56 protein-coding genes and 1 tRNA gene (1 of these 57 cut by a window edge) are annotated in these 57671 nt (G+C 31.8%); 26 read left to right on the forward strand and 31 right to left on the reverse strand.

The features are described from left to right. From mnmG to HYN56_RS05065, 3 genes are all read right to left on the reverse strand, one after another. Positions 1-1777: the 5' portion of a tRNA uridine-5-carboxymethylaminomethyl(34) synthesis enzyme MnmG gene (gene mnmG / locus HYN56_RS05050; protein WP_109191183.1), read on the reverse strand. 95 nt of this gene lie to the left of the window's left edge; 1777 of the gene's 1872 nt are visible here — the first part of the coding sequence; its start codon is at positions 1775-1777; its stop codon lies beyond the left edge, outside the window. Between the two features lie 667 nt (positions 1778-2444). Further along, positions 2445-2864 (reverse strand): rRNA maturation RNase YbeY, encoded by a 420-nt coding sequence (ybeY, locus tag HYN56_RS05060; protein WP_091490075.1) that lies wholly within the window; start codon positions 2862-2864, stop codon positions 2445-2447. Further along, complete coding sequence (locus tag HYN56_RS05065) at positions 2861-6262, reverse strand: DUF4175 family protein (protein WP_109191185.1); 3402 nt, start codon at positions 6260-6262, stop codon at positions 2861-2863. The genes ybeY and HYN56_RS05065 overlap by 4 nt, the downstream gene beginning before the upstream one ends. A 162-nt stretch (positions 6263-6424) precedes the next feature. On the opposite strand from HYN56_RS05065, the gene gltX reads away from it, so the two are divergent. Then, entirely contained in the window at positions 6425-7930 is a 1506-nt protein-coding gene (gltX, locus tag HYN56_RS05070; RefSeq protein ID WP_109191186.1) for a glutamate--tRNA ligase, read from the forward strand. Positions 7931-8064: 134 nt separating this feature from the next. Further along, positions 8065-9045 (forward strand): SPFH domain-containing protein, encoded by a 981-nt coding sequence (locus HYN56_RS05075; RefSeq protein WP_109191187.1) that lies wholly within the window; start codon positions 8065-8067, stop codon positions 9043-9045. A gap of 22 nt (positions 9046-9067) precedes the next feature. Here the strand turns inward: HYN56_RS05075 and HYN56_RS05080 are convergent, their stop codons facing one another. From HYN56_RS05080 to HYN56_RS05100, 5 genes are all read right to left on the reverse strand, one after another. Further along, on the reverse strand, positions 9068-9322 hold the full coding sequence (locus HYN56_RS05080) for a DUF6327 family protein (RefSeq protein WP_109191188.1): 255 nt from the start codon (positions 9320-9322) through the stop codon (positions 9068-9070). A gap of 5 nt (positions 9323-9327) precedes the next feature. Beyond that, the gene (locus tag HYN56_RS05085) at positions 9328-9678 is read right to left on the reverse strand and encodes a competence protein (protein ID WP_109191189.1); all 351 of its coding nucleotides are present in this window, start codon (positions 9676-9678) and stop codon (positions 9328-9330) included. Positions 9679-9753: 75 nt separating this feature from the next. Then, positions 9754-10080 (reverse strand): YtxH domain-containing protein, encoded by a 327-nt coding sequence (locus tag HYN56_RS05090; RefSeq protein ID WP_109191190.1) that lies wholly within the window; start codon positions 10078-10080, stop codon positions 9754-9756. A gap of 92 nt (positions 10081-10172) precedes the next feature. Next, entirely contained in the window at positions 10173-10652 is a 480-nt protein-coding gene (locus HYN56_RS05095; protein WP_109191191.1) for a hypothetical protein, read from the reverse strand. A gap of 1090 nt (positions 10653-11742) precedes the next feature. After that, a complete protein-coding gene (locus HYN56_RS05100; protein ID WP_109191192.1) occupies positions 11743-13860 on the reverse strand; it encodes a glutamine--tRNA ligase/YqeY domain fusion protein in 2118 nt (705 codons plus the stop codon). A 151-nt stretch (positions 13861-14011) separates the two neighbouring features. Here HYN56_RS05100 and HYN56_RS05105 point away from each other — a divergent pair, with 151 nt between their 5' ends. The 4 genes from HYN56_RS05105 (at position 14012) to HYN56_RS25020 (ending at position 15056) form a co-directional block, all read left to right on the forward strand. Continuing rightward, positions 14012-14233, forward strand: coding sequence for a hypothetical protein (locus tag HYN56_RS05105; protein ID WP_109191193.1), 222 nt, complete (start codon positions 14012-14014; stop codon positions 14231-14233). Then, a complete protein-coding gene (locus tag HYN56_RS05110) occupies positions 14233-14529 on the forward strand; it encodes a hypothetical protein (RefSeq protein ID WP_109191194.1) in 297 nt (98 codons plus the stop codon). The genes HYN56_RS05105 and HYN56_RS05110 overlap by 1 nt, the downstream gene beginning before the upstream one ends. Before the next feature lie 2 nt (positions 14530-14531). Beyond that, the gene (folB, locus tag HYN56_RS05115; protein ID WP_057115457.1) at positions 14532-14891 is read left to right on the forward strand and encodes a dihydroneopterin aldolase; all 360 of its coding nucleotides are present in this window, start codon (positions 14532-14534) and stop codon (positions 14889-14891) included. Between the two features lie 94 nt (positions 14892-14985). Further along, positions 14986-15056, forward strand: a tRNA-Cys gene (locus tag HYN56_RS25020). A gap of 611 nt (positions 15057-15667) precedes the next feature. On the opposite strand, the gene HYN56_RS05120 is transcribed toward HYN56_RS25020, so the two are convergent. Genes HYN56_RS05120 through rnr form a run of 3 tightly spaced genes read right to left on the reverse strand, consistent with a single transcriptional unit; the run spans position 15668 to position 19235 of the window. Continuing rightward, positions 15668-16345, reverse strand: a complete 678-nt coding sequence (locus HYN56_RS05120; RefSeq protein ID WP_109191195.1) for a LysE family translocator — start codon at positions 16343-16345, stop codon at positions 15668-15670. 15 nt (positions 16346-16360) lie between these two features. After that, the gene (locus HYN56_RS05125; RefSeq protein WP_109191196.1) at positions 16361-17029 is read right to left on the reverse strand and encodes a head GIN domain-containing protein; all 669 of its coding nucleotides are present in this window, start codon (positions 17027-17029) and stop codon (positions 16361-16363) included. Between the two features lie 25 nt (positions 17030-17054). Beyond that, on the reverse strand, positions 17055-19235 hold the full coding sequence (gene rnr, locus HYN56_RS05130) for a ribonuclease R (protein WP_109191197.1): 2181 nt from the start codon (positions 19233-19235) through the stop codon (positions 17055-17057). 110 nt (positions 19236-19345) lie between these two features. Here rnr and HYN56_RS05135 point away from each other — a divergent pair, with 110 nt between their 5' ends. Further along, positions 19346-19579, forward strand: coding sequence for a putative signal transducing protein (locus HYN56_RS05135; protein ID WP_109191198.1), 234 nt, complete (start codon positions 19346-19348; stop codon positions 19577-19579). 680 nt (positions 19580-20259) lie between these two features. Here HYN56_RS05135 and HYN56_RS05140 read toward each other — a convergent pair. Together HYN56_RS05140 and HYN56_RS05145 are read right to left on the reverse strand one after the other, a co-directional pair. After that, a complete protein-coding gene (locus HYN56_RS05140) occupies positions 20260-21096 on the reverse strand; it encodes a thioredoxin family protein (protein WP_109191199.1) in 837 nt (278 codons plus the stop codon). Between the two features lie 30 nt (positions 21097-21126). Beyond that, a complete protein-coding gene (locus HYN56_RS05145; protein WP_109191200.1) occupies positions 21127-21738 on the reverse strand; it encodes a hypothetical protein in 612 nt (203 codons plus the stop codon). A 204-nt stretch (positions 21739-21942) separates the two neighbouring features. On the opposite strand from HYN56_RS05145, the gene rpiB reads away from it, so the two are divergent. Continuing rightward, the gene (gene rpiB / locus HYN56_RS05150) at positions 21943-22374 is read left to right on the forward strand and encodes a ribose 5-phosphate isomerase B (RefSeq protein WP_091490132.1); all 432 of its coding nucleotides are present in this window, start codon (positions 21943-21945) and stop codon (positions 22372-22374) included. Between the two features lie 140 nt (positions 22375-22514). On the opposite strand, the gene HYN56_RS05155 is transcribed toward rpiB, so the two are convergent. Beyond that, a complete protein-coding gene (locus tag HYN56_RS05155) occupies positions 22515-22784 on the reverse strand; it encodes a DUF1294 domain-containing protein (RefSeq protein WP_109191201.1) in 270 nt (89 codons plus the stop codon). Between the two features lie 116 nt (positions 22785-22900). Here HYN56_RS05155 and HYN56_RS05160 point away from each other — a divergent pair, with 116 nt between their 5' ends. Next, complete coding sequence (locus HYN56_RS05160) at positions 22901-25024, forward strand: Tex family protein (protein WP_109191202.1); 2124 nt, start codon at positions 22901-22903, stop codon at positions 25022-25024. Between the two features lie 260 nt (positions 25025-25284). Beyond that, positions 25285-25929: a hypothetical protein gene (locus HYN56_RS05165; protein WP_109191203.1), complete on the forward strand. Its 645-nt coding sequence runs from the start codon at positions 25285-25287 to the stop codon at positions 25927-25929. 64 nt (positions 25930-25993) lie between these two features. Here HYN56_RS05165 and HYN56_RS05170 read toward each other — a convergent pair whose 3' ends face one another. The 9 genes from HYN56_RS05170 to HYN56_RS05210 form a co-directional block, all read right to left on the reverse strand. Next, positions 25994-27397: a glycosyl hydrolase family 8 gene (locus HYN56_RS05170; protein ID WP_109191204.1), complete on the reverse strand. Its 1404-nt coding sequence runs from the start codon at positions 27395-27397 to the stop codon at positions 25994-25996. A 103-nt stretch (positions 27398-27500) separates the two neighbouring features. Continuing rightward, positions 27501-32756 carry an Ig-like domain-containing protein gene (locus HYN56_RS05175; RefSeq protein ID WP_109191205.1) on the reverse strand — a complete coding sequence of 1752 codons (5256 nt, stop codon included), beginning with the start codon at positions 32754-32756 and terminating at the stop codon, positions 27501-27503. Between the two features lie 24 nt (positions 32757-32780). Then, positions 32781-33080, reverse strand: coding sequence for a DUF6916 family protein (locus HYN56_RS05180; RefSeq protein ID WP_109191206.1), 300 nt, complete (start codon positions 33078-33080; stop codon positions 32781-32783). Between the two features lie 22 nt (positions 33081-33102). Next, positions 33103-33600 carry a GNAT family N-acetyltransferase gene (locus HYN56_RS05185; protein ID WP_109191207.1) on the reverse strand — a complete coding sequence of 166 codons (498 nt, stop codon included), beginning with the start codon at positions 33598-33600 and terminating at the stop codon, positions 33103-33105. A gap of 12 nt (positions 33601-33612) precedes the next feature. Continuing rightward, a complete protein-coding gene (locus HYN56_RS05190) occupies positions 33613-34128 on the reverse strand; it encodes a phage tail protein (protein WP_109191208.1) in 516 nt (171 codons plus the stop codon). A gap of 46 nt (positions 34129-34174) precedes the next feature. Continuing rightward, positions 34175-34678, reverse strand: coding sequence for a phage tail protein (locus HYN56_RS05195; RefSeq protein WP_109191209.1), 504 nt, complete (start codon positions 34676-34678; stop codon positions 34175-34177). A gap of 23 nt (positions 34679-34701) precedes the next feature. Beyond that, positions 34702-35211, reverse strand: a complete 510-nt coding sequence (locus HYN56_RS05200) for a phage tail protein (protein WP_109191210.1) — start codon at positions 35209-35211, stop codon at positions 34702-34704. Positions 35212-35243: 32 nt separating this feature from the next. After that, positions 35244-35909 carry a hypothetical protein gene (locus HYN56_RS05205; RefSeq protein WP_109191211.1) on the reverse strand — a complete coding sequence of 222 codons (666 nt, stop codon included), beginning with the start codon at positions 35907-35909 and terminating at the stop codon, positions 35244-35246. 225 nt (positions 35910-36134) lie between these two features. Further along, entirely contained in the window at positions 36135-36314 is a 180-nt protein-coding gene (locus HYN56_RS05210; RefSeq protein WP_008465789.1) for a Sec-independent protein translocase subunit TatA/TatB, read from the reverse strand. A gap of 214 nt (positions 36315-36528) precedes the next feature. Between HYN56_RS05210 and HYN56_RS05215 the strand changes: the two genes are divergently transcribed. The 8 genes from HYN56_RS05215 (at position 36529) to HYN56_RS05250 (ending at position 43685) form a co-directional block, all read left to right on the forward strand. Further along, positions 36529-37032 (forward strand): peptidase, encoded by a 504-nt coding sequence (locus HYN56_RS05215; protein WP_109191212.1) that lies wholly within the window; start codon positions 36529-36531, stop codon positions 37030-37032. An 11-nt stretch (positions 37033-37043) separates the two neighbouring features. Beyond that, complete coding sequence (locus HYN56_RS05220; protein ID WP_109191213.1) at positions 37044-38528, forward strand: GH3 auxin-responsive promoter family protein; 1485 nt, start codon at positions 37044-37046, stop codon at positions 38526-38528. A gap of 100 nt (positions 38529-38628) precedes the next feature. Then, a complete protein-coding gene (locus tag HYN56_RS05225; RefSeq protein ID WP_109191214.1) occupies positions 38629-38877 on the forward strand; it encodes a type II toxin-antitoxin system ParD family antitoxin in 249 nt (82 codons plus the stop codon). Continuing rightward, positions 38874-39170 carry a type II toxin-antitoxin system RelE/ParE family toxin gene (locus tag HYN56_RS05230; RefSeq protein ID WP_109191215.1) on the forward strand — a complete coding sequence of 99 codons (297 nt, stop codon included), beginning with the start codon at positions 38874-38876 and terminating at the stop codon, positions 39168-39170. Before HYN56_RS05225 ends, HYN56_RS05230 begins: the two co-directional genes overlap by 4 nt. 61 nt (positions 39171-39231) lie before the next feature. Beyond that, on the forward strand, positions 39232-40911 hold the full coding sequence (locus HYN56_RS05235; protein ID WP_109191216.1) for a DUF6909 family protein: 1680 nt from the start codon (positions 39232-39234) through the stop codon (positions 40909-40911). An 8-nt stretch (positions 40912-40919) separates the two neighbouring features. After that, entirely contained in the window at positions 40920-41915 is a 996-nt protein-coding gene (locus HYN56_RS05240; protein WP_109191217.1) for a hypothetical protein, read from the forward strand. Between the two features lie 17 nt (positions 41916-41932). Beyond that, positions 41933-42448, forward strand: a complete 516-nt coding sequence (locus HYN56_RS05245) for a hypothetical protein (protein ID WP_109191218.1) — start codon at positions 41933-41935, stop codon at positions 42446-42448. Between the two features lie 31 nt (positions 42449-42479). Beyond that, positions 42480-43685, forward strand: a complete 1206-nt coding sequence (locus HYN56_RS05250) for an O-antigen ligase family protein (protein ID WP_109191219.1) — start codon at positions 42480-42482, stop codon at positions 43683-43685. On the opposite strand, the gene HYN56_RS05255 is transcribed toward HYN56_RS05250, so the two are convergent. Then, positions 43611-44819, reverse strand: a complete 1209-nt coding sequence (locus tag HYN56_RS05255) for an O-antigen ligase family protein (RefSeq protein ID WP_109191220.1) — start codon at positions 44817-44819, stop codon at positions 43611-43613. The genes HYN56_RS05250 and HYN56_RS05255 overlap by 75 nt on opposite strands. Position 44820: 1 nt before the next feature. After that, positions 44821-46221, reverse strand: a complete 1401-nt coding sequence (locus HYN56_RS05260) for an oligosaccharide flippase family protein (RefSeq protein ID WP_109191221.1) — start codon at positions 46219-46221, stop codon at positions 44821-44823. Here HYN56_RS05260 and HYN56_RS05265 point away from each other — a divergent pair. The 4 genes from HYN56_RS05265 to HYN56_RS05280 all read left to right on the forward strand — a co-directional run bounded on the left by HYN56_RS05265 (position 46174) and on the right by HYN56_RS05280 (position 50149). Beyond that, a complete protein-coding gene (locus HYN56_RS05265) occupies positions 46174-47184 on the forward strand; it encodes a glycosyltransferase family 2 protein (protein ID WP_146194571.1) in 1011 nt (336 codons plus the stop codon). The genes HYN56_RS05260 and HYN56_RS05265 overlap by 48 nt on opposite strands. Positions 47185-47186: 2 nt before the next feature. Then, positions 47187-48311, forward strand: coding sequence for a glycosyltransferase (locus HYN56_RS05270; RefSeq protein WP_109191223.1), 1125 nt, complete (start codon positions 47187-47189; stop codon positions 48309-48311). A 64-nt stretch (positions 48312-48375) separates the two neighbouring features. Beyond that, positions 48376-49359, forward strand: a complete 984-nt coding sequence (locus HYN56_RS05275; protein WP_109191224.1) for a UDP-glucuronic acid decarboxylase family protein — start codon at positions 48376-48378, stop codon at positions 49357-49359. A 22-nt stretch (positions 49360-49381) separates the two neighbouring features. Continuing rightward, positions 49382-50149, forward strand: coding sequence for a glycosyltransferase family 2 protein (locus tag HYN56_RS05280; protein ID WP_109191225.1), 768 nt, complete (start codon positions 49382-49384; stop codon positions 50147-50149). Positions 50150-50178: 29 nt separating this feature from the next. Here HYN56_RS05280 and HYN56_RS05285 read toward each other — a convergent pair whose 3' ends face one another. The 4 genes from HYN56_RS05285 to HYN56_RS05300 are packed head-to-tail and all read right to left on the reverse strand — an operon-like array spanning position 50179 to position 52423. Next, on the reverse strand, positions 50179-50460 hold the full coding sequence (locus HYN56_RS05285) for an ORF6N domain-containing protein (protein WP_394336260.1): 282 nt from the start codon (positions 50458-50460) through the stop codon (positions 50179-50181). A 51-nt stretch (positions 50461-50511) separates the two neighbouring features. After that, positions 50512-51828 (reverse strand): phenylacetate--CoA ligase family protein, encoded by a 1317-nt coding sequence (locus HYN56_RS05290; protein ID WP_109191227.1) that lies wholly within the window; start codon positions 51826-51828, stop codon positions 50512-50514. Further along, positions 51828-52130: a HigA family addiction module antitoxin gene (locus tag HYN56_RS05295; protein ID WP_109191228.1), complete on the reverse strand. Its 303-nt coding sequence runs from the start codon at positions 52128-52130 to the stop codon at positions 51828-51830. Before HYN56_RS05295 ends, HYN56_RS05290 begins: the two co-directional genes overlap by 1 nt. An 11-nt stretch (positions 52131-52141) precedes the next feature. After that, positions 52142-52423, reverse strand: a complete 282-nt coding sequence (locus HYN56_RS05300) for a type II toxin-antitoxin system RelE/ParE family toxin (protein ID WP_109191229.1) — start codon at positions 52421-52423, stop codon at positions 52142-52144. 96 nt (positions 52424-52519) lie between these two features. Here HYN56_RS05300 and purD point away from each other — a divergent pair, with 96 nt between their 5' ends. Then, complete coding sequence (gene purD, locus HYN56_RS05305) at positions 52520-53794, forward strand: phosphoribosylamine--glycine ligase (RefSeq protein WP_109191230.1); 1275 nt, start codon at positions 52520-52522, stop codon at positions 53792-53794. 42 nt (positions 53795-53836) lie between these two features. Here purD and HYN56_RS05310 read toward each other — a convergent pair whose 3' ends face one another. After that, positions 53837-54067 (reverse strand): DUF6341 family protein, encoded by a 231-nt coding sequence (locus tag HYN56_RS05310; protein ID WP_109191231.1) that lies wholly within the window; start codon positions 54065-54067, stop codon positions 53837-53839. A 141-nt stretch (positions 54068-54208) separates the two neighbouring features. Here HYN56_RS05310 and HYN56_RS05315 point away from each other — a divergent pair, with 141 nt between their 5' ends. Further along, the gene (locus HYN56_RS05315; protein ID WP_109191232.1) at positions 54209-55138 is read left to right on the forward strand and encodes a DUF6427 family protein; all 930 of its coding nucleotides are present in this window, start codon (positions 54209-54211) and stop codon (positions 55136-55138) included. On the opposite strand, the gene upp is transcribed toward HYN56_RS05315, so the two are convergent. Beyond that, positions 55133-55786 (reverse strand): uracil phosphoribosyltransferase, encoded by a 654-nt coding sequence (gene upp / locus HYN56_RS05320; RefSeq protein ID WP_109191233.1) that lies wholly within the window; start codon positions 55784-55786, stop codon positions 55133-55135. The genes HYN56_RS05315 and upp overlap by 6 nt on opposite strands. A gap of 111 nt (positions 55787-55897) precedes the next feature. Here upp and HYN56_RS05325 point away from each other — a divergent pair, with 111 nt between their 5' ends. Both HYN56_RS05325 and HYN56_RS05330 read left to right on the forward strand, forming a co-directional pair. Further along, a complete protein-coding gene (locus HYN56_RS05325) occupies positions 55898-56503 on the forward strand; it encodes a DUF4254 domain-containing protein (protein WP_109191234.1) in 606 nt (201 codons plus the stop codon). A 43-nt stretch (positions 56504-56546) separates the two neighbouring features. Further along, on the forward strand, positions 56547-57578 hold the full coding sequence (locus HYN56_RS05330) for a glycosyltransferase family 9 protein (protein ID WP_109194730.1): 1032 nt from the start codon (positions 56547-56549) through the stop codon (positions 57576-57578). Positions 57579-57671: the final 93 nt, after the last annotated feature.

The raw sequence follows: 57671 nt of genomic DNA on the forward strand, positions 1-57671 counted from the left end.
TTAATTTCTGTTTTGCTTCAATCGACATGGATTTGATTTTGTTATAATCGAAATTGTCCGGAATTTTTACTTCTTCTAAACGATTAAGTTTATCGGCGTTATTTCTTTCCTTTTCGATATAACCCGAATATTTCACCTGAATTACTGCTTGCTCCACAATTTCTTCATCCAAATCATTTTCTTCGATATAAGCTGAAACTTTCTCAAATTTCAACATATCTTCCAATTCAATTTGTGGACGAGAGAAAATCTTGAACATTTTATCTCCTTGCGAAATTGGAGCAGATTCTTTTGCTTCCAAAATCGGATTTGTTTCTGCAATGCTTACACTAGTTTCTTTAAAGAATTGAACCATCTTTTCAGATTCATTCAATTTCTTTTCCATTCTTCGTAAACGATCTTCCGAAGCTAAACCAATTTCATATGACATTGGCGTCAATCTGAAATCGGCGTTATCTTGTCGCAACAAAGTTCTATATTCAGCTCTTGACGTAAACATGCGATACGGTTCTTCAGTTCCTTTCGTAATCAAATCATCAATTAAAACTCCAATATAAGCTTCATCACGTTTTAAAATCAACGGATCTTTTTCATGCACTTTTAAATGCGCATTGATTCCGGCCATCAAACCTTGCGAAGCTGCTTCTTCATATCCGGTTGTTCCGTTAATCTGCCCAGCGAAATACAATCCTTCAACTAACTTTGTTTCCAAAGTATGTTTCAATTGCGTTGGAGGAAAGAAATCATATTCGATGGCATAACCAGGTCTAAAGAATTTCACATTTTCAAAACCTGCTACAGAACGAAGCGCTTTAAATTGAATATCCTCTGGAAGCGAAGTTGAAAATCCGTTTACATACACTTCACAAGTATTCCATCCTTCCGGCTCAACAAATAATTGATGACGTTCTTTATCTGCAAAACGATTAATCTTATCTTCAATAGAAGGACAATATCTTGGTCCTAAACTTTTAATTCTTCCGTTGAACATTGGAGAACGATCAAAACCCTCTCTCAAAATATCGTGAACATCCAAAGACGTATACGTCATGTGACAAGAACGTTGATGAACCAACGGAGAAGTCACATCTGAATAAGAAAACTTAGCTGGCTTTGCATCTCCTTTTTCTTCGTTCATTTTAGAATAATCCAAAGAACGCCCATCTACACGAGGTGGCGTTCCTGTTTTCATTCTACCCGCTTCAAAACCTGCTTTGATCAAATCTTCGGTAATTCCGGTTGCAGCACTTTCGCCTGCTCTACCTCCACCAAATTGTTTTTCTCCAATATGAATCAAACCATTCAAAAAAGTACCATTTGTCAAAACAACAGATTTGGAACGAATCTCCACACCAAGCGAAGTTCTAATTCCTTTTATCTTTCCATCTTCGATAATCAACCCTTTTACCATTTCTTGGTAAAAATCTAAATTTGGAGTCGCCTCCAACATCATTCTCCATTCCTCAGCAAAACGCATTCTGTCACTTTGAACTCTTGGCGACCACATTGCAGGCCCTTTCGATTTATTCAACATCTTGAATTGGATTGCAGTCTTATCTGAAACAATTCCTGAATATCCTCCAAGCGCATCAATTTCACGAACAATCTGTCCTTTTGCAATCCCCCCCATCGCAGGATTGCAAGACATCTGTGCAATGTTTTGCAAACTCATTGTAACCAATAAAGTTTTCGATCCCAAATTTGCAGCAGCCGCCGCAGCTTCAGATCCAGCATGGCCTGCACCAACCACAATAACATCGTATTCTTCTAAAAACATTTTGTTTTATTATTCTCCAAAAACCGCTAACGCGGTTTCTAGAATTACATTTATATTTTTCTTGTTCCACGTGGAACGTAATCTTTTTTTTCTTTGTTCCAGGTTTCAGGTTCAAACTGGAATCTTCAAACTGGAATCTTCAAACTGGAATCTTCAAACTGGAATCTTCAAACTGGAATCTTCAAACTGGAATCTTCAAAATAAAATTGTTTCACGTGAAACAATTTTATTTAATTTCAAACAGAACTTTCAATACAGAACTTTCAATACAGAACTTTCAATACAGAACTTTCAATACAGAACTTTCAATACAGAACTTTCAATACAGAACTTTCAATACAGAACTTTCAATACAGAACTTTCAATACAGAACTTTCAAAAGAAATGTTTCACGTGAAACATTTCTAAGTTTCCAATCTAAACTCCCAAAGAACAATTTAAAACATGTTCCACATGAAACATCCTTTTCTTTCTCATTAAAAATCAAACTTAAAAATCGTTCCACGTGGAACGATTTAATCCTTTATTTCAATTCTTCATCTCAACGTTCCACGTGGAACGTTATAAAAATCGTCTTATTCTATTTAAACATGTTTCACGTGGAACGCTTTAAATATTAAAAACCAAAACGTTTCACGTGGAACATATATATTAAAAAGAGATCTAATTACTGTTCCACGTGAAACATCTTCATCTTCTCTTCTTCTTTAGCTCTCATTAATTGAGCGTCTTCATCTGTCTTATCTTTGTATCCACAGTAATGTAGTATACCATGAGATAGTACTCTCTTAAGTTCTTCAGCAAATGAAACATTGAAGTCTTTTGCGTTGTCTGCAACACGTTCTACAGAAACAAAAATATCTCCATTTAACTCGTTACCAACAGTATAATCAAAACTAATAATATCTGTAAGTGTATCGTGATCTAGATATTCAACATTGATCTTATGTAGATATTCATCATCACAAAAGATATAGTTGATCTCGCCTTCATTCTTGTTTTCAGAAACAATTACAGCACTTAACCAGTCACTAAAAGCCTGCTCATCTCCTAAAGTAAAATCTGTTTCGTAATTAAAATTTATCATTTTGTATTAAAGTATTCCTGAACTTTTTGATTAAAATTCGAGCGCAAAGGTAGTGATTGTCTGTTTAATATCTCCACACTGTTTAAATATTCCAATAAGGAACTTGGTAAAGCATTGGAACGATTAGTAAATTCAGCCTTATTTGTTTCAGATTGTCTTTGTGTATCTTGACCTTGTTGCTGAACTGCATTGTTTAATTTCCATAATTCTTGTTGAATATTTAGAATACGTTGCAGGTTCTCATTCTTAAAACCTTTATTCAAAATCTGCTTTTCAGATTGTTTCATTTGATCTATTATAGATTTTCCCTGAGCATCCAAACCTTTCTTTGCTAATTCTTTTTGCAATGCTTCTCTAAGTTTAACCTGCTCTTTGTATATCTCCATAATAGCTTCTGCATCTCCTTCTCCGTCTTCTCTTTCATTACCATTCTTTTCTCCTTTTCCATTCTTCCCATCTTTTCCAGAAGAGCCTTTATCTCCGCTTTTGTTACCTTGACCTTCTTTGCCCTGCCCATCTTTGCCTTGCCCGTTTTGCCCCTGCCCGGACTTTCCATCTTTTCCTTCTCCCGGTTTATCCCCAGGTTGTTGTCCCGGCTTCATTCCATCTTTCATCTTATCCGCAAGACCCTTTTGTTTCTGAATAATATCTGGTAATTGCATTCCTTGTCCGTCTCCAGGTTTAGGTTTTCCAGCACCTGGTTTAGACATCGACATCTGCATGTTGTTTAATAAATCACTTAAGAAATCAGCCAACTTATTAGCAGATGAAACCGCATATTGTTGGTGTGAAACTCCTCTTGGAATCTGAACATCGGTTAAAGTTTCAATCGCCTTGTCCATATTGTATTGTACATTTCCAATTTCTTTGGTTACGTCTTCAGCTACTTTTGGATTACGTAATGAAAGTGCAAACAAACTATCATCAACATGTCTAAACTGTTGTTTTAAATTCTGCTGGATTTTAATGTTTTTAGTGAATGCTGATGAACCCAATTTCATAGATTTAAACTGTTTCATCACATCTTCCTGAGATAAAGAATAAGCTAAGAGGTTATCCAGAATCTGACGAAGCATTGCTACATCTTCTTCCAATTGTTCTTGTTCTCCACCTTCCATTTCGCTCTGCATTTCCTGAGACATAGATTTCATTTTCTTTGCAGCACTTTTCTGTTTTGGCTTAGCCGAAGAAGTATTCTTTTTGCTTAATTCTTCAGAAGCTTTTTGAAGATCACTATCTACATCTTTCTCTTTTGAAGCATCAGATGGAATGTCCAAAGGTTTCTTTAAAGTCTTGTTTTCTTCTTTCAAATCTTTTAAATCTTCCTGAATCTTATCAAAAGATTTATTGATTTCATCCTGCTTCTCTTTAGTGTTTTCTTTCTCTTTATTTGATAACTGTTCCTGTTGTTCTGACAGTTTGTTTAGTTTCTCTGCAACCTGTTCTGCTTTCTTTGAAACATAAAAACGCTTGGTTAATTCGACCAATTGCTCTAAATTACGAGATTGGTTTTTACTGATTTGTTTGAACTTTTCCATCTTATCAAACAGTTCTTCACTGTTTAATTTATCATTCAGGTTCTTCAATTCGTCTAATAACTTCTGATTCTTTTCTAAATCTTTCTGTGCATTATCTAAACGTTTCTGTAAATCATCAGCTGTTTTATCCTTCTTGTCCGACTTGAACTTATCTAAGTTCTGATTCATTTTCTCAGAGAATTGTTTCATCATTTCGTCTTGTTGTTTCTGACGTTTGATAAAATCATTGATCTTTTGCTGATCTTTAAATTCTAAATTGTCTTTTTCTTTTCCTGTATTCTGAAGCTTATCCATTTCTGAAATCTGCTTGGTTTGGTTCTTCAAAGATTTAGATAAACTATTGATATTATTATTCTGCTGCTGTAATTCCTGATCTTGAATTTCATCTGTTGTCGCTACGCGATCTGAAAATGTAGAAGACTTTCTACTCTTAAATCCGTGTGGTGCATCGTTATCAAAAACTTCAAAATAGTATTCGTAAGACACTCCTTCTTCTACTGGAAGGTTACTTGGAAAATTAAAAACAAACTGATCAAATACTCCAGCCTTCACAGGAATGTTTCCACGCTTAGAAGACTGTGGTTTATTACGTTCGTAGTATACAATTTGTAACTTCGAAAGTCCGTAGTCATCACCCAATCTTCCTAAGATATAGTTCTTATCCAGCTTCAAACTATCTGGTGCAGGGCCAACACTAATGCTTGGAAACTGATCTTTGATCACAGAAAGCTGATAATCTAGTTTTTCGTAGTTTTTCACCTTATCATTAGACGTAAGAATTTGATATTCTGTATTTTGACTAATATTTTTAGACAATTTAAACTCATTTTCTGTCTTATTGAACTTAAAAACTTCATTATCTCTTTTCCACACCACTTCTTGAGTAGATTTAGTATTCATTCTCCAGGTTACAGTGGTTCCTTCAGGTACAATTGCATTTCCAGTTCCCAGAATTGTCTCTGATTTTTTCTTCAGATAAGAAGGGAAATTTAAAACCATTTCGAAGTTTGCAATAGATGGAACTGTGATCACTTTCAATTCATACTCTTCAGAAACTACCGAATTTCCTTCAAAAGAAAACTGTATATTTTCTGAAGGCTTTTCAATTTTAAATTCAAACTTACCAGGTTGAGAAGATTCCATAAAATAACTTTCATCCCCAATATGAATCATCACATTTTCAGGAACTACATTCCCAACAGATTCCATTTTTATCACGAAATCTTTGTTTTGTTCTGCTTGCAAATTAGAATTCAAAACCACAAATTTGAAAGGAGCTGGTGGCAAAAATGCAGAATTGAAATGCACTACTCTATTCAAACTTTGAGAAATAATATTACTATTTCCAGAAATATAAAACACAGCAAAAAGTAAAATTGGAACTAAAGCCAATGGTAAATATTTTTTGTTAGCTTTAAAATTGATGGCATTTCCAAAAGGAATTGGCTGCAGTGAATTTGCTTTTTGCTCAATTGAAGCTAGAACTAATTCTGAACTTTCTGCATTATTTTCAGAAGACAATTGCAAAAAGTTGGTAAGCTTATCACTCACTTCTGTGAAATGACTTCCAATAATTTTTGAAGCCTGAGTATAATCTATTCCTTTTTGAAGTTTGAATAATTTGAATAATGGAAAAAGAATTAAACGGATTAAAAGGAAAACTTCAACTCCAACGAATAACCAAAACAGAAAAGTTCTTCCCAGAGGTTTTAGCCAAAGAAAGTACTCTACAAAAAGCGTAAACAAAAAATACAACAACCCAAAACCAGTAAAAAGCAATATGCCTTTTATCAATTCGTTGGTATAATATTTTTTAATGAAAGCTTCTAACTTTTGATAAATAGCAGATGATGTTTTCAAAATAAATCTGTTTTAATTATAACCTATAAAAGTAGTAATTATAAAGATTCAAATTCCAAAAAATAAATTCCAAATTCCAAGGATTCACCTAGTTTGGAATTTGGAATTTTTAAAAAATTGAATTTATTGAAAGTCGTATCTTTGCAACAAAATTTTAAACAAATGTCAAAGCAAGTTCGTGTGCGTTTTGCACCAAGTCCCACTGGACCGTTACATATTGGCGGAGTTCGTACTGCCCTATTTAATTATTTATTTGCAAAAAAACATAACGGTGTTTTTTATCTGAGAATTGAAGATACAGATCAGACTCGTTTTGTTCCAGGTGCAGAGGCTTACATTATGGAAGCTCTAGAATGGTTAGGAATTGCTCCTGAAGAAACGGTTGGAAAAAATGAAAAATTTGGTCCATACAGACAAAGCGAACGTGCAGCTTTATATCAGCAATATGCAGATCAATTAATAAATTCTGGTTGGGCATATTATGCTTTTGATACTCCTGAAGCTTTGGATGCACATAGAAAACAACACGAAGCTGAAGGAAAAACATTTATTTACAATCATCATAATCGTGAAAAGTTAGATACCTCTTTAGTAATTTCTTCTGAAGAAACTGCTAAAAGAATTGCCAATGGAGAACATTATGTAATTCGTTTTAAGACTCCGGTTGATGAAACTTTACATTTAAAAGATATTATTCGTGGAGATGTGAAGTTTGAAACTAATCTTTTGGATGATAAAGTTTTATTCAAAAGTGACGGAATGCCAACTTACCATTTAGCTAATATTGTGGATGATCATTTGATGGAAACTTCACATGTAATTCGTGGTGAAGAATGGTTGCCATCGATGCCACTTCACGTTTTATTGTACAAAGCATTTGGTTGGGAAGCTCCGGAATTTGCTCATTTACCTTTGATTTTGAAACCAGTTGGAAATGGAAAATTATCAAAAAGAGATGGAGACAAAATGGGATTCCCGGTATTTCCTTTAGAATGGAAAACTGAAGAAGGAGTTTCATCTGGTTATAGAGAAAATGGATTTTTTCCTGAAGCAGTTGTAAACTTCCTTGCATTATTGGGATGGAATGATGGAACTGAAAAAGAATTATTTTCTTTAGAAGAATTAGCTGAGGCATTTGACTTAAATAGAGTTCATAAATCTGGAGCTAAATTTGATCCGGAGAAAAACAAATGGTTCAATCACCAATATTTAGCAAAACAAAATGATGCAGATTTGGCCAAAACCTTCTCTCCTATTTTAGAAGAAAAAGGCATTGATGTTTCTAAATATGATCTTACAAGAATTGTTTCTTTGATTAAAGAAAGAGCAAACTTCGTTTCTGAATTTTGGAATCTGACAGATTTCTTTTTCCAGGCTCCAACAGCTTATGATGAAAAAGCAAGTAAAAACTGGAAAGAAGAAACTCCAGCATTAATGCAGGAATTGATTTCTGTTTTAGAAAACATCGAAGATTTTACTTCTGCAAATATTGAAGCAATTGTAAAAGATTGGTTAACCAAGAACGAAATCGGAATGGGTAAAGTAATGCAACCTTTCCGTTTAAGTTTGGTTGGAGCTCTTAAAGGTCCTCACCTATTTGACATTGTCGAAATCATTGGAAAAGAAGAAACTATTTCTAGAATTCAGAAAGCAATTGAAACTTTATAATTAAAATTTCATTTAAAAATAGAAACGCTAAGTAACATCACAAAAATGTTCATAGCGTTTTTTTAATATTTGATAATTCTTTTTTAGAAGAATTTTCGTAATTTACCGAAATTCATAAATTAAACAAAATAACCATGAGTACAGCATTTATTATTTTTTTAGTATTGGCATTCTTTATTTTCATGTCATCTTTCTTTACAGTGAAACAACAATCATCTGTAATTATCGAAAGATTTGGAAAATTTCAGAGTGTTAGAAATTCAGGATTACAACTTAAAATTCCGTTGGTTGACAGATTGGCCGGACGTGTAAATCTTAAAATTCAGCAATTGGATGTTATCATCGAAACTAAAACAAGAGACAACGTTTTTATCAAAATGAAAGTTTCCGTTCAGTTCAAAGTAATTCAGGAAAAAGTATACGAAGCTTTTTATAAACTAGAATATCCACACGATCAAATTACTTCTTATGTTTTTGACGTAGTTCGTGCTGAAGTTCCAAAACTAAAACTGGATGATGTTTTTGAAAGAAAAGATGATATTGCCGTTGCAGTAAAACGCGAATTGAACGAAGCAATGTCGACTTACGGATATGATATCATCAATACTTTGGTTACTGATATTGATCCGGACATTCAGGTAAAAAATGCAATGAACAGAATTAATGCTGCTGACAGAGAAAAAACAGCTGCAGAGTTTGAAGCAGAAAGTTCAAGAATTAGAATCGTTGCAAAAGCAAAAGCCGAAGCAGAAAGTAAACGTTTACAAGGACAAGGTATCGCAGACCAACGTCGTGAAATTGCAAGAGGTTTGGTTGAAAGTGTTGAAGTTTTGAACCAAGTTGGAATCAACTCTCAAGAAGCTTCTGCTTTAATTGTAGTAACACAGCATTATGATACTTTACAATCTATTGGATCTGATACCAATTCAAACTTGATTCTTTTACCTAACTCTCCACAAGCCGGAAGTGATATGCTAAACAATATGGTGGCATCATTCTCAGCTTCAAATCAAGTTGGAGAAATGATGAAGAAAAACAATAAAAAAGTGGAAAAACCAAAACAAGCACCAAGACAATCTGGTTATGAAGATGACATTCAACCAGATGTTCAATAATAATTAGAAATAAAAAAGAGGCTTAACTGCCTCTTTTTTTATTCATAAACCAATTTATTACGGTTGGAATAATTGATTGTAAAATTTGTGGATATGATTTTTTAAAGTAATCTGTGTAAGAAGAAACAAATCCGTTTACAATATTTTGCGGTGTAATGCTTTCTTTAGTTCTCTGAAAACTCAAAACCAATTTCTGATAATTGATATCTTTTTCTAATTTCAAGATTTCTAAATCTCTGTCGATTTCAGCATAAGAAGAGTATTTTTTCTTTTCCATAAGTCTTAGTCATTAAAAAATATTTCTGAGAATTTCTCCAAAATTGGCCCTTCCACCATTTTGTCTTTTATGAAGAAAAGTAAAATGGTAAACAAAAGATAGATCCCTCCTACTGTCAAAAATCCTAAAGCATTACTTTCGAACAAAGATCCAAAAGCGTACGCTGCTGCAAAAGATCCGAAAATTAAAACCATCGTGAAACACAACAAAATCAAAGTGAATTTGAAAATCAAAGTTGTAGATTTCATTGCCACTTTAAATCCCCAAAGTTTATAATAAGCCAAATGACTTTCAATATAAACTTTAGTTTGATCCTGAATTTTTTCAGTGTTTTCTTTTAACTCTTCAAAAGCCATAATTATAAATTTTAAATAAAAAAAGCACAAAACTTTACTATAAAAATAAGCAAGTTATGTGCTTTTAAAAAATTATTATTTCTGAAGTTTCGCGTTCTGTGCTTTCAATTCAGCCAATTTAGTTTCTAAAAAAGTAATTACTTCTTCTGTTTTATGGCTAACATTCGAAAGTAAATCATTCAAAGTTCCGTCAAGATTATGAGTAGCACTTGTAAATCTTTCACGAAGAACTTCAGAGCTGGCCTCAAAAGAATCTTTGATATTATGCTTCGCATCGTCAATACCTTCTTTAATTTTTGCTCTCGTTTTTGATCCTTTATCCGGAGCAAATAAAATTCCAATTGCTGCTCCCGCAGCTGCAGCCGCTAAAATTGCAGCCGCTGTATTTAAGTTCTTAGACATGATTTCACAATTTTAAATTATTACTAAAGATACTCATTTTTAAAATGATAAAACTTTGATTAATTGTAATTTACTAAAAATTAACAATCTAATTAATACACATAAGCTACAGCTTCGTACTTACCATCTGCTTTTTCAACAATGCTTACAAAAGGATAACCATTTGAAGCCGACTTCGTTTTGATTCTCATAGCAGTCTGTTTTTGATTTGCAATTGGCGGTTCTCCTTTTGTCCTTGTCGAGACTCCTGAAAAACTAGCCGCCTGCTTCAGTCCTATTGTTTTTTCCTGAGGCAGAACAGTTACCATTTTGAAATCGTCTTTTGAATCTACTACTATTTTATCAGAAACTTTTTGAGTTGTTTTTGTTTGTTTGTTTGTAATAGATGAAACAGCATGTTTGCTAATTTTTACTTCTTCAGAACTTCCGTTTAATGAATAGTAAATTAAACCATTTTCGTTTTTTATGAAATTAACATCAAGTTGTTCACCATTGTGTTTTGTAATTTGATGTGTTTGAGAAATTGCAACATTTGCAAATAACATCGCTAGCGTAAAATATAAAATTTTCATGATTATTAGATTTAAATTAAAAATGATCAGAATTGAAATTTTAAACTAAAGCTTCACACAAATTCAATGTTATGGAATTTTGTACATTATGAAGTAATTTGAAAAATACCTTTTACGCGAAATATTATCAAAATTACATCACAATAAAAATGAGAACATAAAATTGTCTTTTCAGGAAAACAATTTTGAAAATCCACTGTTGTAAAAATTACGAGTTTTTAAAAACAGTAAAATTCAGTTTAGTTTCCGTCACGGCAAATTTTAATTTTTCTTAAATCATCTCTGATTTCTGGTATTGAGTTAAAAATAGCAACTTTATAAACAATTGTGTGTTAACAAGCCGTTAAACTGACTAAAATAACAGCTAAAAGTTAAATAAAGACTTTAAATAAACAATTATTTAAAAAATGAGTTATCTATCAAACATCTTTTAAAAATGTCTTAAAATCAATTTATAGAGGCTAAAATTAATCTATAAAAACTATCATATTTAAAATTGAAATCAATTTTATAAATTATAATAAAAAACTAAAATTTTAAAAATATTAATAATTAAAATTTATAACTATAAAATTGTATTCAAAACTTAAAAAAATAAGAAAAAACTTCATTTAAATATTTGAACTAAAAATTTGAACTAAAAAAAGTAAAAAATAGAAATAAGAAGTTTTATCGAATGAAAATCAAAAAAAGGTCTTCTCTATTTGGTCATTCTTTACTTTCTCTTAAAATTAATTTATGTGAGTCATTTTAAATCTATAAAATAAATTAAAAATAAAAATTTAATAGATTTTACAAATAATAAATATAAATGATTTTAAATATTTCACTAATAAGATAAATTTATTAAAATTACATTACAGAAAAAATTTGAACTTTAAAAAAGACTAAAATTCAAATAAAGCGTTTAAATAAACGAAAATTTAAAAAACGATTTCCTTATCCAACATTTTTTTATTTTATGTTAAAATCGATTTATGAAAGTCACTTTTAATATATAAAAATTATAAAATTATTAATTATAATAGTTAATATATATAATAAAAAAAAGCGCTTATAAAAGCGCTTTTCAATAGATTCTAATTATTTATTACTTTTTTACCATTTCTGCTAAAATTTCATTTTCTCTCTCCGATGCATTTTTTGGAGGATTTGAATATAATTTCAAAATTTCGTCATCAAACTGATTTTTGAAACTTTCACTTTCAATATCTCTTAAATTTAAAAGTGCTTTTGATCTTACATAAGTCGATTCACTCTTTAAAGACATTGAATATAACTTCTTAACATCTTCTTCTTCAAAATCTGTAGATTTCCAGTTTGAATATTTCAAAATAAACTGAGAAAATAACAATGAAGCCTTATTATTGTTGATATTCTTCTTTAAAGAATTCTGTAAAAGTGAAAAACTGGAGATATTTTTGATGTTCTCCCCTATTGCACTTTCAATTGCAATTCTCTCTGGTTTAGTCTCAACTTTAAAATATTTGTTGATATCTTTCAAAGAATTATTAATGCTGTTTTCTTCTTTTTTGCCTTTTTCTTCCCAGGCATCTTTCAATCCAACCGTTTTGTTAAATACTAATTTTGAAGCAGTTGAGTCCTTATCAACAGTAAAATATCCTAAACGTTGAAACTGAAATTTATCTTCATTTTGAGCTGTTGCTAAACTTGGTTCAACATATCCGGTTACAATTTCTAATGAATTTGGATTCACAAAATCTAAGAAATTTTTGTCTTTATAACTATCCGGAGCTTCATCTGTAAACAAACGATCGTACAAACGAACTTCAGCTTCCAATGCATGCGAAATAGAAACCCAATGTAAGGTTCCAGATACTTTCCTTTGACTTGCTTCTGTTCCGCTTCCGCTTAAAGAATCAGTATCATAAGTAACGTGAATTTCTGTAATATTACCTTCTGAATCTTTTACAACTGATTCTCCTTTAATGATATAAGCATTTTTAAGACGAACTTCTTTTCCTAAAGTCAAACGGAAAAATTTAGCTGGAGCTTCTTCCAAAAAGTCTTCTCTTTCAATGTATAATTCACGAGAAAAAGGCACTTTTCTAAATCCTGCATTTTCATCTTCCTGATTGTTTTCTGCTTCTAACCACTCTTCTTTTCCTTCAGGATAATTGGTAATTACCAGTTTTACAGGATCTAAAACAGCCATTACACGAGGTGCAATTTTGTTCAAATCTTCACGAATACAAAATTCTAAAACCGATACATTGATCAAATTATCGCGTTTTGCAATACCAATTGTATTAGCAAAATTACGTAATGAAGCAGCTGTATAACCACGTCTTCTTAATCCAGAAATGGTTGACATTCTCGGATCATCCCAACCGTTAACATGCTTTTCTTTAACTAGTTGCTGTAATTTTCTTTTACTAACAACAGTGTGTGATAAGTTACGTCTGGCAAATTCTCTTTGCTTTGGACGGAGTTTATTATCGTCAAAAATTTGATCTAAAAACCAATCGTATAATTCACGGTGAGGCAAGAATTCAAGTGTACAAAATGAATGTGAAATTTGCTCTAAATAATCACTTTGTCCGTGTGCCCAATCGTACATTGGATAGATTTTCCACGCATCTCCAGTTCTGTGGTGATGTTTGTGTAAAATTCTATACATGATAGGATCACGCATTAACATGTTTGTTGATTTCATGTCAATTTTTGCACGAAGAATATGTGTACCAGCCTCAAATTCACCGTTTTTCATTCTTTCGAATAAATCTAAGTTTTCTTCAACAGAACGATTTCTGTACGGACTGTCAGTTCCTGGAGTAGTTGGAGTTCCTTTTTGGATCGCCATTTCTTCAGAAGTTTGACTGTCAACATACGCTTTATCTTTTTTAATTAATAAAACAGCCCAATCATACAATTGTTGAAAATAATCTGATGCATAACATTCTTCTGCCCATTTGTAACCTAGCCATTCGACATCTTTTTTAATAGCATCAACAAATTCCTGTTCTTCTTTTTCAGGGTTTGTATCATCAAAACGTAAATTCACAGGAGATTGATAATCAATTCCTAAACCAAAATTTAACGCAATAGAACTCGCGTGTCCAATGTGTAAATAACCATTTGGTTCTGGTGGAAAACGAAAGCGAAGTTTAGTATTTGAAAGACCTGATTTTACGTCTTCCTCTATGATTTGTTCAATAAAATTGAGTGATTTCTCTTCTGATGCCATTATTTTATAGTAATTTTAGCAAAGATAAAAAAGTTTATAGTTTATAGTTTATGGTTTATGGTTTTCTTTGGAAACTTACTGAAAACATGAAACGTTAAACTCAAAATCTTTAATTAATTTATTTAGTATTTTTGTATAAATATTCAGAATTATGAGACAATTAACTGTTACAATTCCAGACGATTTTTACGAAACTTTTATTAGTTTTTTTAAACATGTTCCAGACGTTTCTATAGATGAAAATGTTGAGAATGAAATTCCATTATGGCAACAAGAAATGGTTTTGGATCGTATAAAAAATGCTAAACCAGAGGATTTTATTAGTTGGGAAGAATCTAAAAAAAGACTCAATGCTAAATGGAATAAGAAGTAATGTTCAAAATAAATATTCTTTTAAGAGCTGAATTAGAAGTAGATGAAATTGCTGAATATTATGAATCTCTTTCTGATGGTTTAGGAACAAAATTTTTTAATGAATATCAAAAGTATGTAGATACTTTAAATACATTTCCATTTTTTGAAGAAAAGTATAATATAATTAGAACCTTACCTTTGAAAAAATTCCCATACACTATTCATTTTACAGTTGATGAAATTAACAAAATAGTTACAGTATATGCTGTAACATCCAATTATCAAAATCCAAACACTACAAGAATAAAATTATAAAAATGGGAGTCATTAAACTTAAAAACATACGCACTTTTTCATATCACGGATGTTTAATTGAAGAAGGAAAAATTGGATCTGACTATACAGTAGATCTAAAAATTAAAACAAATTTACAGAAATCAGCCGAAACAGATCATCTTTTAGACACTGTTGACTACGTACATTTGAACAAAATTGTCACAGAAGAAATGGCAATTCGTTCGCATTTATTGGAACATGTAGCCAAAAGAATCAATATTCGAGTGCTGGCAGAGATAGAAACAGTAGAAAAAACAACAGTTTGGGTTTCTAAAATTAATCCGCCTATTGGTGGTGATGTTGAGTCAGTTACTATAAAAATGACGGAAATTAGGAAGTAATCTTTAAAATTAAATTCCTAAAATTTTAAAATAGTTCATTCGAAACTTTTGAAATTTAAAGATTTTAGTTACTTTTGCCAACCGTTCAAGTAATGGCGTCGTGGCCGAGCGGCTAGGCTGGGCTCTGCAAAAGCTCCTACTCCGGTTCGAATCCGGACGATGCCTCTAAAAGAGATACAGAAATGTGTCTCTTTTTTTTATGTCTAATTTTTAGAAAAAATTAATTAAATATATCGGTTCGAATCCGGACGATGCCTCTAAAAGAGATACAGAAATGTGTCTCTTTTTTTTATGTCTAATTTTTAGAAAAAATTAATTAAATATATCGGTTCGAATCCGGACGATGCCTCTAAAAGAGATACAGAAATGTGTCTCTTTTTTTTATGTCTAATTTTTAGAAAAAATTAATTAAATATATCGGTTCGAATCCGGACGATACCTCTAAAACCTCTAAAGTAATTTAGAGTTTTTTTTATGTTTAATTTTTAGAAAATCTAATTATTAAACTTTTGTACAAACCCGACAGGTTTTAAAAACCTGTCGGGTCTACTTAGTATAATTACACAATCTTGTCATTTCGACGAAGGAGAAATCTCCGCAAGAAGCTCGACAAAGATTGGACAATTGTTGCGGAGTCACTTGCGGAGATTTCTCCTTCGTCGAAATGACAAACCAGACTTAAAAAACTTCTTTAAAAGTTAAAAACTAACACTTATAAACACAAAAAAACCTCTGAAATACAGAGGTTTAATTTTATATTTTTGAGTTATTAACAACTACTTTTCAATCTTCTCAAAGGCATTTTTAACCATTTCTTTTTCTTTTGGAAACCAGCCCTGAACCATAAGAGCAACTCCAAAAACCATTAAAACAATACTAATTCCTTTTTTAATTTTAAGAATATTAGTTGGTGTCATTTTTGATTTTAACTGTTTGGCTAATACTATTTTAAGGCAATCTACCAACAAATATGTAACAATTACTGCAGTGAAAAATGTCATCATTCTTGGTGTCTGCATTTGTAATTTTGGTCCAACAGAAATAATTACTGCCAGCCAGAATCCTAAAACACCAATGTTAATAACGTTAAGTAAAAAGCCTTTTACAAATAAACTGCCGTAATTTCTTTTAATAATATCACGGTCGATTTCTTCGTCGTTTATTTTTTCTTCTTTTTTTAATCTCACAAAAGAAATTATACCATAGGCCAACATTATGATTCCGCCAAAAATAAAGAGTGCTGGTTTGTCTTTTAAACTGGAAATTAATCTGTAACTTCCTAAATAGGCGATTGCTATAAAAAATATATCTCCTAAAACTACACCAAAATCAAAAACTATTGCAGCTCTGAATCCCTTTGTAATACTGGTTTCTAATAGTATAAAAAATACCGGACCTACCATAAAGCTTAGAAAAAGTCCCCATGGCAGTCCAGCCAGAATATCATTTATCATCAAAATACGACTTGATTATTTTACTTCTTCGATTTTACCTCCAAAAACTGTTTTCTGATTAATCTGCTTTGGTTTTCCATAAATGTAAATGGAGCCTCCTGCGCTCACTTTTGCATCGACAAGGGTCGAAGCATTAACATCTGCTTTTCCGCCCGCAGAAACGCTTACTTTGGTCTGAGAAGTGGCTAATTTACTTCCAAGGAAATAACCGCCGGCTCCTAATCCTGCATCAAGGTTATCTGCTTTTCCTGTAGCAGTAATTTCTCCACCCGAAACGGAACTTACTTTTAGCTTGTCAACATTCAAATCTACATTAATTTTTCCTCCTTCTTGTGCACTGACTTTAAACGAAGTAGCTTTTATCGTTTCTTTACTTGTTACTTCTGCACCTTCATTTACATCAATTAGTTCTATATGCTTATAATACAAAGTAACTTCTAAATCATTTCCTGAAAGAAGTTTTGGAAAAGGCATTCTTAGTTTTAGAATTCCATTTTTATTAACAGCCTCTAATTCTGCTTCTCTAGCTCCTTTTATAACAACTTTATTTTCGGATGACTGCACTAATTTTACACTTAATTTATCGTAAACTTTTACAGTATCAAACTCACCTAATTCTTTGGTAACCTGACCAAAAGACATTTGTACAAATAAAATTGCTGCTCCAATAATTAGCTTTCTCATACTTTTATTTTTTTTAATTAATACTTTATTCGGCTCTTCTTAAAAAATGAAAATCTAATTGTTTTTTAACCAAATCGGCATTTTTTACTTTAACATAAATTTCGTCTCCCAATTGCAAAATGCTGTTTGAAGTAGCTCCAACCAAGGCATATTGTTTTTCGTCGAAAGTATAATAATCATCTTTTATTTCTCTGATTCTTACCATTCCTTCGCATTTATTCGAAACGATTTCAACATAAATTCCCCATTCGGTAACACCGGAAATAACGCCAAGGAATTCTTCGTCCTGATGATCCTGCATGTATTTAACCTGCATATATTTGATACTATCTCGTTCAGCATTAGTTGCTAAACTTTCCATATTGGAACAATGCAGACATTTGGTTTCATAAGTTTCTTCGTCTACAGAAGCTCCTCCATCCAGATAATATTGCAGCAAACGGTGTACCATAACGTCCGGATAACGACGAATTGGCGATGTAAAATGGCTGTAATAATCAAAAGCCAAACCATAATGACCAATATTCTCTGTCGAATATTTGGCTTTGCTCATACTTCTAATGGCAAGAGTATCAATTAAGTTTTGCTCTTTTTTACCGTTTACTTCTTCCATCAATGCATTCAAAGACTTAGAAATATCGCCTTTGTTACGGAAATCTATTTTATAACCAAATTTAGCAATAACTGTTGCCATTGCAATTAACTTGTCTTCATTTGGTTCATCGTGAATACGGTAAACAAAGGTTTTCTTTTGTTTTCCAATGTATTCTGCTACTTTTCGGTTAGCCAAAAGCATGAATTCTTCAATCAAATGATTGGCATCTTTTGAGATCTTGAAATAAACGCCTTCCGGTTCTCCTTCAGCATCGAGATTGAACTTCACTTCTACTTTATCAAAAGAAATCGCACCTTGCTGCATTCTTTTCTTTCTCAAAATCTTAGCCAATTCATCCAGTTTTAAAGTCGCTTCGGTAATTTCATCTGAAACAATATACGATTCTCCGGTAATAGAAACATCAACCGGAATGGTATTATCTTTTGTTTCAATGATATATTGCGCTTCTTCATAAGCAAAACGCTGATCGGAATAAATTACTGTTCTTCCAAACCATTGGTTAATAACCTGAGCTGTTGGAGAAACTTCAAATACTGCAGAGAAAGTATATTTCTCTTCATTTGGACGAAGTGAACAGGCAAAGTTGGACAATACTTCAGGAAGCATTGGCACTACTCTATCCACTAAATAAACCGAGGTCGCTCTTTGATAGGCTTCATCATCCAGAATTGTTCCTTCTTCTAAGTAATACGAAACATCGGCAATATGGATTCCTATTTCGAAATTTCCATTTTCTAACTTTTTGAATGACAAGGCGTCATCAAAATCTTTTGCATCTTTTGGATCGATTGTAAACGTAAGTGTATCACGCATATCACGACGTTTTGCAATCTCAGATTCCTGAATGGAAGTATCCAGTTTTTGAGCATACACCTCTACTTCTACCGGAAAATCAGAAGGCAAGCCGTATTCAGCCAGAATAGCATGAATTTCAGTATTATGTTCTCCAGGTTTTCCTAAAACTCTGATTACAGATCCAAACGGACTATCAGCTCTCTTTGGCCAGTCTTCAATCTTGACTAAAACAACATCACCGTTTTCTGCTTCTCCCAATTTATCTTTGGGAATAAAAATATCGGTATACATCTTAGGATTTGCAGTCGAAACAAATGCAAAGTTAGGTTGCATATCTATTACACCTACAAACTCTGTTTTATCTCTTTCCAGAACTTCAATTACTTCACCTTCAGGTCTTTTTCCTTTTCTACGGTTATAAACATAAACCTTTACTTTGTCTTTGTCTAAAGCACGATTCAAGTTATTAGTAGGGATAAAAACATCTTCTTCAAATTCGTCACAAATAAAATATGCCGTTTTTCTGCTCGTCATATCTATCGTTCCTTCATAATAATCCTGACTGATTGCTTTAACTAAATATTTTCCTGGTTCTGTTTCTACAATTTTCTTTTGAGCAGCCAGTATCTTTAAGTCTTTTATAATCTGGTTTCTGCTTTTTGTATCGTCAAGTTCTAACTTCGCTCCTATCTGTTTGTAATTAAATGGCTTATTGGCATTTTGCGATAAAATCTTCAGGATTTTCCCGGAGAAATCTTTCTCTTTTTTTATCGGCTTTCTAATTTTCTTACTCATATATCTTTTCTTATAAGGTTTAAAATTACAAATAAGAAATCAGATTACAGATTTTAACAAATAGAATTATTAAAATTATAACTTTTCGTACATTTACAAAAACACCCTTTATGGAAAGCTTTCAAACTATTGCCGTATTCAATTATCAGCACGAAACAGTGGTTCTCAAACACTTACTGGAGCAAGAAGAAATTCCATACTTTTTTGAAAACGAAATGACACTTTCCGTTATGCCACTTTACTCCAACGCACTTGGCGGAATCAAACTCAAAGTTCATCCGGAAGACTTCGAACAAGTTCAGCAAATTCTGGACAATCTCAACAATCCGCTTAAAATCGTTTGAAACAAACTCAAAATTCAATTTCAAAATTCAATTTCAGTTGTAACCAAAAGTTCAAAATTCAATTTTTTTCTTTTTAAACTTTTTTAGTTTTCAACATATATTAAATACAACAAAAAAGATTTTTAAAAATTTAAAAAAATTTGGTTGTTATTATAGCTTGTTAATATGTCGAATAAATTTTTTTCTGAAGTCATTGAAATCTCGTTTTACTTATTTATTCTGAGTTATCAACATAGTTATTTTTAGTTAAATTACTTATTTATAAGACTTTTTGTATTTTAATTAACAACGGTTGACAACCAAAAGTGAATTGATTTTGTAAATAAGTTAGCATGTTGATAGTTGTTGAAAATGGTATTTTTGATATTGATAACTTTTCCAAAAATTCCCGAAACTTTTCTTGCATATTTAATTCCCGTTTTGGATTAAGGTTTTTTTTGACACAACCAAAAAAAAGTTCTAATTTTCTTTTTCAACTTATTAACATTTTCTGTTAACTTAAAGTTAATTGAATATCAAGCAATTACAAACTGCTATCAACACCTCAAAATTTTAACAAAAATTCTGTTTATTATTTATTGATTATGAGATACTTATAGAGTTGTTAAAATTGTTAATAACTGATAAGGTTTTGATAGTAAGATAGTTGAGAATAGCAATGAATTCACTAACGAAAACATTTATTTTGTATAAAAAGAATAGAGTTCATTTCCTTTGTTAATAACACTTTCTAATCCTTTATTTTTTAGGATTTCTTCAATGTCAGATGTCGTTTTTGAAGTGACTTTTTCTGCTAAATACTTTAAAAACCAATAGGAGTACTCATTTATAGGATCTATTTCTTCTGTTTTAAACTCTATGATTTTTTTATTTAGCTTATTAAATTCAAAATTATAGGCGAATTCATATAATTTGTACAGTTCTATTTTTTGATTCTTTTTTTGATAATCTATATCCTTTTTATCTAATGTTGCTTTATAATCATTTAAATATTCTTTACAGACATTGAAAGTTTTCTTTTTTATGTTTCTGTCTACTAGAAGTGAAAAATCATAATATTTCTGAGTAAGTTTAATTGTAGTGCTAAAGTTTTTAGCTTTAAAATAGTTTATTAAATCCACAGATAGGAACTCTGTTGATAAGTTGAATTTTTCTATTTCAGATTTTAAATTTGATATATTTTGATAGCCTAAAATGTTATGGATAACTTTACCATTGGCATCTATAATTAAAATGTTTGGAATGCTGTTTATTCCATATTTAGCAGCTAATTCCTTATTTGAATCTATATCAATTTTTAGTTTTACAAAACCTTGAAGGGTTTCTTGCAATTGTTCATTGTTCCATATATTTTTTTCCATTTCCAAGCAAGGACCGCACCAGGTTGCCCAGAAGTCAACAATAATAAATCTATTGGTAGTTAATGCCATTTTTTGAGCATCTTCGTAGGATGTAAGCCAATTGGCTTGCGTAATTTGAATGGAAAAAAGTATTAGTAGGATGATGTATTTTTTCATATTATTAAAGTCTAATATATTTTTAGATGTCTAATTAAAATGATTAATATTTTTAATAATTTCATCTTGTCGATATTCTCCTAACTTTCTAAAAAAAGTTCCATTAGACTTTATAATAATGTAGTTTCCACAATCAAATTTATATCTAAACAATACCTTTTTTATCACATCATTAGTATCTTGCAAAACATTATTATTTTTATACTTATAATCTTTTTCAGTTATAAAAAATTGAAGAACATTGTTGTTTTTAGTAAAGTATTTTTTATAATTTTTATCATTTACATAATAGTCAATGCAGCTTCCATTAGGTTCTGGATTATCTTTATAGAAAAAATTGATAATTATAGTTTTAGTACTATCTATTTTTCTACTACTTATTTTTTGTAATTCATTTTTAATTGTATTCGTTTCAAGAGTTGATAACATTCCAATATCTATTTTTTTATTAAAACGTGCAATTATAGCTGTATCTATTTCATAAACACGTAATTCTAGGTTTTCATTATCTTTTTTAGTAATAAATTGCCCCGATGTTATTAAATTATTGTATTCATCAAATATATATTGAGGTTTAGAAGTTTTTTGTGATAGACAGACTGTAGTTATAAAATAAAACAAATAAATTTCGATTTTTTTCATGGCTTATATTTTTGGTTGTAAATTAGTTATTAAAAATAAAAGTAGTATAAAACTGATATAAAACAAATTTTAGCAAATAAATTTTGTAAGATATTATTTCTATATAAATAACATAAAATGCAAAATGAAAATATTTAAAACTATTTTTAATGCTATGAGTAACTTTACTTAAATTTGCATAACACAACTTAATAGTATAGAAAAATGAAAATTTCGATAGGAAACGACCACGCTGGCCCTGAATATAAAAAAGCAATTGTTGCCATGCTTGAAGCAAAAGGCTATGAAGTAACGAATTATGGTACAGATACAGATGCTTCTGTTGATTATCCTGATTTTGGACACCCGGTTGCCAATGATGTATCTGAAGGAAAAGCTGATTTTGGAATCGTAATCTGCGGAAGCGGTAACGGAATTGCAATGACTGTTAATAAACACCCGAAAGTAAGAGCTGGTTTATGCTGGACTAAGGAAATCGCTTATTTAACCCGTTTACACAACGATGCTAATATTGTGAGTATTCCGGCAAGGTTTACTTCTATTCATCAGGCAGTTGAAATTGTTGAAACATTCTTAGAAACTGCTTTTGAAGGCGGAAGACACCAAAACAGAGTAAATAAGATTGCTTGTTCATAAAACGTCAAAAAAATCGGGTGCTTCGCACCAAATAACATAAAAACACACCGGGCGGATTTTTAAATTCATCCGGTTTTTTATTTTAAATATTTGAAAAACAGATTTTTATTTAAAGTAGAGGTTATCAACAATGTTAATATCTATATATTATGAGTTGATTTTAGATAAATAATTACAGCCTGTACTAAAATTATATAGAGAAACTTCATAATAAATGAAGTTTTACTCGTTTTATGTCTAAAGAAAAACATACCTGTTAATAACCCAACAGATCCGCCAATAAAAGCTAATACAAACAACGTACTTTCGGGTATTCGTCTGTTATGTCTTTTGGTTTGAAACTTATCATAACCTGTGAGTAGGAATGTTATGCTATTTATAATTAAAAAATAGAGTAATAAAATTTTCATGGGGCTAAAAATTAGAAACAAAGATATTATTTTAGCAAAATAATTGATTTATGGATTTTGTTTATTTAACAAGTAAAGTATATCATTTTAAAATTAAGAAATTATTTCATTAAACTATGACTAATATTCAATTCATTGCCAAGACTGTTCAGGCACCGGCAGTAAGTATTCAAAACACAGTAAAATTATTAGAAGAAGACTGTACAATTCCGTTTATTTCCCGATATAGAAAAGACAGTACAGGAAACCTGGATGAAACTGTTATTGAGCAGATTGCAAAACTTCAAAAAGATTATGATACGCTTGTAAAACGTAAAGAAGCCGTTCTAAAATCTATTGAAGAGCAAAAAGCACTTACACCAGAATTGAAGAAAAAAATCGAAGAAAGTTTCGATTTACAAGAGATAGAAGATTTTTACCTTCCTTATAAAAAAAAGAAAAAAACAAAGGCAGATGTGGCGCGCGAATTTGGTTTAGAACCTTTAGCCAAACTGATTATATCTGAAAGCGATGCTGATATCGATTTTATTTCGACGCAGTATATTAATGAAAATGTTATTAACGAAGAGGCAGCAATTCAGGGCGCACGAGATATTGTAGCCGAATGGATTAACGAAAACATCTATGTTCGTAAACAACTTCGTAGATTATATCAGCGTAAAGCGACGATTGCTACAAAAGTGGTGAAAAAGAAAGCTGAAGAAGAAGGCGCACAGAAATTCAACCAGTATTTTGATTGGGAAGAACCGTTGACAAAAGCACCGGCTCACCGTTTATTAGCGATGCTTCGTGCAGAAAATGAAGGTTTTATCAAAATGAAAATCGATGTTGATATTGATGATGCTTACGATGTTATCGATGAAATTATCATTAAAAAGCAAAATAATACAACAGCTCATTTGCAATTAGCAATTGAAGACAGTTACAAACGTTTATTGAATCCGGCAATTGGAAACGAAACGTTACAGGAAGCAAAAGCAAAAGCCGATGCTAATTCCATTCAGGTTTTTGCTAACAATTTAGGACAGTTATTATTGGCTCCGCCATTGGGAGAAAAACGTATTCTGGCAATCGATCCAGGATTTAGAAGTGGTTGTAAAGTAGTTTGTCTGGACGAAAAAGGAGATTTGTTATACAATGAAACCATTTATCCGCACGCGCCTCAAAATGAGGAATCAATGGCGATCAAGAAAATCCGTTCGATGGTAAATGCGTATCAAATTGATGCGATTTCTATTGGAAACGGAACAGCTTCTCGTGAAACGGAATTTTTCATTAAAAAAATTGCTTTCGATAAACCTATTCAGGTTTTTGTGGTTTCTGAGGCAGGAGCTTCTGTTTATTCCGCTTCAAAAATTGCAAGAGAAGAATTTCCAAATTATGATGTAACCGTTCGTGGTTCTGTTTCTATCGGAAGAAGACTTTCAGATCCATTAGCCGAATTGGTAAAAATTGATCCGAAAGCGATTGGAGTAGGACAGTATCAGCATGATGTTGACCAGACGAAACTTAAAGAAGAATTGGACAGTACTGTAATCCGTTGTGTAAACTCGGTTGGAATTAATATCAACACAGCAAGTAAGCACTTATTAAGTTATGTGAGTGGAATAGGAGAGAAGCTGGCAGAAAATATAGTACAATACCGTTCTGAAAATGGGCCTTTTGAAGACAGAAAACAGCTGAAAAAAGTGCCTCGTTTAGGAGACAAAGCGTATCAGCAGGGAGCGGCATTTATTAGAATTACAAATGCTAAGAATCCGTTGGATAATTCGGCTGTGCATCCGGAGGCATATCCGGTTGTGGAAAAGATGGCGAAGGATTTGAATATTTCTTTGAATGAATTAATTGCAAATAAGGAGAAAACAGCGCTTATTAAGCCCGAAAAGTATGTAACACCTGAAATTGGTTTATTAACGCTGAAAGACATCATAAAAGAGCTTGAAAAGCCCGGATTAGATCCACGAAAGTCAGCTAAGGTTTTTGAATTTGATGCGAATGTAAAATCGATCAAAGACTTGAAAACCGGAATGATTTTGCCGGGAATTGTTAATAACATCACTAACTTTGGTTGTTTTGTTGACATCGGAATCAAAGAAAGTGGATTGGTTCATATTTCTCAGTTAAAATCGGGTTATGTGAGTGATGTAAATGAAGTGGTAAAATTGCATCAGCATGTTGATGTGAAAGTGACTGAGGTTGATGAAGACAGAAAGAGAATTCAGCTGACGATGATACTTTAATAAAATTCCAATACTAAAAAATCCAAATTCCAAAAATGCTGGAATAAATATAAAAGGCTCCCAAACTACAATCGTAATTTGGGAGTTTTTGGTTTAAGTCTAATTTGGTTTTGTAAGTGAAGTTTTAAAATGTATTAACTTGTTGAATATGAAAATGATAAATATTTTAAAACAACAAAATTGTACTTACCGTCTTTATTTGTTAAAATAATTCTTACTTATTATTCTATATTTGCTGTTAATTAAAAACCCCAAATACCATGAAAAAAATTATTTTAATTCTAATTGCACTATTATCTTCTAACATAGGGCAGGCTAAATTTCTTAAAGCAGTTTTGTATCTTGAAGATGGAACGAAAAAAACAGGTCTTGCTGAACTAGTTCAAAGTGAAGATTCAAAAATTAATTTTAAAATAAATGAAGAGGCCAAAAAAGAAAAGATTTTAAGTGCAGAAGTAAAAAAAATTGAATACATAGATACTGAAAATAACAAGTATATAGTAGAAAAATTTTATTTTACTACGGCAAACTTATTTACAGGTAAATTTTCTAAATCAAAGAAAAAAATTTGGTTTTATATTGTTTATGATAAAGATGTAAAAATTGGTGCGATACCGGCAGAGGGAGGCAGAAGACCAAATGCTGGCGGTACTAGTTCTGTTGTAACAATTGCTAATACAGCTTACTATTTTGGAAAAAGTAGTAGTGAAGATTTAGTTTTTGGATTCGCTACATCAGGAAATAATCTTGCAGTGGGAACAGATTCTTTAGTTAGAAAAATGTCTAAAGAAGCTTTTTCAGATTGTCCCAAACTTATTGATGCAATTGAAAAGGAAGATTTTAAATCAAATACAGTTATAGACCAGCTGAAAGTTATTTTTGAAAAAAATAAATGTAAAAAATAGGTTTTTACTTTAATAAAAATACGCCCAAATTACAATTCGTAATTTGGGCGTATTCATTATATAATTATTTCAAAATAACTTTTTTAGTAACACTTTTAAAATCATCATTGGATATTTTTACGAAATAAACTCCTGATGCCTGATTGGTTAAATTGATTTCTGTATTTTCTGAAATTGATTTTTGTTGATGAATAACACTTCCGGAAGAGGAAATTACTGAAATAGTCGATTGCTGAGGCGCGCTAATTGTGATTCGATCAGCGCTCGGATTTGGGAAAAGCGTAACAGTAGATTTTTCAATATCGAAATTTTCATTGGACAGAGTAGCAGTTGGGGGCAGATAAAAATTACCGGTTAATAAAAAGGAGTATAATGTTTTTAGAGTATGATTAAAGTAGCTGTTTGGTTCGTCGAGGTTTTTTAAATCTGTGTAAGAAGCATCTAAATGCGCCTGATTTTCACCAGCCATAGCTGCGCAGGCAAAATCGCCGACAAATGTAGCATTGTGCCACTGCCCGTTTACGGTTCCGTTTTGATTGTAACCGTCTTTAATATTGGCAGTTCCGCCAAGATTGATGCGAACAAAATCGGATGATTTTTTAGCATAGGTTTTAGCATCAGCTGTTCCGTACCAAACATAATCAACAGCAATTCGCCAAGGTGTTCTGGCTGCGTCGTAAGAATATGTTTTTCCTTCTTTGTTGTATCCGTTAGTTATGGCGATAGGAGTATAATTTCCGGAAGCTTCGCACCAATCTGATACTAGTCCGCCAACAGCATTATTTTGTGTCAAATTATTGTTGATAACCGTATAAGCTTTTGCAGCAATCTGATTCCAAAAGACAATATCATTTGTAAAAACGCCAAAAGCGCGGTAATAAGCAGGAGAGAAATAAGAAGGATTTGTGATTGAACTTCCACCAAATTGATCGCCAGGTTTTAAAACATAAGTATTGGCTTCAACTTCGTAATTTTTTATGGCAGTAATTAAAGCTGTTGCATCATTTTTGTAATTGATAGTTCCAGTACTTGTCCATTGATAATCGGCAACAATAAGAGCGAATGCAGCATCGAGTTCAGCATCTGTGGCTCCGTTTTGTCCAATAGTTCCGGAACAGCCGCTAATTTTCCAGTTCATAACTTTGTTAGTGTTTACATTGTCTTTGTAATACAGCCAAAGTCCGTCGAAAAGTGTTTTGTCTGCTTTATAAGCAGAAAGCAGCATACCATAAGCAATTCCTTCAGAAACCGTTTCAGACGAGTTGTCAAATTTAATACGGTAACGTCCGTTAGAACAGTATTCTACAAAATTGATTTTCCAGGTATCATAATTGGTTTGAGCATCCTGACTGCTTCTGGGGACAGCCATAAGTCCGTTTCCATACACCTTGTTGGCAGGAAAAGGCTGTGTTTGTGATTTACTTTCTGCGGCTAGCAGAAGAGCAATCACGAAAAATAGGTTTTTCATATCTTAAAAAATTTAGGGTGCCTAAAAGTAAGATTTTTTAGATATAAAAAAAATCCTAAACTACAATTTGTAGTTTAGGATTTATAAAGAAGTTAACAAGACATTATTTTTTCAAAATAAATTTCTGAGCTTTAAATGTATTATGATCAGTATTTTGAATTAAGTAAACACCATCGGCAAGATCTTCTAAATGGATTGTATTAAGACTATCTGCATTTAGATGTACTGATTTTACCAGTTTTCCGGCAGCATCTATTATGATATATTTTCCGTTGTATTTAGTAACAATATTTAAAACTCCACGACTTGGAACAGGATACATTTTAAATTCTGAAACGTTGAAATCATCCAGACCTAAAGTAGTTACATTGATACAATCAGAAGTAACTGTACATCCTGCAACTGTAATATCAACTTTATATTCTCCTACGACTGAAGGCGTAAAAGATTGATTGGTTTCAGTTGTTAATAATGTATTTGGACATTTATACCACTGATATGTAGCTCCAGATTGATTTGCAGTTAATATTCCTGAATTTAAATTTACTGTTTTTAGAATTGCAGAAGAATTGTTAATAGTTAATGCTAAAGTTTTAGTATCACAACCAACAGTGTAATCATAATTTCCAGAAGATGTATAAGTAATACCATTCACCGGCCATGTATAACTGTCGCAAGCCGTTTCTGTTTGTGTAGAACTTGTAGAATTAGTAATGGTCAATGCTAAAGTTTTGGTATCACAACCAACAGTGTAGTCATAATTTCCAGAAGATGTATAAGTAATACCATTTACCGGCCATGTATAACTGCTACAAGCAGATTCTGTTTGTGTAGAACTTGTAGAATTAGTAATGGTCAATGCTAAAGTTTTGGTATCACAACCAACAGTGTAGACATAATTTCCGGAAGCGGTATATTTTACACCATTTACTGGCCATGTATAACTGTCACAAGCGGTTTCTGTTTGTGTTGAACTTGTAGAATTAGTAATGGTTAATGCCAAAGTTTTGGTATCACAACCAACAGTGTAGACATAATTTCCGGAAGCGGTATATTTTACACCATTCACTAGCCAAGTATAGCTATCACAAGCCGTTTCTGTTTGTGTTGAATTTGTAGAATTTGTAATAGTTAATACTAAAGTTTTGGTGTCACAACCTACTTTATGTGTGTAATTTCCGGAAGCAGTATATTTTATACCATTTACTGGCCATGTATAACTGTCACAAGCCGTTTCTGTTTGTGTTGAGCTTGTAGAATTAGTAATGGTTAAAGCTAAAGTTTTGGTGTCACAACCTACTTTATGTGTGTAATTTCCGGAAGCAGTATATTTTATACCATTTACTGGCCATGTATAACTGTCACAAGCCGTTTCTGTTTGTGTTGAGCTTGTAGAATTAGTAATGGTTAAAGCTAAAGTTTTGGTATCACAACCAACAGTGTAGTCGTAATTTCCGGAAGTAGTATATTTTACACCATTCACTGACCATGTATAACTGTCACAAGCGGTTTCTGTTTGCGTAGAACTTGTAGAATTAGTGATGGTTAAAGCTAAAGTTTTGGTGTCGCAACCTACTTTATGTGTGTAATTTCCGGAAGCGGTATATTTTACACCATTTACTGGCCATGTATAACTGTCACAAGCCGTTTCTGTTTGTGTTGAGCTTGTAGAATTAGTAATAGTTAAAGCTAAAGTTTTGGTATCACAACCAACAGTGTAGTCGTAATTTCCGGAAGTAGTATATTTTACACCATTCACTGACCATGTATAACTGTCACAAGCGGTTTCTGTTTGCGTAGAACTTGTAGAATTAGTGATGGTTAAAGCTAAAGTTTTGGTGTCACAACCTACTTTATGTGTGTAATTTCCGGAAGCGGTATATTTTACACCATTTACAGGCCATGTATAACTGTCACAAGCGGCTTGTGTTTCAGTAGGGGACGAGGTTGAAGGAGTAATCGTTAAATTTAATTTTTTAGTATCACATCCCACAACGGTTGTATAGGTTCCAGAACTAGTATAAGTAGTGCCATTTGCACTCCAGGTATAAGAATCACAAGCAACTATAGTTTCTGGTGCTGAAGTAGTAGATGGAGTTATAGTTAAATTCAAAGTTTTAGTATCACATCCAATCACTGTTGTATAGGTTCCGGAATTAGTATAAGTAGTTCCGTTTGCACTCCAGGTGTAAGAATCACATGCAATTATAGTTACCGGTGGCGATGTTGTTGACGGAGTTCCCGTTACCGTTTTTACCAAAACTCTGTCACTTGCACAATAAGCTGTTTCACAAGCAACACAATAAGTAGTATTATTTGCTGTGGGAGTTGCTGTAACTGATGCTCCTGTTGCAAAACTTGTTCCTCCGCTCATTGCAGTATACCAGGTAGCAGTTGTACCAAGCGGACAAGTTGCATTTAAATTAACTGCTGTACTTCCCAGACAAGTAATATTTTGTGTATCTGTAGTAGCTGTAGCATTTCCTGGTTTAATTGAAGTTGTTGTAATATTAGAATTTACAGTTGAGAAATTAGAACCACTAACAGTTGCCTGATTGGTAACAGCACAAGTATTTTGAGGTAACGTACCAGCGGCATTAATTGTCGCACTAAAAGTAATTACAGTAGATTTTCCGGCAGCTAAAGTAAATGGTCCAGCAGAAAGTGTTGTTGCAGTTGCATTTACAGCTGTACTTTTTGCAGTTACTGAATTATCAGTTATAGCAGGATTGTTAACAGTTGATTCTGCAGCAGGTTTTGTTTCCTCCTGAATATCGTTTTGAGGAGCCATTTTTGAAGCAGTTCCGTTATCTGGAAGGGTAACAGTTCCGGATACTATTTTTCCGGTATAAGGAAACTCATGTAATGCAGTTCCAATGGTATTATTATTAAGATCCCAAAACGTTTTTAATTTTGCAGAATTATCCGTGTTGTTAGCTCCGGGAACAAAAGTTCCTGTACCCTGCAAAATTACCTGAGAATTTGCACTTTGCGACATTACATCAAATGTTGCTGCTACTCCTGTTGCTGTATTTGTAGTATTTCCGCTAATATTTGCTGCATTTATCATTGTACTTAAACTATTATCTGCAGTAGCTACAATACCAAGATTAGCGTAAGCATTATTAACAACATTAATAGTATTGTTTTTTATAGTAGCATCTATTCTTGCAGAACCCGCAATGTTATTATCATTCGCATCAGAATAAACACCATAATTACTTGCATTGTTAATAATGTTATTTGAGATTTCTGTTATATGTTTGGCATTTCCACTAACGGCAACATAAATTCCGTTAGAGGTTGTCCCAAGACCAGATGCGTCGATAATGTTGTTATTTATACGGCCTTTCATTGTTCCTGATCCCTGATGACCAACGCTACAGGAATATACACCATTATAACTTGCTTTTACTGTATTATTTATAATGTTGTAGTTAACAGTTGCCGAACCATTTGCCTGTAAAGATAATCCGTTACTTCCTGGACTTGTTGTTGCCGCATTTATAATGTTAGCATCTGTAGAAGGTGTATTTCCGCCTATTTGGACATTATTATCAGAAGATCCATCGAAGTTTAAAGTTAATCCTGTTGTTTTTGGATTAGAAAAATCATTTTTCTTAAAAACTAAAGTGTTTTTTGAAGTTCCTCTTGCCTGAAAAATAAAGTTACTGTCACCATTTGATCTATTGAAAGAGTTTTTAAATTGAGAGCCTGTTACTGTCAGATTTAGAGTCGGATTTTGAGAAATTCCATTATATCCAAAAAAACCTCTTCCCCAGGAATCATTAACATTAGTATTTGTTATAGAACAGGTTCCTTTCAATTCAAGGGCAAATATTCCACCGACATTTACATTACCTCCATTTGCACTTCCGCAACCATTGATAGTACTATTACTTAAAACAAAATTGTTAACATCATTTAAATTTATTCCCATTGAGTTTGTAGTACCTGAAACAGCAATATTATCTAATGTAACTCCTCCTGATATTGTTTTAAAATGTAGAGCTGCATAAGAATCTGTATTATTATTTTGAGGATTTGGAACATTTCCATTTACTCCAGAAATACTTGAATTAGTAAAATTCATGTTTTTAAGAATGACATTTGAACATGAAATAAACTCGGCACCTCTTTGTTGAATATTTTGTATTGTACCTCCGGAACCTGCTGTATTTCCAGAACCAGTAATCTGAAAACTTCCCGGAGAATTAACAGAAATTCCTTTTACAGGGTTTCCGTTTGCTGAAATACTTGTAAAAATACAATCGATAGTTCCAGTTCCTGTGATATTTACTGCCTGAAGATTTGTTGCATTAATAGAGGCATTTTTAATTTTTAAAGCGCCTACATTTGATCCAGACAAAGTTCCGGTCATCGCTACAGCCTGAATATCATTATTCGATTTTAAACTAATACCGGCAATAGTAGGATTTGCTCCACCAGTAGAAGGTAATGAATTGCTGTATGTTGGTACAGTAAGATTTAATATAGAAGCTAAACTTGAAGTTGCTCCCTGACCAATTACTTTTTGATTATCATTTAAAGCTAAAGATCCGGTAACTGTTCCCGAGTAAATAAAAATAGGATTTGCACTTGAACCTGTAATACTACTTAGTTGTTTATAAGGTGTTGCCAATGTTCCGTTTCCTGGAGATGCAGCTGCATTATTTACAAAGATTATAGGAGTACTTACGGTAATATTCACTGTTGCAGTTGAGGTTTTCCCGTTAGTTGAGGTTATAGTATAAGTAAAACTATCTGAACCGGAATATGCCGCAGTTGGATTATAAGTAAAAGAACCATTTGAAGCCAAGTTAACAGTACCATTAGTTGGATTGGTTAAAATAGTTGCAGTTAAAGCAGTTGCGTCCGGACTCACATCATTTGCCAAAACACCTCCTGCAGCATCTACAGTAATTCCAACATTTCCGATGCAGGAATAAGAATTATTGTTAGCAACTGGTGTTGCTTTAAATGAATTTGCTACTAAGGTTAAATTAGAATCTAAAATATCCTGAAAAGTCATCCCCAGAGCATCATCTGCACCCGTATTTGCAATCGTAATAGTATAATCTAACTGAGAACCAGGCTGTGGATTTCCACCGCCATTTACGGCTACAACATTATTCACAGTGACAGTTGCAGCAACAGCAGAAGAAGTACTTGAATTTTCTTTAACTTCAGTTTTTTTATTTCTATTATTGACTTTTTTATCAATAAAAGTTGTTTCAGCTTTTGCTAAACTTTCAACTATTGGAGCAACAACATTTTTCTTAATAATATTATTGTACTTCATTCCAAAACTTAGAAATCCTAATAATACTATTACAACTAAGAGTTTGTTATTTTTCATTTTTTTTGCTTTAAATTGGCCTAATTAAGAAAATACTGCTTCATATTTCATCCCTACTTCATCAAAACCAAGTGGAGTAAGAAATAATTCTAAATTGCCTTCTTCGGGATGTATAATAGTAAAAATACCCTGTTCGTAATATTCGTTTTTTTGCTGTGTACGAAAAACTATAGAAAATGGATTTCTTTCTAATGGAGAATAACTGTTGAATTCGGTCACCGAAATTAATTCCGCGTCAAGCTGAATTTCTTCCGAAATTTTAATAATAAATGTTTTATTGAGTAATGAATTAAAGTTATTTACAGAGAGTAAAGATATATCCATATAATTTAGTTAGTCGTTATTTTTAATTCGTTGCATTCCATTGCATTAAATGGTAAACTCCATTTGTTTCACTTATTTTTTGAAATCCTAATCTTTTATATAATTCCATAGCGGGATTAAAACTTTCAACATGAATCGTAACATTCAAATTGTTGCTGGCTGCTTTTTTCAAAATTTCATTTAAAATAGAACTGCCAATATTTTTATTCCGCCATTCTGGCAGAATTGTAATGTCTATAATACGAATGCCCTTTTGTTCAAAAAAGAAATCAATATATAATCTTCCAATTGTTACGTTCTCTTTTTCAATTATATAGAATTTTCCGCCCAGATAATTTTTCTGATAATACTCGTGCTGAGCAGAAAACTGATGTTCTATAAAAAGTCTTTTTTGTTCATCGTTCCAGTTTGTTCCTTTTTCTAATTCTTCTTTACGGGTGCTTCCATATATTTCACAAAGTACAGGAAGATCGTAGGCCTGAATGTTACGAAGAGCAATATCTTTTATTTTTAATTCCAAAATCCAATTATTTTATCCTCGTGGTGGGTAAATTCCCTGAAGAGCAATACAAAAATTCATTGTCAAATATGGCATCATATTATTATGAGGTGTACTTCCTCCAGTAGGATTTATACTAGTGGCACTCATATCAGTATTTGAGGCACCTGTAGAATAAACTCTAAGAGGATTACCTCGCCCTAAACTATTATTTGTTGGAGTGATTGACTGTGAATTTGAAGTTGCAGCCATTAAAGAATGAGTGTGGTATGGAATTTCAGATTCTAATAAAGTAACCGTTTCAGATCCTCCGGTTTCCCCCAAGTCGTGTAAAGATAACCCAGGGCCTTGTCCAGGATGCATTGGTGTTCTTCCCTGTAAATCCGGCAAAGCAAAGGTACTCTTTCCGTCACCGCCATAAGTGGTTCCTAATAATGAAAAGAGAGCGGTTTGTTGTGATAATGGCAAAAGTTGCCCATTACAAAAAGCCCAGCCTCTTGGTGGGAAATTAAATGAAAATATGCGTATTTCGGCCACAAAAGGATCCATAATATATCGTTTTATTATATTAAAAAATAGTGTAAAATTTGATTTTCTAGGTTTGAGGAAATATTCCAAACAATGAAATAATAAAATTTACACACAAATAAGGTTGAAAATTTTCATGTGGCTGACTTCCACCTGTAGCTGCAATGGATGATCCATTTAAAGGAGTTGCAGGAGTTGCACTTGAAAACATTTTATTTCCTGGCGGATTAGTACTCAACAGAGAACCTGCAGGACTTGCAGTATCTGCTAAATTTGTTGTTGCCAGTAGTGCGTGATTGTGAGCCGGAATCTGATTTACTGTAAGAGTGACTTGTTCAGCACCCCCGGTTTCTGCCAGTATAAAGCCCTGACCAGAATGAATAGGAATTCTGCCTTGTAAATCAGGTAATGCAAATGTACTTTGGCCATCGCCTCCATAAGTAGTACCAATTAATTGAAATAGAGTTTCATTCTCAGAAATAGGAAGTAATTGTCCTTGACAAAACATCCATCCGGCAGGGGCAAAATTTCCTGCAAACATTCTGATTTCACCAACGTAAGGTTGTGCCATTTTTTAATTTTTACAATTAATAATTAAGTTGCTGATGGAAAAATTCCTTGAAGGGCAATACAAAAATTCAGGGTTAAAAAAGGCTGCATGTTTAAATGTGCCTGGCTACCACCAACATTTGTTAGCGTTCCGGAACTCATAGCTGTTAAATTTTGATTTTGCCCACTATAAACAAGATTAGGAATAGCATTAGCTAAAACGACTGTATTATCCGGAATATTTGTAGCAGCAAGATCTGTTTTAGCTTTTAAAGAATGAGTATGTTTTGGTATCTCAGAAATAGTTAAGGTATGGGCTTGTTCACCTCCTTTTTCTCCTAAAGTATGACCATTTCCAAAATGGATAGGAGTTCTGCCACGTAAATCAGGTAATGCGAAGTTAACTCGTCCGTCTCCACCAAATGTAGTTCCTAATAAGGAAAACAATCCCTGATTTTGATTTATAGGTAAAAGTTGTCCATTGCACAATGCCCATCCTTTTGGAGCAAAGTTAAAAGACATGATACGGGTCTCGGCTAAAAATGGTTCTGCCATAATAGAATTATTTTTTTAAGATAAAATAGTGATTAAACAAAAGAAGATTGGACAACAAGACTATGTTGAGAGATTACTTCTTTTTGATATACAACATTATTACCTTCTTTTATGATAATTTTTGTTGTTGTTTGTTCAGAATCTAAGATAGTTTGCAGATATACACTTCCTTTTCTTGTATCAAAACCGTATGGATTCAATTGCTGAGAAGGAGCAGGAAATAAATAATGTGATAAATTAACCTCATTACTATATATTTTTAAATCGCTCATAGCAACGGTAATAGCTTCCAAATCAAATCCGGATAAAGATTTTAACGATTTCCATTCTCCATTTGAATTTTTCCCAAAACACAATAGAACATCATCTACTTTTCCGGTAGTTTCGGTATGAAGATGTATTGGAAACATTTTAAGAAGACCATCTGAAGAACTGTAGCAATAGTTTCCAGAAGAAGCATAACCTGTTTTTTCCCAGTTTACAATAGATTTTTTATAGCAATCTGCTAATGATTGATCTAAAAGAAAAGCATCAAAAAAAGTTAATTTGGAGAATTTAGAAAGAATATTATCTTCCTTATTTTTAGAATTAGAGAAACTCTCTAAAGTGTTCTGAGCAACTAGTGAACTGCAAAACAAAGTTGACGCACTTACGAATCCAACATTTTTTATAAAGTTTCTTCGCTTTAAATCGATCATATTCAATGGTTTTAGTAAAAATGACGAAGTAAAAGTACTAAAAACATTAAATGTCTGCTAAAAAAACAAAAAAATTTGTTAATAAATGCAATAATAATCGACGAACTGCGTTTATGATTAATTTTATTAAGAAAAAAATGATGTTTATACAAATAAGATGTTAAAAAAAATAAACCCCAAACTACCTAAGTAATTTGGGGTGTTAATACAGTAATAAAAATTACTTTATTTAGTTTCTTCCTCTTGTTTTTTAGAAGCAGCAGGTTGATCGTCTTTAGCAGCGTTTTTAAATTCCTTAATTCCACTTCCTAAACCTTTCATTAATTCTGGAATTTTTTTACCTCCAAAAAGTAATATCACAATACCTACGATAACAAGGATTTCTGTAAGACCTAATCTTCCCATGACTATTATATTTAATGCCGAAGCAAATTGTTTTCTATAATTATTCCGCAAAGGTATATAGAAATATACGAAATAAAAGTATTTTTAGTTTAAAATATTTGGATCAGACCACGTTAAATATTTTATAAAATCCTGAATTTAGCCAATTCATAAAATAAACCCGAGCTTTAGCAATATTTTAAATTGCTATATTTGCTCCTATTAAAAGAGTAATATGTCAAAGAAAAAACATAGTTTCAGAAGAAAATTATTCACCAAGAACCGATTGGTAATTTTGAATGAAGATACTTTTGAAGAACTATTTTCTTTTAAACTTAATTTAATGAATGTCTTTGTAACGTTTACTTTAGGAGGCATTTTTTTAATTTTAATTACCACTTTCATAATTGCCTTTACGCCGCTTCGTGAATTTATTCCAGGATATTCCTCCACAGAGTTAAAAAGAAACGCAACCCAATTGGCGATTAAATCAGATTCTCTCGAAACGGCTTTACGAAACAATGAAGCTTATATTAAAGGAATTCAGAAAGTTTTAAAAGGAGAATTAGAATATTCAAAATTCAATAAAGATTCTATTTTAGCAGAAACAGTCGAAGATCCGGCAGACTTTAACATGAAAGCGTCTGATGCTGAAATAAAATTAAGAGATGAGGTGGCTAAAACCGAAAAGGAACAACAGACAAAATCTCAGGAGAAAAAGAAAAGTGACAAAAAATAATACCATAAAAAATGTCAATTAAAGCTGTAGCAGCAAAATTATTTGCTAGTAAGATATATTCCGAAACTCAAACCTGGGCCAAAAAGCCAGTAGAAACGCAACAGAAAGTCTTTAAGAACCTCATAAAAAATGCCAAAGAAACCAATTTTGGCAAAGACCATCATTTTAATCAAATACAAACGGTTCAGGAATTTCAGAAAAACGTTCCGGTACGAGATTATGAAGATTTAAAACCTTATGTAGATAAGGTTGTAAAAGGCGAAGAAAACGTTCTTTGGAAAGGAAAGCCATTGTATTTTGCCAAAACTTCCGGAACAACTTCCGGTGCTAAATTTATTCCGCTGACAAAAGAATCTATGCCGTTCCACATTAGCGCTGCACGAAATGCGATTTTACATTACATTCATGAAACCGGAAACACTGGTTTCGTAGATGGAAAAATGATTTTTCTGCAAGGAAGTCCAATCTTAACCGAAAAATACGGAATTAAATTTGGAAGACTTTCCGGAATTGTAGCGCATTTTGTTCCAAAATATCTTCAGAAAAACAGAATGCCTTCCTGGGAAACCAATTGTATTGAAGACTGGGAAACCAAAGTTGATGCCATTGTAGATGAAACTATAGTAGAAGATATGTCTGTAATTTCGGGAATTCCGTCATGGGTACAGATGTATTTTGAACGTTTGCAGCAAAAAAGCGGAGGAAAAAAAATTGGCGAAATATTCCAAAACTTTAATCTCTTTATTTACGGAGGAGTTAATTATGAACCCTACCGTGCCAAATTTGAAAATATGATTGGCAGAAAGGTTGACAGTATCGAATTGTTTCCGGCTTCAGAAGGTTTTTTTGCTTATCAGGATTCGCAGAAAGAAAAGGGAATGTTGTTGTTGTTGAATTCGGGTATTTTCTACGAGTTTATAAAAGCGGATGAATTTTTTAGTGAAAATCCAAAAGCGCTGACAATCGGCGAAGTAGAAATAGGAGTAAATTATGTTTTAATTATTTCTACAAATGCAGGACTTTGGCGTTATAATATTGGAGATACAGTTCAGTTTACTTCTTTGGCTCCGTATCGTGTTATAGTCTCTGGACGTATCAAACATTATATTTCGGCTTTTGGAGAACACGTTATTGCTAATGAAGTAGAAAATGCAATGAAAGAAGCTGTAGCATCAACGAATATCGTAATCAACGAATTTACAGTTGCACCACAGATTAATCCATCAAACGGACTTCCGTATCATGAATGGCTGGTTGAATTTGAAAATGAACCGGAAAACATGGAGTTTTTTGCTGAAACAATTGACAATTCAATGCGTAAGCAAAACATTTATTATGATGATTTAATCACCGGAAATGTTTTAAGAAAAGTAGTAGTTACTAAAGTCTCCAAAAACGGATTTCAGGATTATATGAAATCACAGGGAAAATTGGGAGGACAAAATAAGATTCCAAGATTGTCAAATAATAGAGATATTGCGGATAATTTGAAGTAGAAAGATAACTAAAAGCTTGATATTAAATAAATTTTAAATTTGAAAAAGCAATTTTGAAAGCATACCAATTATTGGTATATTTGATAAAATTTAAAAGGTTATGGCAAAGAATACGTCAATATTATTAGGAGACTATTTTGATAATTTTATTAATTCACAAGTTAAAACTGGCCGATTCACATCTGCAAGTGAAGTAATTCGAGCCGCATTACGAATGTTTGAACAAGAACAAACCAAAAGTGAAGAACTAATAAAGGAATTAAAAAAAGGAGAAAAATCGGGATTTGTAAAGGATTTTGATCGCGAATCTTTTCTAACAAATCTTCACGAAAAACATCTTAAAAAATGAATTATAAGATAAGTATAGAAGCATCTTATGATTTAGAAAAAATTTGGCTTTATACTTTTGATACTTGGTCTACTGAACAAGCAGATAGATACTTAAAGTTGATATTGGATGAAATCGAATACCTGTGTTCAAAACCTAATTCAGGAAAAGATTTTAGTCATATCAGAAAAGGTTATTTTAGAACCAAAGTAAAATCACATTTAATATTTTATAAAATAAACGTCAAACAAAACGAAATAGAAATTATTAGAGTTTTGCATCAAATGATGGACATTGAAAATCATCTTAAATAATGGAGTTGAAAAATTATCTTTTGATAAATCTTCGTTTAAGAAAATTTTAAAATAAAAAAGCATGAAAGAAACCAAACATATATCAAGATCAAGAGCACAGGAATCGTCTGCAGCGATAGAAAAAATGTACATTACAATGCGCCATTTGTTCAACCGTGGTTTTTATAAACCAATGGGAGTTTCCGGTGACAGTTTACGTGAATCATTATTAGCATTGCGTCCTGAAATCTACGGAAATATTGCGGAAGAAAAGGTAGAATTAAACGGGCTTTTATACGTTATAGAACGTCTTCCAATCGGAATTGAGCAATGCCGTTTTATCAATTTGACTTCAGACGAAGGTTATTCTAAATCACATTTTCAGGCGATTGTTCCTCCAAAAAGAAGAAGAAACTGCTACAGAATAGACGAAGAACAAATGAATGTTGAAATCACTCGCGGTCGTTCGGATATTTATGATATTCTAACACATTTGACTTTCATTTTTATTGAATCTCACAAAATTAAAAACAGAGTTTTAATCGATGACGGCGGAGAAGTTTCCCGTGACTGGCAGAAATTGGAGCAAGCGGTTATGCAGACCAAAAAACTTTCTTTGGTAGAAAAAGAAAAAGCGATTTCACATGTTGCTAATATTTTAGCCAGAACTTTTGAAGAAGTTTTAGATATTTACGATGCTTTTGGTTCAGAAAATGCACCAGACCGTTTCCTGCACGTAATTTATTGGTTAGGAAAACTGGCAATTGAAGAAATTGTTGAAAACAATAAGCGTACAATAACATTCAGTCCTGTTTTACGTGAACGTTTGGGACACCACATTCACGGAGAAATCTGGGCGACAAACATCAAAGAAGTTTTAAAAGCGAATGATCTTTTAAAACGTCCAATTCATGTTATCAGTGCGAATATGCACAGTGTGATGAACTCTATTTTTGCAACTCCGTTGTTGAAAACTAAGTACAAAGGCAAGACAGATTTCTTTATTTATGAAGAATTAAGCGGTTCGGGATCAAAAGAAATAAGAGGGCAGGTGGAAGAACTGGCGCTGAAAAACGGAATGATTTCATTACCGGATTGTTCAGGAACCAATATTGATGTTCAGATTTTTGATACCGCTAAAATTGACTGGGCAAAAACCGCTTTTTCACATGCCAATGTAGGGGAAGAAAAACCGGTAATTATCGTAATGGATTACGCTTTTGGAGAACAGGCTTATGAAACGATCGATGAGCTTTTAAAACCATTCAAAAAAGAAACGTTATTAAATGTAAAATCGGTTTCGATTATGGGTAAAGCCGGAATTCTGGAAGGCGGAAAAGGAGATATTATGATTCCGTCAGCGCACATCAACGAAGGAACGGCGGATAATTATTTCTTTGAAAATGAATTGACAGGCGCCATGTTCGAAGGAAATGATATTGATATTTACGAAGGAGCAATGGTTACCGTTTTAGGAACTTCGTTGCAAAACAGAGATTTGTTGAAATTCTTCCACGAATCGACCTGGGGTGTAATTGGTCTTGAAATGGAAGGATCATATTACCAGAAGGCGATTCAGTCGGCATCCAAAATTAGAAAAAGTGTTCCGCATGATATTAAAGTTCGTTATGCTTATTATGCATCAGATAATCCTTTGGAAACAGGAAGTACATTAGCGTCAGGCGGATTAGGAACAACTGGTGTAAAACCAACTTACTTGATTACAATTAAAATTTTAGAACAGATTTTCAATATAAAATAGCATTTTATATGAGTACAAAAGTACCGCAGAATATAGAAGATCAGGAGATTGATTTAGTTCAGATTTCTAAAAAGATCAGTAATTTTTTCGACAGAATTAATAGTTCTATTTTTAGAAGTATTCAATTTTTTCTGAGAAACTGGATTATAGTTTTAGTATTGGTTGTGAGTGGTTTTGCAATAGGCTGGTATTTAGACTCAACAAGAAAATCGTACAGTAATGAGATTATCGTAGAGCCAAATTTTGAAAGTGTAGATTATCTGTATTCAAAAATTGATCTGCTACAATCCAAAGTAATTTCGAACGATACAGTTTTTCTAAAAAATGTTGTTGGAGTTAAAAGACCAAAACGGATTAAAAAAATCCAAATCAGACCCATTGTTGAGGCGTATAAGTTTGTAGATAACAAAGAGCGTAATTTTCAATTATTAGAACTTATGGCTGAAAACGGTGATATCAATAAAATTTTGGTAGATACCTTAACCAGTAAAAATTACAGATATCATACTGTTTCATTTACAACAAGTGAAGTAGGAGAGGATAAAGATTTTGCAGGACCGATTTTAAATTTTTTAAACAATTCAGAATATTTTAATACCATTCAGAAAATAGAATTGAAAAATTTACAGGGAAATATTGTTCAAAATGATTCTATAATCAAACAGATTAATACCGTTTTAAGCAATTTTTCGAACGGTACAAAGAGTGCTCAAAAGAACGATAAACTGGTATATTACAATGAAAATACCCAGTTGAATGATCTTATAAAAACCAAACAAGGTTTAATTGAAGAACAAGGGAGAAACAGACTTAAATTGGTTAGTTACGAAAATACAATCAAAGAAATCAGTAAAACGATTAATGTGGAGAGTAAAAAATCAATAAATAGCAAGCTAAAGTTCTATCTTCCACTTTTATTCCTTTTGCTTTATGTATTTGTAAATTCATTTAAAGCATTTTACAGAAAACAGCTTTTGCTTGTAGAAAACGAAAAGAACAAATAATATAATTTTAAAAACAAATGAAATTAAAAATCATTTCAATCTATCTTCTGATTGCTTTATTTATATCATCTTGTGGAAAAAAGGAAGAAAACATAGTTAGAAAAAAAGATGTTTTTACCGTTACTATTGAAGCAGTTTTTGCAAAAAATGATAAACTACAGATTTTTTATTTACCGGAAGGAGGAGAATGGAAGGACGAAAACTCAATTTTTCGACCAGTTTATGCATCAAACGAAATGCAAAAAATTGTAATCAATTTTCCGGATAAGGTTTTTCCTGAAAATATTCGGGTAGATTTAGGTTATAATACTACTCAGCAAAATGTTACTATAAAAAATATTTCTGTTAGACACAATTCAAAAGTAATTGATGGAGATTTTGAAGCGTATAAAAAATATTTTTATGGTAACGAATTTGTTACTTGGGATCCAAATTACTTTGGTTACAAACTAAGTCAGGTTAATAATCAATATGATCCGTTTTTGATGGGAAATAACGAATTAATGGACGAATTACAAAGGCTTAAATATTAAATAATTACAAGAAAATATAACTAAAAAAAAGATGCGATTTAATTTTAAATTTATTTTGAATAATGAAAAAATTAGAGAGTATCTTTTTTTTATTGGATTACTATTTTTAGTTTATTTACCAAAAGGAGGCTTCAAAATAGTTGGAATACCTTTTACCTGGGGATATATATATTTGGGTTTTCTTTTTGTACTTTTAATATTGATATTACTCGATAAAAGAACATTTTTAGTCCAGTCAAAACACTTTATATGTTATTTGGCCACTTTGCCATTTGTTATTTATTTTTCTTTAAATCTCTTTTTTAGGGGATATGAAGGTTCACTGGGGAACCTAGTAGCGTTCTATGTAAGTTTTGCATTTCTTCCGTTATTCTTTTATCTTTTTTTAAGTCCGTTTTTAAAGAAAATAGATTCTTTATACATAGAAGAAAAGATAGTTCAGGCCGTTTTTTTGGTTTCCTTGTACGGCATTTTACTGTTTGTTTTCAAACAAGTTACGGGGCATTATATTGAAATTCCTTATGTAACTGTAAACGCAGGTGATTTGGGAACACTGGAAGGAAAGTACAATATGAGAGGCTCACTTTATAAGTTGATTTCTACTTATAACAATGGAAATATTTTTGGGGTTTGTATTTTAATGTTGTTTCCAATTTTCCATCAAAAAAATACTTCTAGAATAAAATTAATGATCGTAATTCTGGCTTTGATACTTACTTTATCAAGAACCGTGTGGCTTGGATTATTGTTTTATTTTGTACTTATCTACAAAGACAGCATTTTCAGACTAATTAGAATTTACGCTTTGCTGGGATTAATTTTGATCGTTATAGGGACATTCTTCATGAATCGGTATTTTCAATACGGATCATTGTCAGGATTCATTTTAGATTCAAAATTAGGAGGTAGAATCGAGCAAATAAGACAATTGAGCGGTTTAAGCTTTTTTGGAAGCCAAACTTTTAAGTTTATAGAAGAAATCGTTTATCTGTCTATTTTCAAACAACTTGGTTTTGTTGGAATTGTGTTGTTTTGTCTTTCTTTTTTTATGCCAGTTTATATTGCTATTTCAACCAAAAACAACAATTACCTTTACTTAGTTGGCTGTATGATTTATTTATTTGTTTGCTGCAGTGATGGTTGTATGTTGTATATACCAACATTAGTGTTTTTCTATTTCATTTCTACTATGATTTTTATTTCCAAGAATAGAACCGAGGAACAAAATATCACATAGAAAATAACCGTACATTCCATATTGTCTCACGAGAACATTTTCTGTGATAAACGAAATAACAAATAAGATTGTTAGAGATAAATAGAGATAATTTTGCTGTTTTATGGAATATTTTATTTTTATGAACAAGGTTGAGATAAAAGCCAAAAGCATAAAAATTCCCCCTTTTAGCAAGTAATCAAGATATTGGTTGTGAGAATTAATCTTAAATTTTTCCAATTCAGGATTATGGAAAGGAACGTAACATTCGTTTAATTTATCCTGAATTAAATTAAAATCCATTCCCATAAAATTGGAACCGTAAATGAGCTTTGAACTGCACGACCAGGCAGCATATCGAGTGGAATTTTTAAACGAATTGTCTAATAGAAATTGAATATCTTCTATATAACGTCTGGACAATAAAACCACAGCTAAAACGGCAAATAATACTAAAAAAATCAGTTTTTTTGAAATCGTTGTGTTCTCTTTTTTTAATAATAGAAATCGAACACCGGAAATAATAATAAGTCCAACAATAATATTTCTTGAATTATAAATTATTAGTCCTGAAAAAAGAAGGACGAACATTATAAAAAACAGCGCCTTTTTATGAACAGGAAACTGTTTAAAAGATGAGGTCAAATCTGCTAAAAATAATATGGCAATGGCAATCCATAAACAGATATAAGTTCCATGTATTTTATTATAAAATTCTAAATTATAACGTGCTAAATACCAATCGAAGTGGTGATTTGGAATATCATAAATGTAAAACCCTAAAAAATACAGACACAATAAACTCAAACAGATACTATAAGCAAATTGTATTTTTTTTAGGTCTTTTGAAAATGTTTCTATCTTATATAAATAAACACTTAACAACGGAATAACAAATAATAATAAACTTTCAGCAATAAGCTTGAAACTTTTAGAGCTATAAAATAGGATGTAGTAAAAGGCTAAAATGATAAAAGAAAATAGAAAAGGCGCATTTTTTCTTGAAATTTTAAAATCTTCGAACTTAGCAAAACTTATTAATAACAAAGCTGTTACAATCATCATGATAGATTGAAAAGCTTCTACAAAATAAATAAGAGAAGAAAATACAAACAAATACATTATTGGCTTAATAAGCTTTTTAGAAAAATTCATTTTAGTCAATTTTATTCTTGAAAAAATTTAACTCGTCACTTTTAACTATAGCAGAATTCAGGTAAGCAGTTATAAATATTTCGGTTAAAATTAAAGAAACCACAATACCATATACTTTCATTAAATGACATAAAACAAACGACAGAATTATATTTATAATCAGTCCGTAAAGATGTGCATTAAAGTAAGTGTTTTTTTTATGATGAAGTAACAATGACATGTAAGCAGACTGATTTAATGCACTAATAAGCGGAATTGGAGCAAGGTAAATTAGATAGATAGAAGAACTTGAGGTATATTCAGAACTTAAAATACTAATAATGAGATTTGGAAAAACGATTAATAAAATACCTCCAAAACCATACATTAAAAAATAAGACCAGAAAACAGATTTTAGAAAATGATTAAGTTGCTTAATTTTTAAGATTCCAATTTCACAAGCCTTAAAATAAACACCTTGAAACAATACACTTATTGATTGCTTGCAAAGCATAATAATTTTTTCTGCTACATTATAAATTCCCACAACAGTATTATCAAAAAAGATACTTAAAATTATAGTACTTGAATTCATAAGTGCACAAATCGTAAGGTTGGTTAAAAACAATTTATGGCCAAAAACAAGTTCTTTGTAAACTTCAGGCATTACAGTCAAACTATATTTAAAATCACACTTTTTAATTAAATATAAAGTAGAAAAAATGAAAATAAGAATATCTGATATTCCCAGATAGTAAAAAACAAACTGATAATCTTCTTTTTGTACAAGAGTTATAAAAATCAGTGCAATGCAGCCAATTTTTACGACAGAATTGATAATAAAATACGGAAATACTTTATCCAGTCCGATAAAGAAACAAAGGTTATTTTGAGATCTTGAAAACAGAAATACCAACAAAGAAAATGAAAAAATCAGATTGTATTTTATTTCAGAACATAAAATAAAAGCTAACAATAAAAGCAAAGACGGAAGAAATACAACAATCTTGCAATTAATGATTTTCGAAATATATTGGTTGATTAAGTTTGTGTCATTTTTTACTTTCTGAATCTCTATCGGTGCAAATGCATACCAGGAATAATCATATAAAACGGAGACAATGTTTATAAATGCCATTGATACCGCGATTAAACCGTAAATGTCAATTCCAAATGTTTTGATATAAAACGGAATTAATAGCAATGGAAATAATAAATTAATAAAATTTATTCCAAAGCTCAATGATATGTTTTTAAGCACTGTATAAGTTGATGTTAAATTTAAAACAGAAAGTTGATTTTTTATTTCAAGCAAATACAAATTAAAATTATATTTTTGATAAAAACAGAAAATGTAAGTTTTTTTAATATAAAAATGACACAAGGATATAGCATCGCAATTCCCGCTTATGGCAGGCCACATGAATTTGAAGATTTATTACAATCTATTTATGAAATGGAAATGCTGCCAAATGAAATTATAATTTGCGAAGATTTTTCAAAAGAAAGAGCCGAAATACAAGCTGTTGCAGAAAAGTATCAAGTCATTTTTAATGCTAAAAACGTGATTGTTTCTTATATAGAAAACGAAAAGAATTTAGGCTATGATGCCAATATTAGAAAACTAATTGATTTAGCCCTTTTCAAATGGGTTATATTAATTGGTAACGACGATTTGTTTTTGAAAAACGGGTTAACTGAAATTGACAACTTTTGTAAAAGAAATCAATCTATTGCAATGGTTTCAAGACCTTTTATTCGGTTTGAAAAAGACATAAATAAACCACTCGGTATTTCCAGAATTTTGCCAAATGAAGTTATTATCGGAAAAAATGATTCGGCTAAACTAATTTTCAGAATGTGTGGTTTTGTTGGAGGATTAGTTATTAATAAAGAATGGGCAAAAAAACTAGCTACAGATAAATATGATGGAACATTGTTTTATCAAATTTACCTTGCTGCAAATGCTTTTTGTACAACTGGAATTGGTTATTTAGCCAATCCTTCAGTAGGAGGACGAGCAGGAAATCCGCCATTGTTTGGAAATTCCGGCAAAGACGGAGACTTTCATATTCCCGGATCGTATTCAGCAAAAGGAAGAGCTTCAATGTGGAAAGGAGTTTTAGACATTGGAAAAGACGTTGGTAATTTATATAAAATTGAAATTCGGGAAGAGTTGCGACAAGAATTAATGATCAGACAGTCCTTCCACGTTTTTGAAATGAATGTTGGAGTTTCGAAAGAAACTTTAAAAGAACTCAAATCTGAATTAAAAAAGCTAGATTTGTTCGATCATTGGATTCCAAAAACTTTATATTTTCTAAATATCACTTTTGGTAAAAACGCCTATTACGTTTATTATCTTACAAGAAAATTAATGCAATAAAAATGAAAAAAGCCCTAATCAGCGATTGGTATTACGTAAACGGAGGAGCCGAAAAAGTAATTCATTCCATAAATTCAATTTGGAATGATTTCGATCATTTTGCGCTTATTGATTTTTTGAATGATGAAGATCGCAAGTTTATTTTAAACGGGAAAAAAGCCAAAACCAGCTTTATTCAAAAACTACCTACAGTAAAGAAAAACCATCGCAAATTTTTACAATTATTTCCAATTGCCATAGAACAGTTTGATTTAAGTGATTATGATCTCATAATCAGTTCTTCATCGGCAGTTGCAAAAGGAATAAAAGTAGAAGAAAACCAACTTCATATTTGTTATTGCCATTCGCCAATGCGTTATGCTTGGGATTTAAGAGAACAATATTTAAAAGATGCCGGATTAACCAAAGGTTTAAAAGGATTATATGCAAAATCGGTTTTAGATAAAATTCAGAAATGGGATCTTTCTAACTCTGAAAACGTTGATTATTTTATTGCCAATTCTAAGCACATTGCTCAAAGAATTAAAAAGACATACAACAAAGAATCAGTTGTAATTTATCCACCTGTAGATGTTGATTTTTTTAGTTTAGAAGAAACAAAAGAAGACTATTATTTAACAGCTTCCAGATTGGTTCCCTATAAAAAAACACAACTTATTGTAGAGGCCTTTAACGAATTACCACACTTAAAATTAATAGTTGCCGGAGAAGGGCCGGAATTAGAAAAACTCCAAAAAGTAGCTAAAAGCAATATAGAATTTGTCGGTTTCGTTGAAAATAAAAAATTGCGAAGTTTAATGCAAAAAGCAAAAGGTTTTGTTTTTGCAGCCGAAGAAGATTTTGGAATTATTCCCGTAGAAGCACAAGCTTGCGGAACTCCCGTAATTGCCTTATCCAAAGGAGGGACGTTGGAAACGGTTGTCGATAACGAAACTGGTATTTTTTTCGACGAACAATCTGTTCAGAAAATCAAAGAAGCTGTAATTCATTTTGGAACCAAAAAATTTGATTCAAAAGCGATACGTAAACATGCTGTTTTGTTTTCAAAAAAACGATTTGAGAAAGAAATAAAAGAGTTTGTTGAAGAAAAATATAAAGAACATCAAGGCTTTTTAGAAACAAGATAAATCAAAATATAACTGAAAAAATAATTTCCAAATCAACTACATTTGTCCTGAACAAATAACTATTATGAAAAGAATACTCATTACCGGAGCAGCAGGATTTTTAGGATCACATTTATGTGACAGATTCATTAAAGAAGGTTACTTTGTAATCGGAATGGATAATCTGATTACAGGAGATCTTAAAAATATTGAGCACTTATTCAAACTGGAAAATTTTGAATTCTACCATCATGATATTACCAAGTTTGTTCATATTCCTGGGGATTTAGATTATATTTTGCATTTTGCTTCTCCGGCAAGTCCGATAGATTATTTAAAAATCCCGATTCAGACTTTGAAAGTGGGGTCTTTAGGAACACACAATTTATTAGGATTAGCGAGAGTTAAAAAAGCCAGAATTTTGATAGCTTCAACATCTGAAGTTTATGGAGATCCGTTAGTGCATCCGCAGACAGAAGAATATTACGGAAACGTAAATACAATTGGGCCACGTGGAGTTTATGATGAAGCAAAACGTTTTCAGGAATCAATCACCATGGCGTATCATACATTTCATGGTGTAGAAACCAGAATTGTTCGAATTTTCAACACATACGGTCCAAGAATGAGATTAAACGACGGACGTGTAATTCCGGCTTTTATTGGTCAGGCTTTACGCGGAGAAGATTTAACCATTTTTGGAGACGGAATGCAAACGCGTTCTTTCTGTTATGTGGATGATCAGGTAGAAGGTATTTTCAGATTATTGCATTCTGATTATGTATATCCGGTTAACATTGGAAATCCGGACGAAATCACGATTAAAGATTTTGCAGAAGAAATCATCAAATTGACAGGAACAAACCAAAAAGTGGTTTATCATCCGTTGCCAATAAACGATCCATTACAACGCCAGCCAGATACAACAAAGGCAAAAGAATTATTAGGCTGGGAAGCTAAAGTTAATCGTGCAGAAGGAATGAAAATAACCTATGAGTATTTTAAATCATTATCTCCTGAAGAATTGGCAAAAGAAGAACACAAAGACTTTTCTAGTTATATAAAATAAATTTTGAAAGTATTAAACTCTGATGAACGATTTAGTATCTATTCTTACACCAACATATAATACTGAAAAGTTCATTAAAGCAACTATAGAATCAGTTCAAAATCAAACCTATAATAATTGGGAAATGATTTTAGTTGATGATGCTTCTATAGATCAAACGGTTTCTGTTATCGAAGAATTTGCTCAAAATGATTCTCGAATTAAGTTATTTAAACTAGAAAAAAATTCAGGAAACGGTTTTGCCAGAAATGTAGCTTTAGAAAAAGCTTCCGGAAAATATATTGCTTATCTGGATTCTGATGATTTATGGCGCTCAGATAAATTAGAAAAACAGCTTCAGTTTTTAAAAGAAAAAAATGCTCCGTTTACTTTTAGTTTTTACGATTCTATTGATGAAGAAGGAAATAATTTAAACAGGAGAGTTGAAAATCCACAGCCGCTAATCTATAAACAATTGTTTTTCTGCAATTATGTTGGAAATCTCACAGCAATTTATGATGTGGAATATTTCGGAAAAATCAAATTGGAGTCTTCAGAAAAAAGGCAAGATTGGCGAATTTGGCTTACCATTTTAAAAAAGATAAAAACTGCAGAAGCCATTCCGGAACCTTTGGCATTTTACAGAATTAGAAAAGATTCTATTTCATCTTCAAAATTCAAATTGATCAGACACAACTTTGGTGTTTACAGGGAATTTCATGGATATAATCTCATTTTTTCTGTTTTATTGATGATGAGGTTTTTATTTACTCAATTGATTATCAAACCAAAATATATAAAGAAGATTTAAAACTCAACTTGATGTCGCAAATTGCGACTTCAAGTTTCAAGGTCGCAATTTGCGACCTCCAATTTTTTTTCAAATCTTGTTGTAAAAGTTAAACGTAAACTTGAGGTCACAATTTGTGACCTCAAGTTATTAAATTCATTTTGCGATAACTGAAACATAAAATCTTCTGGAAATCTTGAAATATTTCGTTTAACAGATTGTTTTAGAACTTTTGTTTCTACTCTATATAGTGAAGCTAAATCACTATCTAGCATCACGTTTTGACTATGGATAAAATATATTTTATTAGAAATTGTTTCTTCAGAAAGCAAAGATTGATCTTCCAGAAGTTTTTAATTAGAAAAACAAATGTAAGATTTTGTTTATTTTTTCACTAGTGAAATAAATTGTTTCAGTTTACCACTTTTGCCTCTCTCCAGTTTTTCTTTTCTAATAAAGATGTACTTTAAATTGGGTTCAAGATAGTTTGAGAACTCTTTTTCTATATTTTTTATTTCAGTAGAAGAAAGCTCTTTTTCACTAGTATATTCTATTTCAAAAAGATCTATTTCAATCTGTTTAATTATAAACTCTTTTATATTTCCTTCACCTTCAAAAAGCTTTTTTGTAATAGAATAAAAAGTCATTCCCGGAGATTTTTTACCACTTGGTAAAACAGCAACATCGCTGGTTCTGCCGATTAACTTTTTCAGAATAGGTTTTTTTAAAGTACTTTTTTCATCTAAAATTCCGTAATCACCAACTTCATATCTAATAAAAGGGTGTGCTTTATTATCTAAACTAGTAACTACAATTCTTCCTTCATTTCCATGGGGAACGGGCAGATTATTTTCGTCTAAAATTTCAACAAAAAGAGTTTCAGAGTTTACCATCCACTCCCCGTCAGGATTTTCGAAAGCGATAATACCTATTTCTGATGAACCATATTCATTAACAACAGGAACTCCTAATTGTCTTTCTAATAAGATTTTATCCTCTTCAAATAACATTTCAGACGTTACAACACAAACTTTTAACGAAGGACAAATTTCAACAAGAATTTTATTTTTTTGCTGTAAATATTTTGCCAGCAAAACAATATTACTTGTATAGCCATTTATGTAATCAAATTTCTTTTTTTGAAATTGATTTGTAATTTTTTCCAATCCTTTGTCAGACAGGTCAAAGATGTTGAAACGGTATCGACGGCTCAAGAAATCCTTGAATCGTAATTTTTTGTTAGCTAAAAAAGTCAAAGGCATTCCATAAAATCGTGCCTGAAAAGAATAGTTGAAGTCTATTTCATGCAAAGAAAAAAGGCGTTTATAATCGGCCCAGGTTACAGCATGAGAAAATTTGTCTTTTGCAAAAACCATTGGATCGCCACTAGAGCCGGAAGTTTTGTTTATGTAAACATTTTTAGAGGTAAATGTATCTGATAATCTTTTATTTAAAGGTATTTGCAGATTTCGTTTAGTTAAAATAGGCAAATCAGACCAATTTTTATAAGAATCCACTTTGGCTAAAGCTTTGTAAAAAGAGTTGTTTTTTAAATGAAAATCAACAATTTCTTTTTTTCTAAGCTCAATAAATTCACTATACTTTTCTTCTGAAACGTCAATTCTTTTTTGCAATTCAGAGCTGGCTTTCTTCATTGGAAAACCATTTAATTGAAGCGAAAAATCAAAAAGACGAATCATTAAACAGCTTCTTTTAAGTCGTAACGTTTAATTGATTTAAGTTCCTGACTTTTATTCGATTCTTCTTCTTCAATATCGAAATCGTCTTGAAGTCCGAGCCAAAATTTAGCAGAATTCCCAAAATACTTGCTTAATCGCAAAGCAGTATCAGCAGTTATTCTGCGGTTCCCTTTAATAATTTCAGAAATTCTTGTCTGCGGAATTTTTAAATCTTTAGATAAACGATAAGGTGTAATATTTAGAGGAATTAAAAATTCTTCTGATAAAATTTCGCCGGGATGTATATTTTTTAATTTTTCCATTTCAATTCGTTTTAGTGATAATCAATAATTTCAACATTGGAAGCATTCCCATTTTCCCAAGCAAAAATTATTCTCCATTGATTGTTGATCCTAATGCTGTAAAAATCTTTTAAGTTTCCACTTAGTTTTTCTAAACGATTGGAAGGTGGAATTTTTAAATCGTTGATATTTTGAGAATTGTTCAGCATTCTGAGTTTTCTTCTTCCAATTTGTTGAATCTCAATTGAAGGTTTTTTAACCACAATACCATTCCAAATTTTTTCAGTTTCTTTCGATCCAAATGAGATTATCATACCTTTTGCATTACTAACGTCAAAAGTAAGTAAAAAAAATTATTATATACGGTTAAAAGCGACTATTTTTGCACCACAACTAAATACAACAACACCATGACAATTTTATTATTGGGATCAGGCGGAAGAGAGCATGCATTTGCATGGAAAATGACACAGAGTCCGCTTTGCGAAAAACTTTTTGTAGTACCTGGAAACGCAGGAACTGCAGCAATTGCTGAAAACGTTGCAATTTCTGCGACAGATTTTGAAGCAGTAAAAGCATTAGTACTTAAAGAAAATATAAGCTTAGTAGTCGTAGGGCCCGAAGATCCGTTGGTAAAAGGTATTTACGATTATTTTAAAAACGACGAAAGTTTAAAACATATTCCGGTTATCGGACCATCTCAATTAGGTGCGCAATTAGAAGGAAGTAAAGAATTTGCAAAAGAATTCCTGATGAAACATAACATTCCAACTGCAGCTTATGATAGTTTTACTGCCGAAACAGTTGAAAAAGGATGCGAGTTTTTAGAAACTTTACAACCTCCTTACGTTTTAAAAGCAGACGGATTAGCGGCTGGAAAAGGAGTTTTGATTATTCAGGATCTTGACGAAGCAAAAACTGAATTAAGAAACATGCTGGTTCATGCTAAATTTGGAACAGCAAGTGCAAAAGTTGTTATTGAAGAATTCTTGGACGGAATCGAATTGAGTTGTTTCGTTTTAACAGACGGAAAAAGCTATAAAATCCTTCCAACTGCAAAAGATTACAAGCGAATTGGAGAAGGAGATACAGGTTTAAACACAGGCGGAATGGGAGCAGTTTCTCCAGTTCCTTATGTAGATGCCGTTTTAATGGAAAAAATTGAAACTCGTATCGTAAAACCAACAATCGAAGGTTTCCAAAAAGACGGAATCGAATATAAAGGTTTTGTATTTATCGGTTTGATTAATGTAAAAGGAGAACCAATCGTTATTGAATACAATGTAAGAATGGGAGATCCTGAAACTGAAGTTGTAGTTCCGAGATTAAAATCTGATTTAGTTGAATTGTTCTTGTCTGTTGCAGATCAGAAATTAGGAGATTTCAATTTGGAAGTTGATCCAAGAAGTGCTACGACAGTTATGGTAGTTTCTGGCGGATATCCTGAAGATTTCGAAAAAGGAAAAGTTATTTCCGGATTAGAAAATATTGAAGATTCTATAGTTTTCCATGCAGGAACAAAATTAGATAACGGAAATGTTGTTACTAATGGAGGACGTGTAATTGCTATAACATCTTACGGAGATAATTTCCAGGAGGCCGTAAAAAAATCTTATCAAAACATAGATAAACTAAGCTTTGATAAGATGTATTTTAGAAAAGATATCGGTTTCGATCTTATTTAAAAAATAATTGACCAGCCCTTAAATTAATTAAGGGTTTGGTTTTTATTTTAAAAATGAGTGAGCCGTTGTATCTTGGTTTTCTGTTCCGGCATCATCAAAAATACGTAATTGTTTAATCCAGTAAGCGATTGCGCATGCACAGATGATCATGAAAATCCAGTTAATAGTGTTTGCACCAAACCATGTTTTTAATTCTAAATGACGTAAAAAGTCAAGAGGAGCAAACAAAATGTTAACGAATAGGTATTGAATTCCTTCAAAAAAAGCTTTCATAATTTTAAAAATTATATGTTATTTATTGTTGTGTAATGCCTGGAAGATAAAATTCAATTAATTGAATCTTTTTTCAACTTGTTCGGTTTTTCATTTTAAACAAGTACTATCTTTACAATCACAAAAGTATAAAATATCCTTATGATAACAAGTGTTTTTAAAAAATCTACGCCATTAAATTATTCATTGGTTGTAATTTTAATACTGGTTTTCTTTTTTATGTTCCAAATTAAAGACCCAAGTTGGGTTACATCTTATTTTTTGGCTTTTCAAAAAGTGAGTTTGTTATGCTTTATTTTGGCTTCTTTTTTTATGATTAATTTTATTGTAAAAAAGAACGGACTCAGTAAAGACAACGGTTACGCGATATTTTTTTATTTATTGTTTCTTTTGTTTTTCCCAACCTTATTTAACAATCCAAATGTTATTTATGCGAACTTCTTTATTTTATTGGCAGTTCGAAGATTGATTTCGCTTCAATCGCTTAAAGCATCTAAAGAAAAAATATTCGATGCTTCATTTTGGATTTTTGTAGCTTCTTTATTTCAATTTTGGAGTGTACTTTTTTTAGTTTTGGTTTTTATATCGATAGTTTTTCATGTTTCCAGAGATTACAGAAACTGGGTTTTGCCTTTTATTGCTCTTTTAGCAGTAGCAATATTATTTTACATGACGTCTTTAATTTTGAATATCGATGCTGTAGCATTTTTTCAGGAAAGAGCCGTTGTTGATTTTAGAATTGATTATTTCAAGAATAATTATGAAAACGGAGCACTTTCCATTTATACTGCTGTAGCCTTGTTTTTTGTAACGTCAATGTTGATGACATTATCAAACAGGCCACAGATTGTACATTCTTCATACAAAAAAGTTGTAGCCTATTTTTTTATTGCTGCTTTGGTTTACATTATTTCACCAAATAAAAGTAATGATTTACTATTGTTCAGTATTGCACCATTGACAATAATGGCAACAAGCCATGTAGAATACATGCAACAAAAGCTGAACAACGAAATTGTATATTATGTATTGATTGTGTGTAGTTTATTTACTTTCTTTTCACAATTATAATTTGCTTCCGTAAGCAAGATCGCCGGCATCTCCCAAACCAGGAACAATGTAGTTTTTCTCATTTAGTTTTTCATCTAAAGAGGCAACCCATAAATGACAATTATCCGGAAGTTCCTTTTCTAAATGAGCAATTCCTTCCGGAGCTGCAATAACTACCACAATATGAAATTCTGCTGGAGCTGCGTTTTCCAATAGTTTTTTATGAACAGCAACAATAGATTGTCCGGTTGCCAGCATAGGATCAAGAAGTAAAACGGTTTTATTGTTTAAATCTGAAATGGCTTGATATTCTACTAAAATCTCAAAATCGTCGCCACCGTTTGGATGATGTCTGCAAGCCGAAACAAAACTGTTTTCTGCATGATCAAAATAATTTAAAAAACCGTTATGCAATGGTAAACCTGCTCTTAAAATGGGACACAAAACTAAATCAGTATCTATTTGAGTGGTTTTTTTAATGCCCAGTGGGGTCTGAATTTCAACATTTTTGTAAGGTAGAATTTTGCTTAATTCATACGCCATAATTTCACCAATGCGTTCAATATTCCTGCGAAAACGCATGCTGTCGTTCTGTACATTTACATTTCTAATTTGTCCTAAGAAATGATTTAAAACGCTATTGTTTTCAGATATATAGTGAATTTTCATGATGATTTTTTAATTTATTAACGGATAAAAAAGAGAAAACGAAAAATAATAGCTTTTATTCGCAGCATAAAAGTATAAAAAGTATCTTTGTATCACTAAAAAAATAAAGACATGTTTTCAAAATTAGCATATTCTGTTTTCGAGCAAAGTATCAAAGATTATCACCAGTTTGATAATGTAGACCAGCCGATCAATAATCCTTATCCAAAAGATAAGTTCGAACATTTATTATATCTTAAAAATTGGATTGATACCGTTCAATGGCATTTTGAAGATATTATTCGTGATCCGCAGATTGACCCTGTTGCGGCTTTGACTTTAAAAAGAAGAATTGATGCATCTAATCAGGAACGTACTGATATGGTGGAATATATCGACAGCTACTTTTTACAAAAATACAGTGATGTAAAAGTAAAAGACGGAGCAAAGATTAACTCTGAAAGTCCGGCTTGGGCATTTGACAGATTGTCTATTTTGGCTTTAAAAATTTATCACATGCACGAAGAAGCTACGCGTGCTGAAGCTTCACAAGAACACAGAGATAAATGTCAGGAAAAACTAAATATCCTTTTAGAACAAAGAACAGATTTATCTACAGCAATCGAAGAACTATTGACAGATATCGAAAACGGAGATAAATTCATGAAAGTGTACAAACAAATGAAAATGTACAACGACGATGAATTGAACCCGGTTTTATATCAAAATAAGAAATAATTTGGCAGAGTTGTCCAGCAACAAAATTAAACATATAGCCGTCATGAGACTATCCGCAATGGGAGATGTCGCCATGACGGTTCCTGTTTTACGCGCCTTTGTAAAACAGTATCCAACAGTAAAGCTTACTGTAATTTCCCGTCCTTTTTTCAAACCTTTTTTTGAGGGAATTCCAAATCTGGAATTTTTTGCTTTTGATGAAAAAGAAAGACACAAAGGATTTCCGGGACTTTTACGATTATTTAGTGATGTAAAAAAACTGAAGATTGATGCTTTTGCAGATCTTCATAATGTTTTACGATCTAAAGTTGTGAGTTTACTTTTCGCTTTAAGCGGAAAAAAAAGAGCAACTGTTGATAAAGGAAGAGAAGGAAAAAAAGAATTGACAAGGGCCGAGAATAAGATTTTCAGACAATTGCCAACAATGTTCGAAAGACACGCCAAAGTGTTTGAACAAATAGGTTTTCCGTTAGATCTAACAAATCCGGTTTTTCCTCAAAAAGCAATTTTAAGTTCTGATATTCTGGAAATTACAGGAAATCAAAATCAAAAATTAATTGGAATTGCACCTTTTGCACAATACGATTCTAAGGTTTATCCTTTGGATTTAATGCAGGAAGTGATTGCAAAATTGGCTGAAAATTCTACGTACAAAATTTTACTTTTTGGCGGAGGAAAAAAGGAAATTGAAATTTTAGATTCGCTTGCACAGCCTTTTGATAATGTAATCAATATGGCTGGAAAAATTAAGTTTCAACAGGAATTACAGTTAATTAGCAATCTTGATGTGATGCTTTCTATGGATTCCGGAAATGCTCATATTGCAGCGATGCTTGGAGTAAAAGTAGTGACACTTTGGGGAGCTACGCATCCGTATGCTGGTTTTTTACCTTTTAATCAAAGTTTAGAAAATGCTTTGACTTCAGACCGAAATCAATATCCAAAATTGCCAACATCAGTTTATGGCAATAAAGTTGTTGAAGGTTATAAGAATGCTATGAGAACAATTTTACCGCAACAGGTTGTTGACAAGGTTGTAAGCAACTTTCATAAAAGATTAAAAAATATAAGCTAAAAGCACAGTTTTTTTTCAAGCTTCGGAGAAGCGAAATATTTATAGCAAAGGATAAATTGTTACAATTTAAAGCTCCAGCGGAGCGACATATTA

The sequence above is a fragment of the Flavobacterium crocinum genome (assembly GCF_003122385.1).
GTDB lineage: Bacteria > Bacteroidota > Bacteroidia > Flavobacteriales > Flavobacteriaceae > Flavobacterium > Flavobacterium crocinum.

Excerpts from the sequence above, each read along its gene's own strand:
- ybeY (WP_091490075.1), bottom strand. The coding sequence starts at position 2,864 with ATGATAAATTTTAATTACGAAACAGATTTTACTTTAGGAGATGAGCAG.
- gltX (WP_109191186.1), top strand. The coding sequence starts at position 6,425 with ATGTCAAAGCAAGTTCGTGTGCGTTTTGCACCAAGTCCCACTGGACCG.
- HYN56_RS05075 (WP_109191187.1), top strand. The coding sequence starts at position 8,065 with ATGAGTACAGCATTTATTATTTTTTTAGTATTGGCATTCTTTATTTTC.
- HYN56_RS05080 (WP_109191188.1), bottom strand. The coding sequence starts at position 9,322 with ATGGAAAAGAAAAAATACTCTTCTTATGCTGAAATCGACAGAGATTTA.
- HYN56_RS05085 (WP_109191189.1), bottom strand. The coding sequence starts at position 9,678 with ATGGCTTTTGAAGAGTTAAAAGAAAACACTGAAAAAATTCAGGATCAA.
- HYN56_RS05090 (WP_109191190.1), bottom strand. The coding sequence starts at position 10,080 with ATGTCTAAGAACTTAAATACAGCGGCTGCAATTTTAGCGGCTGCAGCT.
- HYN56_RS05095 (WP_109191191.1), bottom strand. The coding sequence starts at position 10,652 with ATGAAAATTTTATATTTTACGCTAGCGATGTTATTTGCAAATGTTGCA.
- HYN56_RS05100 (WP_109191192.1), bottom strand. The coding sequence starts at position 13,860 with ATGGCATCAGAAGAGAAATCACTCAATTTTATTGAACAAATCATAGAG.
- HYN56_RS05105 (WP_109191193.1), top strand. The coding sequence starts at position 14,012 with ATGAGACAATTAACTGTTACAATTCCAGACGATTTTTACGAAACTTTT.
- HYN56_RS05110 (WP_109191194.1), top strand. The coding sequence starts at position 14,233 with ATGTTCAAAATAAATATTCTTTTAAGAGCTGAATTAGAAGTAGATGAA.
- folB (WP_057115457.1), top strand. The coding sequence starts at position 14,532 with ATGGGAGTCATTAAACTTAAAAACATACGCACTTTTTCATATCACGGA.
- HYN56_RS05120 (WP_109191195.1), bottom strand. The coding sequence starts at position 16,345 with ATGATAAATGATATTCTGGCTGGACTGCCATGGGGACTTTTTCTAAGC.
- HYN56_RS05125 (WP_109191196.1), bottom strand. The coding sequence starts at position 17,029 with ATGAGAAAGCTAATTATTGGAGCAGCAATTTTATTTGTACAAATGTCT.
- rnr (WP_109191197.1), bottom strand. The coding sequence starts at position 19,235 with ATGAGTAAGAAAATTAGAAAGCCGATAAAAAAAGAGAAAGATTTCTCC.
- HYN56_RS05135 (WP_109191198.1), top strand. The coding sequence starts at position 19,346 with ATGGAAAGCTTTCAAACTATTGCCGTATTCAATTATCAGCACGAAACA.
- HYN56_RS05140 (WP_109191199.1), bottom strand. The coding sequence starts at position 21,096 with ATGAAAAAATACATCATCCTACTAATACTTTTTTCCATTCAAATTACG.
- HYN56_RS05145 (WP_109191200.1), bottom strand. The coding sequence starts at position 21,738 with ATGAAAAAAATCGAAATTTATTTGTTTTATTTTATAACTACAGTCTGT.
- rpiB (WP_091490132.1), top strand. The coding sequence starts at position 21,943 with ATGAAAATTTCGATAGGAAACGACCACGCTGGCCCTGAATATAAAAAA.
- HYN56_RS05155 (WP_109191201.1), bottom strand. The coding sequence starts at position 22,784 with ATGAAAATTTTATTACTCTATTTTTTAATTATAAATAGCATAACATTC.
- HYN56_RS05160 (WP_109191202.1), top strand. The coding sequence starts at position 22,901 with ATGACTAATATTCAATTCATTGCCAAGACTGTTCAGGCACCGGCAGTA.
- HYN56_RS05165 (WP_109191203.1), top strand. The coding sequence starts at position 25,285 with ATGAAAAAAATTATTTTAATTCTAATTGCACTATTATCTTCTAACATA.
- HYN56_RS05170 (WP_109191204.1), bottom strand. The coding sequence starts at position 27,397 with ATGAAAAACCTATTTTTCGTGATTGCTCTTCTGCTAGCCGCAGAAAGT.
- HYN56_RS05175 (WP_109191205.1), bottom strand. The coding sequence starts at position 32,756 with ATGAAAAATAACAAACTCTTAGTTGTAATAGTATTATTAGGATTTCTA.
- HYN56_RS05180 (WP_109191206.1), bottom strand. The coding sequence starts at position 33,080 with ATGGATATATCTTTACTCTCTGTAAATAACTTTAATTCATTACTCAAT.
- HYN56_RS05190 (WP_109191208.1), bottom strand. The coding sequence starts at position 34,128 with ATGGATCCTTTTGTGGCCGAAATACGCATATTTTCATTTAATTTCCCA.
- HYN56_RS05195 (WP_109191209.1), bottom strand. The coding sequence starts at position 34,678 with ATGGCACAACCTTACGTTGGTGAAATCAGAATGTTTGCAGGAAATTTT.
- HYN56_RS05200 (WP_109191210.1), bottom strand. The coding sequence starts at position 35,211 with ATGGCAGAACCATTTTTAGCCGAGACCCGTATCATGTCTTTTAACTTT.
- HYN56_RS05205 (WP_109191211.1), bottom strand. The coding sequence starts at position 35,909 with ATGATCGATTTAAAGCGAAGAAACTTTATAAAAAATGTTGGATTCGTA.
- HYN56_RS05210 (WP_008465789.1), bottom strand. The coding sequence starts at position 36,314 with ATGGGAAGATTAGGTCTTACAGAAATCCTTGTTATCGTAGGTATTGTG.
- HYN56_RS05215 (WP_109191212.1), top strand. The coding sequence starts at position 36,529 with ATGTCAAAGAAAAAACATAGTTTCAGAAGAAAATTATTCACCAAGAAC.
- HYN56_RS05220 (WP_109191213.1), top strand. The coding sequence starts at position 37,044 with ATGTCAATTAAAGCTGTAGCAGCAAAATTATTTGCTAGTAAGATATAT.
- HYN56_RS05225 (WP_109191214.1), top strand. The coding sequence starts at position 38,629 with ATGGCAAAGAATACGTCAATATTATTAGGAGACTATTTTGATAATTTT.
- HYN56_RS05230 (WP_109191215.1), top strand. The coding sequence starts at position 38,874 with ATGAATTATAAGATAAGTATAGAAGCATCTTATGATTTAGAAAAAATT.
- HYN56_RS05235 (WP_109191216.1), top strand. The coding sequence starts at position 39,232 with ATGAAAGAAACCAAACATATATCAAGATCAAGAGCACAGGAATCGTCT.
- HYN56_RS05240 (WP_109191217.1), top strand. The coding sequence starts at position 40,920 with ATGAGTACAAAAGTACCGCAGAATATAGAAGATCAGGAGATTGATTTA.
- HYN56_RS05245 (WP_109191218.1), top strand. The coding sequence starts at position 41,933 with ATGAAATTAAAAATCATTTCAATCTATCTTCTGATTGCTTTATTTATA.
- HYN56_RS05250 (WP_109191219.1), top strand. The coding sequence starts at position 42,480 with ATGCGATTTAATTTTAAATTTATTTTGAATAATGAAAAAATTAGAGAG.
- HYN56_RS05255 (WP_109191220.1), bottom strand. The coding sequence starts at position 44,819 with ATGAATTTTTCTAAAAAGCTTATTAAGCCAATAATGTATTTGTTTGTA.
- HYN56_RS05265 (WP_146194571.1), top strand. The coding sequence starts at position 46,174 with ATGACACAAGGATATAGCATCGCAATTCCCGCTTATGGCAGGCCACAT.
- HYN56_RS05260 (WP_109191221.1), bottom strand. The coding sequence starts at position 46,221 with ATGTGGCCTGCCATAAGCGGGAATTGCGATGCTATATCCTTGTGTCAT.
- HYN56_RS05270 (WP_109191223.1), top strand. The coding sequence starts at position 47,187 with ATGAAAAAAGCCCTAATCAGCGATTGGTATTACGTAAACGGAGGAGCC.
- HYN56_RS05275 (WP_109191224.1), top strand. The coding sequence starts at position 48,376 with ATGAAAAGAATACTCATTACCGGAGCAGCAGGATTTTTAGGATCACAT.
- HYN56_RS05280 (WP_109191225.1), top strand. The coding sequence starts at position 49,382 with ATGAACGATTTAGTATCTATTCTTACACCAACATATAATACTGAAAAG.
- HYN56_RS05290 (WP_109191227.1), bottom strand. The coding sequence starts at position 51,828 with ATGATTCGTCTTTTTGATTTTTCGCTTCAATTAAATGGTTTTCCAATG.
- HYN56_RS05295 (WP_109191228.1), bottom strand. The coding sequence starts at position 52,130 with ATGGAAAAATTAAAAAATATACATCCCGGCGAAATTTTATCAGAAGAA.
- HYN56_RS05300 (WP_109191229.1), bottom strand. The coding sequence starts at position 52,423 with ATGATAATCTCATTTGGATCGAAAGAAACTGAAAAAATTTGGAATGGT.
- purD (WP_109191230.1), top strand. The coding sequence starts at position 52,520 with ATGACAATTTTATTATTGGGATCAGGCGGAAGAGAGCATGCATTTGCA.
- HYN56_RS05310 (WP_109191231.1), bottom strand. The coding sequence starts at position 54,067 with ATGAAAGCTTTTTTTGAAGGAATTCAATACCTATTCGTTAACATTTTG.
- HYN56_RS05315 (WP_109191232.1), top strand. The coding sequence starts at position 54,209 with ATGATAACAAGTGTTTTTAAAAAATCTACGCCATTAAATTATTCATTG.
- upp (WP_109191233.1), bottom strand. The coding sequence starts at position 55,786 with ATGAAAATTCACTATATATCTGAAAACAATAGCGTTTTAAATCATTTC.
- HYN56_RS05325 (WP_109191234.1), top strand. The coding sequence starts at position 55,898 with ATGTTTTCAAAATTAGCATATTCTGTTTTCGAGCAAAGTATCAAAGAT.
- HYN56_RS05330 (WP_109194730.1), top strand. The coding sequence starts at position 56,547 with ATGAGACTATCCGCAATGGGAGATGTCGCCATGACGGTTCCTGTTTTA.